At 63.1% G+C, this 55431-nt stretch carries 52 protein-coding genes, 4 pseudogenes and 1 riboswitch (1 of these 57 only partly in view); of the genes and pseudogenes, 27 read left to right on the forward strand and 29 right to left on the reverse strand.

Annotated elements, in window-relative coordinates:
- Window positions 1-46: 46 nt before the first annotated feature.
- From BN1119_RS09780 to BN1119_RS09815, 8 genes and pseudogenes are all read right to left on the reverse strand, one after another.
- A pseudogene (locus BN1119_RS09780) lies at window positions 47-817 on the reverse strand (SanA/YdcF family protein); the annotation flags it as partial.
- 203 nt (window positions 818-1020) lie between these two features.
- A complete protein-coding gene (locus tag BN1119_RS09785; protein WP_041997295.1) occupies window positions 1021-3765 on the reverse strand; it encodes a collagenase in 2745 nt (914 codons plus the stop codon).
- A 174-nt stretch (window positions 3766-3939) separates the two neighbouring features.
- Window positions 3940-5343 carry an AMP-binding protein gene (locus BN1119_RS09790; RefSeq protein ID WP_041997298.1) on the reverse strand — a complete coding sequence of 468 codons (1404 nt, stop codon included), beginning with the start codon at window positions 5341-5343 and terminating at the stop codon, window positions 3940-3942.
- Complete coding sequence (menC, locus tag BN1119_RS09795; protein WP_041997300.1) at window positions 5336-6265, reverse strand: o-succinylbenzoate synthase; 930 nt, start codon at window positions 6263-6265, stop codon at window positions 5336-5338. Before menC ends, BN1119_RS09790 begins: the two co-directional genes overlap by 8 nt.
- Window positions 6265-7125 (reverse strand): 1,4-dihydroxy-2-naphthoyl-CoA synthase, encoded by an 861-nt coding sequence (gene menB / locus BN1119_RS09800; RefSeq protein ID WP_041997302.1) that lies wholly within the window; start codon window positions 7123-7125, stop codon window positions 6265-6267. Before menB ends, menC begins: the two co-directional genes overlap by 1 nt.
- Window positions 7118-7936 (reverse strand): 2-succinyl-6-hydroxy-2,4-cyclohexadiene-1-carboxylate synthase, encoded by an 819-nt coding sequence (gene menH, locus BN1119_RS09805; RefSeq protein ID WP_084205394.1) that lies wholly within the window; start codon window positions 7934-7936, stop codon window positions 7118-7120. Before menH ends, menB begins: the two co-directional genes overlap by 8 nt.
- A gap of 141 nt (window positions 7937-8077) precedes the next feature.
- On the reverse strand, window positions 8078-9778 hold the full coding sequence (gene menD / locus BN1119_RS09810; protein WP_209434904.1) for a 2-succinyl-5-enolpyruvyl-6-hydroxy-3-cyclohexene-1-carboxylic-acid synthase: 1701 nt from the start codon (window positions 9776-9778) through the stop codon (window positions 8078-8080).
- A gap of 41 nt (window positions 9779-9819) precedes the next feature.
- Complete coding sequence (locus tag BN1119_RS09815) at window positions 9820-11142, reverse strand: isochorismate synthase (RefSeq protein ID WP_041997308.1); 1323 nt, start codon at window positions 11140-11142, stop codon at window positions 9820-9822.
- Between the two features lie 208 nt (window positions 11143-11350).
- Between BN1119_RS09815 and BN1119_RS09820 the strand changes: the two genes are divergently transcribed.
- The gene (locus tag BN1119_RS09820) at window positions 11351-12256 is read left to right on the forward strand and encodes a 1,4-dihydroxy-2-naphthoate polyprenyltransferase (protein WP_041997310.1); all 906 of its coding nucleotides are present in this window, start codon (window positions 11351-11353) and stop codon (window positions 12254-12256) included.
- A 72-nt stretch (window positions 12257-12328) separates the two neighbouring features.
- On the opposite strand, the gene BN1119_RS09825 is transcribed toward BN1119_RS09820, so the two are convergent.
- Together BN1119_RS09825 and BN1119_RS09830 are read right to left on the reverse strand one after the other, a co-directional pair.
- The gene (locus BN1119_RS09825; RefSeq protein WP_041997313.1) at window positions 12329-13573 is read right to left on the reverse strand and encodes a sensor histidine kinase; all 1245 of its coding nucleotides are present in this window, start codon (window positions 13571-13573) and stop codon (window positions 12329-12331) included.
- Window positions 13570-14238: a response regulator transcription factor gene (locus BN1119_RS09830; protein ID WP_041997316.1), complete on the reverse strand. Its 669-nt coding sequence runs from the start codon at window positions 14236-14238 to the stop codon at window positions 13570-13572. Before BN1119_RS09830 ends, BN1119_RS09825 begins: the two co-directional genes overlap by 4 nt.
- A gap of 89 nt (window positions 14239-14327) precedes the next feature.
- Between BN1119_RS09830 and BN1119_RS09835 the strand changes: the two genes are divergently transcribed.
- From BN1119_RS09835 to thiH, 8 genes are all read left to right on the forward strand, one after another.
- Window positions 14328-14756, forward strand: coding sequence for a hypothetical protein (locus BN1119_RS09835; protein WP_041997319.1), 429 nt, complete (start codon window positions 14328-14330; stop codon window positions 14754-14756).
- Between the two features lie 76 nt (window positions 14757-14832).
- On the forward strand, window positions 14833-15318 hold the full coding sequence (locus tag BN1119_RS09840) for a hypothetical protein (protein WP_041997322.1): 486 nt from the start codon (window positions 14833-14835) through the stop codon (window positions 15316-15318).
- A 61-nt stretch (window positions 15319-15379) separates the two neighbouring features.
- Window positions 15380-15493: riboswitch (TPP riboswitch) on the forward strand.
- A 259-nt stretch (window positions 15494-15752) separates the two neighbouring features.
- Window positions 15753-17795, forward strand: coding sequence for a phosphomethylpyrimidine synthase ThiC (gene thiC / locus BN1119_RS09850; RefSeq protein ID WP_041997325.1), 2043 nt, complete (start codon window positions 15753-15755; stop codon window positions 17793-17795).
- A complete protein-coding gene (gene thiE / locus BN1119_RS09855; protein ID WP_041997327.1) occupies window positions 17792-19402 on the forward strand; it encodes a thiamine phosphate synthase in 1611 nt (536 codons plus the stop codon). Before thiC ends, thiE begins: the two co-directional genes overlap by 4 nt.
- Window positions 19392-20168, forward strand: a complete 777-nt coding sequence (locus BN1119_RS09860) for a HesA/MoeB/ThiF family protein (RefSeq protein WP_041997330.1) — start codon at window positions 19392-19394, stop codon at window positions 20166-20168. Before thiE ends, BN1119_RS09860 begins: the two co-directional genes overlap by 11 nt.
- Entirely contained in the window at window positions 20165-20368 is a 204-nt protein-coding gene (gene thiS / locus BN1119_RS09865) for a sulfur carrier protein ThiS (protein WP_041997333.1), read from the forward strand. Before BN1119_RS09860 ends, thiS begins: the two co-directional genes overlap by 4 nt.
- Before the next feature lies 1 nt (window position 20369).
- Window positions 20370-21137 (forward strand): thiazole synthase, encoded by a 768-nt coding sequence (locus BN1119_RS09870; protein ID WP_041997336.1) that lies wholly within the window; start codon window positions 20370-20372, stop codon window positions 21135-21137.
- The gene (gene thiH, locus BN1119_RS09875; RefSeq protein WP_084205396.1) at window positions 21134-22402 is read left to right on the forward strand and encodes a 2-iminoacetate synthase ThiH; all 1269 of its coding nucleotides are present in this window, start codon (window positions 21134-21136) and stop codon (window positions 22400-22402) included. Before BN1119_RS09870 ends, thiH begins: the two co-directional genes overlap by 4 nt.
- 354 nt (window positions 22403-22756) lie before the next feature.
- Here thiH and BN1119_RS20440 read toward each other — a convergent pair whose 3' ends face one another.
- The 7 genes and pseudogenes from BN1119_RS20440 to BN1119_RS09890 all read right to left on the reverse strand — a co-directional run bounded on the left by BN1119_RS20440 (window position 22757) and on the right by BN1119_RS09890 (window position 28032).
- Complete coding sequence (locus tag BN1119_RS20440) at window positions 22757-23737, reverse strand: hypothetical protein (RefSeq protein WP_157438648.1); 981 nt, start codon at window positions 23735-23737, stop codon at window positions 22757-22759.
- A complete protein-coding gene (locus BN1119_RS19980) occupies window positions 23737-24831 on the reverse strand; it encodes an AAA family ATPase (protein ID WP_084205397.1) in 1095 nt (364 codons plus the stop codon). The genes BN1119_RS20440 and BN1119_RS19980 overlap by 1 nt, the downstream gene beginning before the upstream one ends.
- Complete coding sequence (locus BN1119_RS19985) at window positions 24824-26014, reverse strand: DUF262 domain-containing protein (RefSeq protein ID WP_084205398.1); 1191 nt, start codon at window positions 26012-26014, stop codon at window positions 24824-24826. The genes BN1119_RS19980 and BN1119_RS19985 overlap by 8 nt, the downstream gene beginning before the upstream one ends.
- 156 nt (window positions 26015-26170) lie before the next feature.
- A pseudogene (locus BN1119_RS19990) lies at window positions 26171-26272 on the reverse strand (GNAT family N-acetyltransferase); the annotation flags it as partial.
- Complete coding sequence (locus BN1119_RS09880; RefSeq protein ID WP_041997341.1) at window positions 26272-26688, reverse strand: GNAT family N-acetyltransferase; 417 nt, start codon at window positions 26686-26688, stop codon at window positions 26272-26274. The pseudogene BN1119_RS19990 and the gene BN1119_RS09880, both read right to left, overlap by 1 nt.
- A 155-nt stretch (window positions 26689-26843) precedes the next feature.
- Window positions 26844-27275, reverse strand: a complete 432-nt coding sequence (locus tag BN1119_RS09885; protein ID WP_041997343.1) for a GNAT family N-acetyltransferase — start codon at window positions 27273-27275, stop codon at window positions 26844-26846.
- A 124-nt stretch (window positions 27276-27399) separates the two neighbouring features.
- Window positions 27400-28032: a Vat family streptogramin A O-acetyltransferase gene (locus tag BN1119_RS09890; RefSeq protein ID WP_041997345.1), complete on the reverse strand. Its 633-nt coding sequence runs from the start codon at window positions 28030-28032 to the stop codon at window positions 27400-27402.
- A 223-nt stretch (window positions 28033-28255) separates the two neighbouring features.
- On the opposite strand from BN1119_RS09890, the gene BN1119_RS09895 reads away from it, so the two are divergent.
- On the forward strand, window positions 28256-28834 hold the full coding sequence (locus tag BN1119_RS09895; RefSeq protein ID WP_041997426.1) for a hypothetical protein: 579 nt from the start codon (window positions 28256-28258) through the stop codon (window positions 28832-28834).
- Between the two features lie 237 nt (window positions 28835-29071).
- Here the strand turns inward: BN1119_RS09895 and BN1119_RS09900 are convergent, their stop codons facing one another.
- Window positions 29072-29710 carry an exopolysaccharide biosynthesis protein gene (locus BN1119_RS09900; protein ID WP_041997348.1) on the reverse strand — a complete coding sequence of 213 codons (639 nt, stop codon included), beginning with the start codon at window positions 29708-29710 and terminating at the stop codon, window positions 29072-29074.
- A gap of 176 nt (window positions 29711-29886) precedes the next feature.
- The gene (locus tag BN1119_RS09905) at window positions 29887-31284 is read right to left on the reverse strand and encodes an L-cystine transporter (protein WP_041997350.1); all 1398 of its coding nucleotides are present in this window, start codon (window positions 31282-31284) and stop codon (window positions 29887-29889) included.
- 233 nt (window positions 31285-31517) lie between these two features.
- On the opposite strand from BN1119_RS09905, the pseudogene BN1119_RS09910 reads away from it, so the two are divergent.
- Window positions 31518-31661: pseudogene (locus BN1119_RS09910) on the forward strand (GNAT family N-acetyltransferase); the annotation flags it as partial.
- Here BN1119_RS09910 and BN1119_RS09915 read toward each other — a convergent pair.
- Window positions 31642-31947, reverse strand: coding sequence for a monooxygenase (locus BN1119_RS09915; protein WP_041997431.1), 306 nt, complete (start codon window positions 31945-31947; stop codon window positions 31642-31644). The pseudogene BN1119_RS09910 and the gene BN1119_RS09915 overlap by 20 nt on opposite strands.
- A gap of 121 nt (window positions 31948-32068) precedes the next feature.
- Between BN1119_RS09915 and BN1119_RS09920 the strand changes: the two genes are divergently transcribed.
- A complete protein-coding gene (locus tag BN1119_RS09920) occupies window positions 32069-32425 on the forward strand; it encodes a winged helix-turn-helix transcriptional regulator (protein ID WP_041997352.1) in 357 nt (118 codons plus the stop codon).
- On the opposite strand, the gene BN1119_RS09925 is transcribed toward BN1119_RS09920, so the two are convergent.
- The 3 genes from BN1119_RS09925 to BN1119_RS09935 form a co-directional block, all read right to left on the reverse strand.
- The gene (locus BN1119_RS09925; protein WP_041997354.1) at window positions 32397-33434 is read right to left on the reverse strand and encodes an acyltransferase; all 1038 of its coding nucleotides are present in this window, start codon (window positions 33432-33434) and stop codon (window positions 32397-32399) included. The two genes, BN1119_RS09920 and BN1119_RS09925, sit on opposite strands and share 29 nt — an antisense overlap.
- 176 nt (window positions 33435-33610) lie before the next feature.
- Window positions 33611-34231: a PepSY-associated TM helix domain-containing protein gene (locus BN1119_RS09930; RefSeq protein ID WP_041997357.1), complete on the reverse strand. Its 621-nt coding sequence runs from the start codon at window positions 34229-34231 to the stop codon at window positions 33611-33613.
- A gap of 62 nt (window positions 34232-34293) precedes the next feature.
- The gene (locus tag BN1119_RS09935) at window positions 34294-36333 is read right to left on the reverse strand and encodes a TonB-dependent receptor (RefSeq protein ID WP_041997360.1); all 2040 of its coding nucleotides are present in this window, start codon (window positions 36331-36333) and stop codon (window positions 34294-34296) included.
- A 284-nt stretch (window positions 36334-36617) separates the two neighbouring features.
- On the opposite strand from BN1119_RS09935, the gene BN1119_RS09940 reads away from it, so the two are divergent.
- From BN1119_RS09940 to BN1119_RS09955, 4 genes are all read left to right on the forward strand, one after another.
- Entirely contained in the window at window positions 36618-37100 is a 483-nt protein-coding gene (locus tag BN1119_RS09940) for a GNAT family N-acetyltransferase (RefSeq protein ID WP_041997363.1), read from the forward strand.
- A gap of 491 nt (window positions 37101-37591) precedes the next feature.
- Window positions 37592-38332: a class I SAM-dependent methyltransferase gene (locus BN1119_RS09945; protein WP_041997366.1), complete on the forward strand. Its 741-nt coding sequence runs from the start codon at window positions 37592-37594 to the stop codon at window positions 38330-38332.
- A 93-nt stretch (window positions 38333-38425) separates the two neighbouring features.
- On the forward strand, window positions 38426-39328 hold the full coding sequence (locus tag BN1119_RS09950) for a sensor domain-containing diguanylate cyclase (protein ID WP_041997368.1): 903 nt from the start codon (window positions 38426-38428) through the stop codon (window positions 39326-39328).
- A gap of 178 nt (window positions 39329-39506) precedes the next feature.
- Window positions 39507-39902, forward strand: a complete 396-nt coding sequence (locus BN1119_RS09955) for a hypothetical protein (protein ID WP_041997370.1) — start codon at window positions 39507-39509, stop codon at window positions 39900-39902.
- Window positions 39903-39977: 75 nt separating this feature from the next.
- On the opposite strand, the gene BN1119_RS09960 is transcribed toward BN1119_RS09955, so the two are convergent.
- On the reverse strand, window positions 39978-40325 hold the full coding sequence (locus tag BN1119_RS09960; protein ID WP_041997373.1) for a hypothetical protein: 348 nt from the start codon (window positions 40323-40325) through the stop codon (window positions 39978-39980).
- A gap of 200 nt (window positions 40326-40525) precedes the next feature.
- Here BN1119_RS09960 and BN1119_RS09965 point away from each other — a divergent pair, with 200 nt between their 5' ends.
- Together BN1119_RS09965 and BN1119_RS09970 are read left to right on the forward strand one after the other, a co-directional pair.
- Window positions 40526-41248 carry a response regulator gene (locus BN1119_RS09965; RefSeq protein WP_041997433.1) on the forward strand — a complete coding sequence of 241 codons (723 nt, stop codon included), beginning with the start codon at window positions 40526-40528 and terminating at the stop codon, window positions 41246-41248.
- A gap of 3 nt (window positions 41249-41251) precedes the next feature.
- Complete coding sequence (locus BN1119_RS09970) at window positions 41252-42628, forward strand: ATP-binding protein (protein WP_041997376.1); 1377 nt, start codon at window positions 41252-41254, stop codon at window positions 42626-42628.
- A 66-nt stretch (window positions 42629-42694) separates the two neighbouring features.
- Here BN1119_RS09970 and BN1119_RS09975 read toward each other — a convergent pair whose 3' ends face one another.
- The 3 genes from BN1119_RS09975 to yjbD all read right to left on the reverse strand — a co-directional run bounded on the left by BN1119_RS09975 (window position 42695) and on the right by yjbD (window position 45936).
- Window positions 42695-44650 carry a ligand-gated channel protein gene (locus tag BN1119_RS09975; protein ID WP_041997379.1) on the reverse strand — a complete coding sequence of 652 codons (1956 nt, stop codon included), beginning with the start codon at window positions 44648-44650 and terminating at the stop codon, window positions 42695-42697.
- 313 nt (window positions 44651-44963) lie between these two features.
- Window positions 44964-45176 (reverse strand): transcription antiterminator/RNA stability regulator CspE, encoded by a 213-nt coding sequence (cspE, locus tag BN1119_RS09985; protein ID WP_005316548.1) that lies wholly within the window; start codon window positions 45174-45176, stop codon window positions 44964-44966.
- A gap of 475 nt (window positions 45177-45651) precedes the next feature.
- A complete protein-coding gene (yjbD, locus tag BN1119_RS09990) occupies window positions 45652-45936 on the reverse strand; it encodes a DUF3811 domain-containing protein (protein ID WP_041997385.1) in 285 nt (94 codons plus the stop codon).
- A gap of 394 nt (window positions 45937-46330) precedes the next feature.
- Here yjbD and BN1119_RS21020 point away from each other — a divergent pair, with 394 nt between their 5' ends.
- Window positions 46331-46456: a hypothetical protein gene (locus tag BN1119_RS21020; RefSeq protein WP_280136481.1), complete on the forward strand. Its 126-nt coding sequence runs from the start codon at window positions 46331-46333 to the stop codon at window positions 46454-46456.
- 70 nt (window positions 46457-46526) lie between these two features.
- On the opposite strand, the gene BN1119_RS09995 is transcribed toward BN1119_RS21020, so the two are convergent.
- Both BN1119_RS09995 and BN1119_RS10000 read right to left on the reverse strand, forming a co-directional pair.
- Window positions 46527-47258 carry a substrate-binding periplasmic protein gene (locus BN1119_RS09995; protein ID WP_041997388.1) on the reverse strand — a complete coding sequence of 244 codons (732 nt, stop codon included), beginning with the start codon at window positions 47256-47258 and terminating at the stop codon, window positions 46527-46529.
- 168 nt (window positions 47259-47426) lie between these two features.
- Window positions 47427-47999, reverse strand: coding sequence for a single-stranded DNA-binding protein (locus BN1119_RS10000; protein ID WP_041997390.1), 573 nt, complete (start codon window positions 47997-47999; stop codon window positions 47427-47429).
- 529 nt (window positions 48000-48528) lie between these two features.
- On the opposite strand from BN1119_RS10000, the gene BN1119_RS10005 reads away from it, so the two are divergent.
- The 8 genes and pseudogenes from BN1119_RS10005 to uvrA all read left to right on the forward strand — a co-directional run.
- Window positions 48529-49173: a LuxR C-terminal-related transcriptional regulator gene (locus tag BN1119_RS10005; protein WP_041997392.1), complete on the forward strand. Its 645-nt coding sequence runs from the start codon at window positions 48529-48531 to the stop codon at window positions 49171-49173.
- On the forward strand, window positions 49173-49610 hold the full coding sequence (locus BN1119_RS10010; protein WP_052448046.1) for a curli production assembly/transport protein CsgE: 438 nt from the start codon (window positions 49173-49175) through the stop codon (window positions 49608-49610). The genes BN1119_RS10005 and BN1119_RS10010 overlap by 1 nt, the downstream gene beginning before the upstream one ends.
- Window positions 49611-49621: 11 nt before the next feature.
- A complete protein-coding gene (locus BN1119_RS10015) occupies window positions 49622-50020 on the forward strand; it encodes a curli assembly protein CsgF (protein ID WP_041997395.1) in 399 nt (132 codons plus the stop codon).
- A gap of 7 nt (window positions 50021-50027) precedes the next feature.
- Entirely contained in the window at window positions 50028-50882 is an 855-nt protein-coding gene (locus BN1119_RS10020; RefSeq protein WP_041997397.1) for a CsgG/HfaB family protein, read from the forward strand.
- Between the two features lie 231 nt (window positions 50883-51113).
- Window positions 51114-51635, forward strand: a complete 522-nt coding sequence (locus BN1119_RS10025; protein WP_041997400.1) for a curlin — start codon at window positions 51114-51116, stop codon at window positions 51633-51635.
- 34 nt (window positions 51636-51669) lie between these two features.
- Window positions 51670-53244: a curlin gene (locus BN1119_RS10030; protein WP_041997403.1), complete on the forward strand. Its 1575-nt coding sequence runs from the start codon at window positions 51670-51672 to the stop codon at window positions 53242-53244.
- The gene (csgH, locus tag BN1119_RS10035) at window positions 53244-53687 is read left to right on the forward strand and encodes a curli-like amyloid fiber formation chaperone CsgH (protein ID WP_157438649.1); all 444 of its coding nucleotides are present in this window, start codon (window positions 53244-53246) and stop codon (window positions 53685-53687) included. Before BN1119_RS10030 ends, csgH begins: the two co-directional genes overlap by 1 nt.
- A gap of 83 nt (window positions 53688-53770) precedes the next feature.
- Window positions 53771-55431 (forward strand): annotated as a pseudogene (uvrA, locus tag BN1119_RS10040) (excinuclease ABC subunit UvrA) (its annotated part continues 1165 nt past the right edge of the window); the annotation flags it as partial.

Genomic DNA, 55431 nt, shown 5'->3' on the forward strand with positions numbered 1-55431 from the left:
CCCGCCTCGGCGGGTCTTTTCGTGTCAGGGGGCGCCCGTGTCACTCAGCCTGGGTCGCCTGCGCCGCCGAGGGCTGGATCAGCACCTGCTCGCCACTGGCCAGGGGTTCGGTGGGCAGCGGCAGGCAGGGCTGGCTCAGTCCCAGGGTGCTCAGGGGCTGGCAGGGTATGGGCTCGCCTATGTTGACCGGCTGGCCGAGAAACTTGGGGCCCTTGTCGAGGATATAGAGATCGAGCACCCCCATCAGGCGGGCGAACACCTCCCGCACCCGGGTGCGTATGCCCTGATAGGCGCTGGGGTCCTGGGCGTTGAAGCCGACCGCCTCTATGCCGAAATGGCGGGCGATGAAGATGGCGCGCTCGTTGTGAAACGCCTGGGAGACCACGGTGAAGCGTGCCTGGCCGAACACCTCCCTGGCCCGCACTATGGAGTCCAGGGTGCGAAAACCGGCGTAGTCGCTGTAGATGGCCCTGGCCGGGATGCCCGCCTTGATCAGGGCGCGGCGCATCTGGCGCGGTTCGTTGTATTGCAGGGTGGCGTTGTCGCCGGAGACCAGTATGTAGTCCACCTTGCCGTTGTTGTAGAGCTCGGTGGCTGCCCGGATCCGGGTCTGGAAGTAGTGGTTGGTGCCGCCGCCGATCAGGTATTTGGAGGTACCAAGCACCAGGGCGACCCGGTTGTAGGGCACGGCATCGACATCGTCATAGGTGTAGTGACGGCTCTCGGAGACGACCCACTCTCCATAGGCCAGCAACAGGGCGGCGCCGCCCAGCAACAGGCAGAGGCAGATGAGCAGTGTCTTGCGAAGCTTGGTCATGGGCGGTGCGGTGCGGGTCTGAAGTAAGAAAATGACAGGGGGGTATTCTATTACAACTTCCCCTGGCGCGTCAGGTTTGATGCGACTCCATGGTGTCACTCGGGCACAGGTTGTCGCAGGGCGTGGCCGGCCCTCCTGCCTCTCTCAAACGGCGCCATAAGAGAGGGCGGCCATGGCCGCCCTCGGGTGTGGATACCAGCGTCTCAGTGGGAAGAGTCGTTGGCCTTGCACTCGTCGGACTCCTTGTTGGCCTCCCACCAGGGCAGCAGCTCGCGGCCGATCCACTGCTGGTAGGCCTCGCTGTCATTGGCGATCAGCGTATCCAGTTCGGCCTCGAAGTCGCTCATCGCCTGCTGCCGGTCCGGGCCTCGCAGGGCCCGGGCCATGGCCAGCCAGCTGGCGCCGCGACCGGTTTCGTTCAGGAAGCGGTGCACCGTGTAGGACCAGGAGTAGACCATCTCGCCCCCCTTGTCGTAATCCAGGTGCAGTATGTCGGCCAGGGCCGGACGATCGCTGGCCGGACGGCCGGCGACGTTGTCCAGACCGCGGGCGAAGCACTGGCCGTGGGCGACGAACTCCGCCAGCCCTTCCGACCACCAGGTGGTGCGGTTGAGGGGGTAGTGGCCGAAGCTGCCGTACTGGTTGAAGCGACCGTCCAGGTAGTGGACGTACTCGTGGCGCAGGTTCCACACCTGGAATGCAGGGCGCTTCCACTCTGCCTCGTAGGCGAAGAAGCGGGCCTGGTTGCCGGGGCGAGCCGGATCTCCCTCGATGTAGATACCGCCGTTGTCGGTGGAGACGCCGCCGAACAGGGCGCTGCCGTAGCGTTTCCAGTCGGCGGAGGAGTCGAAGATCACCAGCTCCAGCGCCTCGTTGTGATCGTCCGCCACCGGCTGCCAGCCGGTTTCCATCTGCTGATGGAACTGCTGCTCCTCGGCGCCCAGCTCGCGGCAGATCCCCTCGGCCTGTTCCATGGTCAGATCCTGGGCCCGCAGGCGCAGGGTCGGCGAGCAGGTGTGCTCGAACGGCAGCACCTCCTCCACCCGGACAGGGGTGCAGAGCCCGGCGAAGTCGCCGCTGATGCAGGCTTCGCCGGTGCGGTCCGTGTAGGTCAGGTAGTAGGTGGAGAGGGTCAGGGACATGTCTGCCAGCAGATCCTGGCTCTGCTGGCCGCCGGGGATCAGGCCGTGATGACGGATAAGCTCGATGACTGAGTCATCCAGCAGCCTGCGGTAGCCGTCGAGCTCGTCCGGGCGGGTATAGCGGGCGACCCGGTAGAGGCGAGTGTAGGCATCCAGCACGTTGTTGAGCAGGAACAGATCCGCGCCGTCCCTTCCTTGCCACAACGCGAGTTCGCTCATGGCGAGGGCGTGCAGCTGCTGGCGCAGTTCGCCATCCTGCTGGCGGAAGTCGGCGGCGAAGGCGTCGCTATGGTCGCTGGCGAAGTCGAGGAAGTTGAGCAGATCGAACAGGCCGGTGGCCCAGGGGTGCTGGCCGTTGATCTCGCTGGCATGGCGGGTGGCGTAGGCCAGCATCTGGTTGAACTGGCCGAGCAGGGTGCCAAAGCGGCTTTGCACCGCCGGGCTCCTGAACTGGCCGTGCAGGGCGATGCTCCAGGCCCCCATGACGGCTCCCACCTCGTCGCTGGCCTGCTCCGGGTAGAGCAGCGGATGGGCGCCGAGCGCGGTCAGTGCCTCGGCCAGCGCCTCGGCGGCGGCCGGGCCGTCCTCCTTGTGCTTGCCGTAGTTGTGGTAGTTGTGGGCACGCACGTATTCCAGCAGCAGCTTCATGGCCGGATGGGCGGGCTGATTGGCCGCCAGCAGGCGCTGGATGCCGCGGGACACCGCCAGCAGCTTGGCATCGTCGTGACCATAGTTCTCCTGCCAGACCGGGGCGGGTTGGCCGCTGGCGTCCTGCACTATCCTGGCGGCGTCGGCGTCCAGCAGCTCGGTATCGGGCAGATCCGGCTCGGAGCAGGCGCGGCCATCGGCACGGCGGCAATCGAGCTGCTCCTCCTTGCTGGCCAGCATGAGGGGGCGGTTGAGCACCCGGCTCTCCTGCCACTCGGTTGTTTCCGGCAGGGCCTGCCACTCGCTCCCTCCCACCGGGTATTGATAGCCGGTGTCTTTGAGGACCACCTGTACCTCGCTGCCGGCGGGCAGGGTCTGGCGGCACACCCGGTAGCGGATGGTCTTGTCCCCTTCCTGGCGGGTCTGGGGTTCATCGCACTCCTGCTGTGCCCTGGTTTCATCCAGCTGCCAGCTGTATTGGCGCCAGACGTGCAGCTCGCTCACCTGACGGGCGGCCTGGCTGCCCGCGATGGGCTGCAGGCGGAAGAAGATCTGCTCGAGGCGGCCATCCCGCTCGTTGGGGGTCTCCTCCAGCACCTTCAGCTGCTGCCAGTCTTGGGGCCGATATTGCCATGCCTGCTCGGCGCAGCGCCCGTCGCCGTTGAGCTCGCAGCGATCCAGCTCCTGCTCGCTGTGGCCCAGGACGATGCGCTCGGGGAGCGGCAGACTGTCCTGACGCGGTGCGGTCGGGGTGCCCGCCAGCGGCTCCCAGCGGCCCTGTTTCATGCCGTAGCCAAAGTCATAACTGCTGGCCGGGACGGCCTTGCCGGCGGGCACCACCTCCTCACAGCTGAGGTAGCGGATCTGCCAGCCCTGCTCGACCCTGAGCCGGGGCTCGCCGCACTGCTGCTCGGCCAGGGCCGCCAGATTGGCGTCGCGCCAGTCGAAACGGCGATACACCCTCAGTTGCTGATAGGGGGCGTCGCTGCTGCGGGCGCCCAGCTCATAGGTCACTTCGGTGAGGTTGTCCCCCAGCTGACGGCTGGATTCCCCCTTGAGTTGGTACGCTTGCCAGTCGGGGGAGTAGTTGGCCAGGGCCGGGGTGGCGAGCAGGCCTGGGGCCGCCAGGAGCAGCAGCCGGGTGGAGAGGTGATTCATCATGATCCCTTTGGTGGAAAGTGGGCGTGGGGGGACCAGGCAGGGTATTGGGTTCCAAAAGAATATCAAGGTGTCGGGTGGCGCCTTCAAATCCTGTATTCGGGAGGCAACAATGAAAAACAGCCCCAAAAGGGGCTGCATTGATAGCAAGGACTCAGCCCCATATGGGGGGCATCACTCCGCTTGCCGCAGGCTCTGGGCCAGCAGGGTGCGGGAGGGCTTCAGGTTGCCGCCGAGATCCGGCCAGGGCAGCCAGCGATCCGGCACCATAAAGCCGGGCAGGGTGGCTCTGATCCAGCTTGCCAGCTCGGCATGGGGCACGGGCTCGCCGTGCCAGTCGATGAAGGCGGCGGGCCTCTGTCCCCACTCTTCGCTCGGCACCGGCACCACCAGGGCCTGGGCCACGGCGCCGTGGTCCACCAGCCGCTGCTCTATGGTCTCGGGCTGGATGTTCTCCCCTCCCGAGATGAAGAGGTTGTCGAGCCGCCCCTCCACCACCAGCTCGCCGTCCGGGGTGAGATGACCCTTGTCCCGGGTGTGGAACCAGCCCTCTTCATCCAGCGGCAGCACCAGATCCCCGGCCTGGAAATAGCCGGCAAACAGGGTATCGCCACGCACGCAGATCTCCCCCTGGCGGATGCACACCTCTCGTCCGGGCAGGGGCCTGCCCACCACACCGGCACCGGCAGGCTGACCGGTGCAGACCTGGCTGCCCATCTCGGAGAGGCCGTAGCTCACCTTGGGCACCAGCCCCATGGCGGTCAGCCGGTTGACCAGGGGCCCGGGGATGGCGGCGCCGCCGAGCAGCAGCTCCCGCACCCGGGTGCGACCGGGATCGAACCCTTGCGCCAGCAGGCGCCAGAGCTGGGTCGGCACCAGGGAGAGATGGGTGATGGGCTGGCATTCGAGCCGCGTCTTGAGGGGCTGGCTGCGATCGTCCAGCACCAGGGCGGCTCCCGCCAGGAAGACCCGAAACAGGATGGCGTAGCCGCCGACGTGAAACAGCGGCAGGGAGAGCAGCCAGCCGCAGTCGCCATCGAGGGGAATGAGGCTGGCCGAGCCCCGGGCCGAGGCGAGGTGGTTGGCCAGCCGGTGCACCACCGCCTTGGGGGCGCCGCTGGATCCCGAGGTGAGGATGATGTTGCTCGGCCGCTCGGGTAGCAGCGGGGACTCCCCCTCGGCGGCCAGCTCGCCCGTGAAGTCGAGGCTGAGGGCTTGCCAGTCGCCCGCCGGGATCGCCCCCGCCGACCAGAAGGCGGCCACGGCGAGTTGCCGCGCCAGCTCGGCCTGCCTGGGGAGGGGAAAGGCGGGATTGAGGGGGCAGAAGACCAGGCCGCTGCGCACGCAGGCCCAGGCCAGCAGCACATCCTCCAGGGCGCCGCGCACCACGGCGGCCAGCCGGTCGCCGGCCTGCAAACCCGCCAGCTCGAGCTGCTTGCACAGGGCGTTGAGCCGGGTATCGAGCCTGCCATAGTCGAGGGGTTGCTCGCCCATAAGGGCGATGCGCTCGGGCGCCGTCTGTGCCCAGTGACGCACCGGGCAACGCAGGGCCAGGGGGAGGGGGGCTGGGTCAGTCACTCAGGTAGAGGGTCTCCAGGCAGGCGGGGTCGGGCTGGCCATCGGCGCCGAGCAGATCGCTCGCCAGCCAGCGGCGGGTGTCCAGGCCCGGTGCCTGATCCGGCGCCCATTCGCCGGCCAGATGGAACAGCTGGTTCAGGCCGACACCGGACTCGAAGCAGGAGGAGACGATCACCTTGAGCCGTAATGCGCGGGCCCTTGCCACCAGGGCCTCGCAGTGGGCCAGGGAGCCGAGCAGGGTGGGTTTTAGCACCAGGGCCTTCAGCTGGGGTATGGGTTGCCAGGGCTTGCCCTGGGCCAGCAGTTCGTCGATGGCCACCGGCATGCCGGTGCGCTCGGCCACGAAGGCAATGTCATCGAAGTCTGCACACGGATCTTCCAGGTATTCGATCCGGTTCGCCTCCAGGTGGCCGCAGAAGGCCCAGGCCTCCTCCCGGGTCCAGCCCTGGTTGGCGTCCAGCACCAGCTTGAGGTTGGGCAGGCGATCGCACAGCAGGCGGATCAGCGCCAGCTCGTCGCGCATGGGGTAGCGGGCCACCTTCAGCTTGGCCTTGTCCGGAGTGTGGTGCAGCCAGTTCTTCCAGTGCTTGAGCAGCTCCTGGGGCGCACCCTGAATGAGGGGATAGGGTTCGGGCAGGGGGGCCGTCTGCACGGGCCAGACCCGGCGCGCGCAATCGAAGCCAAACTGCACCGAGGGAAGCGCAGGGGCCGGGGTCTGTCCCTTGGCCAGCTGCGCCAGGCAGGCCAGGCTCTCGCTCTTCGCCTCGGCCAGACTCTCGCGGGAGAAGCCGGGCAGGGGGGCTATCTCCCCCCAGCCGTCGTCGATGCGCACCAGCAGGCCCTCGCGCGCCACCTCCACCTTGCCGTGAAAGGTCAGGGGCTGGGTAAAGGGCAGCTGGTAGCGGTAGAGGGCAAGTGTCATCAGGGGTTCCGCTTGTATTTGGAGAAGTCGGGGCGACGCTTCTCGTTGAAGGCGTTGCGCCCTTCCTGACCCTCTTCGGTCATGTAGAACAGCATGGTGGCATTGCCCGCCAGCTCCTGCAGACCGGCCTGGCCGTCGCAGTCGGCGTTCAGCGCCGCCTTCAGGCAGCGCAGGGCCATGGGGCTGTTTTGCAGCATCTCCCGGCACCAGCGCACGGTTTCCCGCTCCAGCTCCGCCAGGGGCACGACGGTATTGACCAGTCCCATGTCGAGGGCTTGATTCGCGTCGTACATGCGGCACAGGAACCAGATCTCCCGAGCCTTCTTCTGGCCGACGATGCGGGCCATGTAGGAGGCGCCCCAGCCGCCGTCGAAGGAGCCGACTTTCGGACCAGTCTGACCGAACTGGGCGTTGTCGGCGGCGATGGTGAGGTCACACATCATGTGCAGCACGTGGCCGCCGCCGACCGCATAGCCAGCCACCATGGCCACCACGGGTTTGGGGCAGGTGCGGATGTCGCGCTGGAAGTCGAGCACGTTGAGGTGATGGGTCCCTTCATCGTCCTGGTAGCCACCGTAGTCGCCACGGATCTTCTGGTCACCGCCGGCGCAGAAGGCCTTCTCGCCAAAACCAGTGAGTATGATGGTGCCCACCTGGTCGTCGTAGCGGGCATCGGCCAGGGCCTGCAACATCTCTTTCACGGTGCGGGGGCGGAAGGCGTTGCGTACCTGGGGGCGGTTGATGGTGATCTTGGCAATGCCATCCAGGGACTTGTGATAGAGGATATCCTCGTAGCCGGCGGAGCAATCCTGCCACTCGACTGGTGCGTACAGTTCCGCTTCCGTCATTGCTTCAATCATGGGTCTTCTCTTCTGGTTGGTGAGCCCACTCCCGCAGGAGTCGGGCAAACTGCTCGGGCTGGCTGGCGTGCAGATTATGGCCGCCATCCAGGGTCAAGTGATTGATATTGCAGCCTTGCTTCACCAACTGGCAAGCGAGGCCATGGAATTTGTGATCCCGGCTGCCGGAGATCCAGCGTACCGGCAGCCGGGTATCCCGGAGCCAGGGGGCCAGGTTCGGCTGCCGCCCCAGGGAGGTGGCCCTCAGCATGGCGGCGACGGCCGGGCCCTCGTTGCCAAGGTGGCGGGCGATCTGGCGGGTGCGGGCGTCGTCGCCCAGATCGGCGAACACCGGCTGGCGATACCAGTCTGCCAGGACCTGAGCCAGGGGCCCCTGCTCGAAGCGCCGGGCCCAGGCTTCGTCGTGGGCGAGACGGGCCGGGCGCTCGGCCACCGGCAGTCCCGGGTGGCAGTTCTCCAGCAAGAGCCCCTGCAAGCCGGCGGGAGACTGGCTGGCGTGATGGAGGGCGAGCCGGCCCCCGAGGGAATAGCCCGCCAGCCGGTAGTGCGCAATCCCCCGCGCGGCCAGCTCGCCGCAGAGCCAGTCATGGGCCTCGTCAAAACCGTTCACCCGCAGCCCCTTGTTGCGGCCGTGGCCCGGCAGATCCAGGGCATGGCACTGGACACCCGGCAGGGCCTGGATGACCGGCTGCCAGTCATCGGCATCCCCCAGCAGGCCGTGCAGCAACACCAGGGGCGGCCGGGCCTGCCGGGTATTGTCAGTGGCCACGAATGCAGTCCCCCAGCGCCTTGAGATCCTCGGCGGCTTCATGGTTGCCAGGCACCTTGGTGGCCATTGCAGACTCGAGTGTCGACTCAGTGGCCACGAATGCAGTCCCCCAGCGCCTTGAGATCCTCGGCGACTTCATGGTTGCTAGGTACCTTGATGGCCATTGCAGACTCGAGTGTCGACTCAGTAGCCACGAATGCTGTCTCCCAGCGCCTTGAGATCCTCGGCGACTTCACAGCTTGGCACCTTGATTTCAATCAGGGTTACCCCTTTTTCAAGGGCCGCGGCGTAACTCTGTTCAAATTCGGCCAGGGTGGCGGGCGCCCGATAGCCAAGGCCGAACATGGCGGCGGCCTGGGCAAAGTCCAGGCCGTGGGGCAGGCGGTAGTAGCTCTCCAGCAGCTCCCCTCTGGGCACGGGCAGCATGCGAAAGATGCTGCCGCCGTCGTTGTTGAGGATGATGACCACCAGGGGGGCCTGCGCCTTGGTGAGCAGGGCCAGGCTGTTGAGATCGTGCAGGGCGCTCAGATCCCCCAGCAGCAGGGTGGTGGGCTCCTGGCTAGTCTGGGCGAAGCCGTAGGCGGTGGCGATGAGGCCGTCGATGCCGGAGGCGCCGCGGTTGGTCATCAGCCGGCTGGGGCCCTTGCCGGTTTCGCCGAGCATGTCCATCAGCCGGGCCGGCATGCTGTTGCCGACAAACAGCTGGCCCTTGACCAACAGGTTCAGGCGATGGCACACCCCGAGCTCGGAGAAGCGATCGCAGGCGGCGCGGATCAGCGGGCTGATGCTCTGCTGGCACTGTGCCAGCCTGTGCCAGGGCTGCGGCGAGTGTGCCGCCGGATGGGCGGCAGCAAAGGCGGCGGGGTCGCACACCAGGCGCCGGCGCAGCCGGTAATCCGGGTCGAGTCGGGCCGGCTGGGGATCCACCAGCCAGTAATCCTGCCAGGGGTGCTGCTTGATGAAGTGGCCGAGTCGCTTGGAGATGAGGCGGGCGCCGAACTGCAGCAGCACCTCGGCCCGGGCCAGCTCGGTCACGAAGCCGCTGTGTTGCAGGGCGAGATCCGTGTGGACGAGGTTGCGATCATCGAAGCGGATCTGGCTTTGAAGGTCCGCCAGCAGGGGCCAGCCGAGGCGCTCGGCAAGCTGGGCCACCTGCTGCGCCTGGGCGGGATCCTGGATGCGTCCCGCGACGATGACACCGCGTCTGGCGCGAAACGTCGACCAGTCCGGCTGGGCCGGGCAGGGAGAGGGCGCGCTCTGCCAGGGGCTCCAGGGCTCGCCCGAGTGGAGCCAGTCGCCGAGGGGGGCAAGGTAGGGGGAGAAGTCCAGGTACGCCTCGCCAGGATAGAGGGGTTCGGGGTACATGCAGTTGAAGTGCACCGGCCCCGGGGTCAGCGCCTGTCTGGCCAGGGCCTGATCCACCGAGCTCAGCACGAAGGCGGCCGGAATGGCGGGGGTGGGGCTCGGCAGGTTCTGCTGGTGGACCGGGTAGCGGGCGAAGATCCCCTGCTGGTCTATGGCCTGGTTGGCACCGTTGTCGATGAGCTCCGGGGGGCGATCCGCCGTCAGCAGTATCAGGGGCACCCCGGTGAGCTGGGCTTCGGCCACTGCGGGCCAGAGGTTGGCCACCGCCGTGCCCGAGGTGGTGATGAGGGCGACCGGGCGGCCGTTCCCCTTAGCCAGCCCCAGGGCCATGAAGCCCAGGCCCCGCTCGTCGAAGTGGAGGTGGCGGCGAAAGCCCGGATGGGCGGCGGCGGCCATGGTGAGCGGCGCGGAGCGGGAGCCGGCGGCCAGGGCGATGTCCCGCACCCCGAGGCGATAGAGCTCTTCCAGCAGGAGAGAGGACCAGACGTGATTGAAGGTGGCGTGATGGCTGGCAAACACTGGGCTGGCAGGCATAGGGGCTCTCGTTGTGGGGCTTGGTGCTATCCCAGCAGGGACAGGACGTTGGCTATCTTGTTGTCGAGTTCGGCCCACTCGGCGGCGGGCTCGGATCCCGCGACTATGCCGGCACCGGCGAACAGGGTGACGGCCCCGGGGTCGATGCGGGCGCTGCGGATGGCCACGCTGCACTCCGAGGTCTCCCGGCTCAGCATGCCGCAGGCACCGGCGTACCAGCCGCGATCATAGGGCTCCCGTGCGCGGATGAACGCCAGGGCCGACTCCCGCGGAGCCCCGCCCACCGCAGGGGTGGGGTGCAGGGCCGCCAGCAGCTGCCAGTCGCACACCTCGGGATGGAGCTCGGCTTCGATGTCGCACTTGAGGTGTTGCAGCAGCCGCAGCTTCAGGATCCTGGGTTCGGTCAGGGTGATGTCGTGGGCCAGGGGGGCGAGCCGGTGCAGTATGTCCGTGTGGACCAGGCGGTTCTCCAGCCGGTTCTTGCTGTCGCTCAGCAGTTCGGCGGCGAGCCTGGCATCGAGCGCCTCGTCGCCGCTGCGGCGTATGGTCCCCGCCAGCGCCTCGCTGAACAGGTGGCGCCCTTCGCGGCGGTAGAGCCGCTCGGGGGAGCAGGCGATGAAGCCGTGATCCGGCTCGAACTGGAAGCCGAAGCGAAAGCACTGTTCGGCCCGCTCGGCCCAGCGGGCCAGCAGGCTCCAGGGGTTGACGTCGGCTCCCTCGAGCCGGCTCTCCCGGGAGAGCACCACCTTGGGGGTGTGGGTCTGAAAGTCGGGGGCCGTGACCGTCGAGACCAGTTGTTGCCATTCGGGCTTGTCCGGGTTATCCCGGCGCCGCCACTGCTGAGGGGTGAGGGGAGGCAGGGGCGCCTCAGGCACCAGGGCCGCCAGGGCCTGGTGTCCGGCGGCCAGTTCGGCCTCCCGATTGTGCTCGTCGAACCAGAGGTTGAGGCAGAGGCTGACACACTCCCCCCGGCGCACCAGCTCGATGCGCGGCAACACGAAGCGACAGGGGCCAAAGCCCTGCCATTCGCGATTTCCTTGCGGCGGTTGGTCGGGATCGAACGCCAGGCCGCCGAAGTAGCGGGGACTGTCCACCTGGCTGGCCTGGGTGTTGGCACAGACCCGGGCGATGTGCGCGGGATCCGTCAGCTCGTGGATGCGGCCCAGGGCCACGTATTCGGGCCTCTCTTCCCCCCTGGCATGCCAGTAGATGCGCGGATACAGGGGCTGGGCGTTGAGCCAGCCGAGGAAGGAGTTCACCTCGCAGGCCACGCGCAGGCGCACGAAGCCCAGGGTCCGGTCATGACGCAGGGCGTCCAGCTGTTGCTTGATATGGGTCTGAGCCAACATGGATGTCGTATCCGAGCCGTGGGGTGACGGTCTGTGGGGCGGGGGCAGGCCGCGGTTTATGCCAAAGGGCGATTATTCCTATATATTATCCGCCCATTCATCCCTGTAAATTGCCCGAGGGAGCCCGGCTCCCAGGCTGGCAAGTATACCCAAATCCGTTTCGATAACCCTTAACACGATCAATATCTGATTGTTTGGCCATCAAAATATGACAAATACCTTCTCTGTGTGGTTGCTGGCGGCGCGGTTGCGAACCCTGCCCCTGGCCTGCTCCTCCATCCTGCTGGGGTCGGGACTGGCCGCCAGCCGTGGCGCCTTCGACGGCGGCATCATGGCCCTCTCTCTGCTGACCGCCATCCTGTTGCAGATCCTCTCCAACCTGGCCAACGACTATGGGGATGCGGTCTCGGGGGCGGACAACGGCGAGCGGATCGGGCCCCAGCGGGCCGTGGTCTCCGGCCTCATCACCCGCCATCAGATGTGCGTGGCCATGGGGTTGACCGCCCTGGCGGCCGTGGTGAGCGGCCTGGCTCTGCTGATCAGCGTCTTCGGCGACGCCTGGCTGCACATCCTCGCCTTCGTGCTGCTCGGTGGCGCCGCCATCGTCGCGGCCATCACCTACACGGTGGGCAAGACCCCTTACGGCTATCGCGGCTTTGGCGACATCTCGGTGTTTCTCTTCTTCGGCCTGCTGGGGGTGCTCGGCTCCTACTACCTCTTCACCCAGACCCTGGAGTGGGATCTGCTGCTGCCGGCCACCGCCTGCGGCCTGCTGGCCACCGCCGTGCTCAACATCAACAATGTGCGGGACATAGAGACGGACGCCGCCAGCGGCAAGATCACCCTGGCGGTGCGCCTGGGCCGCAGCCGGGCCATCGCCTATCACTGGGCCTTGCTGGGGGCGGCGCTGCTGGCCACCATCGTCTTCCTGCTGCTCCAGCCCCTTGACCTCTGGCCCTGGATCTTCCTGCCCGCGCTCAAGCCCCTCACCGATGCCGCCCGCACCCTGCGCCTGAGCCAGGATGGCGAGGTGCTGACCGGCGCCCTCAAGAAGACCGCCATCAGCGCGTTTCTCTACAGCCTGCTGCTCTCCCTCGGTCTGGCCCTCTCCTGAGGCCGGACAGGAACGACACAGAGGCGGCCCCGGGGCCGCCTCTGTGTTTTGTGGTCATGGGGTCACCGCCCTTCAGGGACCTTCGCCCATCCGCAGGCTGGCGCGAAACACGCCTTGCTCCAGCCGGGTCTCTATCTGCCAGCCGAGCTTGGCACAGATGCGCTCTATGATGGTGAGGCCGCAGCCGTAACCCAGGATCTGATCCGGTGGCGCCGCCGTCGGGTTGCTGATGGTGAGCGCCTGCCCTTGCAGCACTATCTCGATGTGGCCCTCGGCGTAGCTCAGGGCATTCTTGAGCAGGTTGCCGAGCGCGATGGCGAGCAGGGAGAGGGGGGCCCTGACCTCGCTCTGCTCGTCCAGCGCGAGGCGGATATCCAGGTTCTCGCGTTGCAGCAGGGGGGAGAGGCGGGCCAGTTCCTGCTGGATCAGGGGGGCGACCCGCTGGGGCGGCCGCTCCACGGCGTCCTTTCGTCCCAGCAGCAGGAAGGTCTCGGTGAGCAGGGCCATCTCGTCGCTGGCGGCGCGAATGCGGCTGGCGGCCCGGGCGGCGGGGGCGGGCAGCTCGCTCACCTTGCCGAGCAGGGCGGCCGAGCCCTGGATCACCATGTTGGGGGTGCGCAGCTCATGGCTGGCGAAGCGGCTGAATTCCTGTTCCCGGGCGAACACGGCCGCCACCTCCTGCTTGCCCGCCAGCAGCGCCAGCTCTATCTCCCGCAGCTCCTGCCAGGGGGCGTCGGGCACGAAGTCCCCCTGATCCGGGGTGAGGTGGGCGACCCGCTGGCGCAACTGATCCAGTGGCCGGGTGATGTGGCGCACCAGCCAGATGCCGAAGCCGAGGGCCCCCAGCAGCAGGGTCAGGCCGATGAGGCGGGTGGCGAGGTGTAGCTGGTCTTCATAAGGGTCCAGGTAGTCGTCGGCATCGTCGTTGAACACCAGATAGATGAGGCCCTGGCCAGAGGGGTGGGAGCGCACCAGGAAGTGCTTGTCCTCTCGGCCCAGTTGATGTTCGAAGAAGCCAGGGGTCCGGTAGGGTTTGAGCCAGCCGGGCAGGCGCCCCGCCTCGGTCCAGTAGCTGGAGAACTGACGCGGGCTGGGGGCGGGGGCGGCGTCCCCCAGGCGCAGCCAGTCATCCTGATAGCGGGTCGCCTCGGCTTCCAGCCAGTGGCGCAGGCTCAGCTCCTCCATCTTGTTCTCGGCCACCACCATCAGCAGGCTGAGCAGCACCAGCAGCAGCAGGCCGGCGCTGCCGAGGATCAGCACCAGGCGGCGGCGCAGGCTCGGCAGACCGGGGGCAAGGGGCGGTGTCGGGTTCGTCATGGGGTGATCAGCCGGTAGCCCTGGCCGTGGCGCGTCTCCAGCATGGGGTGCTCGAAGGGCTTGTCCAGGGCGTTGCGCAGGGCATAGATGTGGCTGCGCAGGGCGTCCGAGTCCGGCTCCTCGTCCCCCCAGACGGTGTCGAGCACCTCCTGGCGGCTCACCAGCTGGGGGGCGCGCCTGACCAGCAGGGTGAGGATCTGGAACGGGATCTTGCCGAGCTTGAGCTCCACCCCGGCGCGGCTGGCGCGGCCTGCGGCGGGATCCACCGTCAGATCGCCAAACGTCAGCGCCCCCATGTCGCTGCGGGGGCCGCGCAGGGCCAGGGCCTGCAGCCGCACCTCCAGCTCCTCCATGGCGAACGGCTTGATCAGGTAGTCGTCGCCCCCCGCCCGAAAGCCCGCCAGCTTGTCATCCAGGCTGTCGCGGGCGGTGAGAAACAGCACAGGGGTGGCGATGCCGTCCGCGCGCAGCCGCTCCACCGTGGAGAGACCGTCCAGGCGCGGCATCATGACATCCATGATGATGACGTCGAAGCGCTGCTCGGCCAGCAGCTGCAATGCGGCCTGGCCGTGATAGGCGCAGTCCACCCTGTGCCCGGCCAGCTCCAGATAGTCCATGATGGTTTCCGCCACCTGGGGATTGTCTTCCACCACCAGTATTTTCATGTTTTGATCTCCTGGTTTTGGCCGTTTTTCACGGTCATTTCACGGCGAAGAGGCCATGCTGGTGGCCAGTGTAACCCCGAGGATCCCCGATGAAGAAGTCTCTGCGTGCCCTCCTGCTGATGATCTTGCTGCCCTTCGGGTGGGCGCAGGGGGCCGAGTTCAAGCTGACCGGCCGCACCACCTGGCAACTGGGCCAGCTGATGGTCAACGGCATCCCCTTCGTGATCGACGAGCAGACCCGCTTCAAGGAGGGTCTGGACGAAGACGACCTCGGCGGTACCTGGGTCGATCTGGAAGGGGAGGTGCAGACGACGGCGCAGGGGGAGCGACGGCTGATCCGCGAGGTGGAGCCCCTGGACGAGGCCGACGAGATGGAGCTGGAGGGGCCTGTCCTTGACGGGCGCGTCTGGGGTTATGGCGCCTCCGATGACAGCCTGGCCCCCTTCGAGGGGCGTTGGCTCGAGCTGGAGTGCCGCTTCGACGGCAAGCGGCTGAGCCAGTGCCGGGAGGAGGACTGATCCCTCAGGGCGAGGGGAAAAATGGCCCGTCCAGGCCCATAGTTACACTTCATACCGTGACCCTGGACCGCCAGCCATGACCAGAACCGCCTTGCTCCTGCTGCTCTCCTTTCACGCCCTTGCCGACGAGCCCGAGCTCTGGCTGGTGGCGCTGGAGCACAATGATGGCATCCACCTGCAATTTCAGGGGGCCGAACTGGAACTGGGTAGCGCCACCCTGGTCGGGGCGGCCCAGTTTGACGATCTCAGGCCCGGCATGCGCCTCGCCATCCAGAGCCGCAACGGCGTCGCCGAGACGATCCGGGTGCGTGACGAGACGGCAGATCCGGCCCTCTGGACTCATTGGCGGCGGGGGGAGGATCGACTGCTTGCCCATTCGGGACGGGCCTTGCTGCTACAGGAGCTCGGCGTGCTGGTGTTTGATGCCGGCACCCGCTGGGTGAATGGCAGCGCCGCCGATCTGCAACCGGGCCGCAGGCTGGTGCTGAGCCGGGATGAAGAGGGTCGCCTCACCGATATCCTCATTCCCGACCCCGAGGACGCACTCGATCCCGAAGAGTGAGACCTCAATCCCTTTCCCCTTGTTAATGGCTTGTACTTTAAAATTCCCCACTTATACTGGCGCCATCTTGTCGGAGTGCTGACCGTCGAACGACGCTAAGCTGAGACCGTTAATTCGGGATCCGTGGAACCTGATCAGGTTAAGACCTGCGAAGGGAAACAAGGGTAACTTGCGGGTTACCGCGCCGGGGAAGGACTCGCTTCCCGCCAGCCAGAGGCAGAGCGCCTCTGGTGGGTGCAGGCGCACAGGGGGAGGTCGTCCCGCCGGGCTGTCAGGCCTGCGGATCTGCCGCACAGGGCAGAGGGACGACAGAGCAGGGAAGATCCATGCCCGACTCACTCCCCCGAACACATCCCGCCGCAAGTTCATCACTTCTCCTCGAACTCCAGACAAGCAAACACCCATAACTTCAACCAGTTAATGTGAGTTTTGCTATGTCTACCCATGTATCTGATACCGCCAAATCCAGCCGCCGCGAGCAGCGCGCCAGCGCCCAGGCCTTTATCGACAACCTCAAGGGGATGGCCCATCCCAACTCTCGCCGCATCTTCATTGAAGGATCCCGTCCCGATATCCGGGTACCCCTGCGGGAGATCCAGCTGGCCGACACCCTGGTCGGCGGCACCAAGGAGGCCCCCCAGTTCGAGCCCAACGATCCCGTGCCCGTCTACGACACCTCGGGAGCCTATGGGGACGAGCGCGCCGAGATAGATGTGCGTCTGGGCCTGCCGCGCCTGCGTGAACACTGGGTGCTGGAGCGTGACGACACCGAAGTGCTGGATGATCTCAGCTCCACCTTCACCCAGGAGCGTCTGGCGGACGAGGGGCTGGATCACCTGCGTTTCGATCATTTGCCCAAGCCCCGCCGCGCCAAACCGGGCCGCCGGGTGACCCAGCTCCACTATGCCCGTCAGGGGTTGGTCACCCCGGAGATGGAGTTCATCGCCATTCGCGAGAACATGGGCCGCGAGCGGGTGCGCTCCGAGCTGCTGCTGCGCCAGCATCCGGGTCAGGGCTTCGGCGCCCGCCTGCCCGAGAACATCACCCCTGAGTTCGTGCGCGATGAAGTGGCCGCCGGGCGCGCCATCATCCCGAACAATATCAACCACCCGGAAAGCGAGCCCATGATCATAGGCCGCAACTTCCTGGTGAAGATCAACGCCAACATAGGCAACTCGGCGGTCAGCTCCAGCATCGAGGAAGAGGTGGAGAAGCTGGTCTGGTCTACCCGCTGGGGGGCCGACACCGTCATGGATCTCTCCACCGGCCGCAACATCCACGAGACCCGGGAGTGGATACTGCGCAACAGCCCTGTGCCCATCGGCACAGTGCCCATCTATCAGGCACTGGAAAAGACCAATGGCATCGCCGAGGATCTCACCTGGGCGCTGTTTCGCGACACCCTGCTCGAACAAGCCGAGCAGGGGGTGGACTACTTCACCATCCACGCCGGCGTCCTGCTGCGCTACGTGCCCATGACCGCCAAGCGCCTCACCGGCATCGTCTCCCGTGGCGGCAGCATCATGGCCAAGTGGTGCCTCTCCCACCACAAGGAGAACTTCCTCTACCAGCATTTTCGCGAGATCTGCGAGCTGTGCGCCGCTTACGACGTGGCCTTGTCCCTCGGCGACGGCCTGCGTCCGGGCTCCGTCTATGACGCCAACGACGAGGCCCAGTTCGCCGAGCTGCACACCCTGGGCGAGCTCACCAAGATCGCCTGGGAGTACGACGTCCAGGTGATGATCGAAGGGCCGGGCCACGTCCCCATGCACATGATAGAGCGCAACATGACGGAGCAGCTGGAGCACTGCCACGAGGCGCCCTTCTACACCCTGGGCCCGCTCACCACCGACATAGCCCCAGGCTACGATCACTTCACCTCCGGCATAGGGGCCGCCATGATCGGCTGGTACGGCTGCGCCATGCTCTGCTACGTGACTCCCAAGGAGCACCTGGGCCTACCGAACAAGGAGGACGTCAAGCAGGGGCTCATCACCTACAAGATCGCCGCCCACGCCGCTGACCTTGCCAAGGGGCACCCGGGCGCCCAGATCCGCGACAACGCCATGTCCAAGGCGCGTTTCGAGTTCCGCTGGGAGGATCAGTTCAACCTGGCCCTGGATCCCGAGACCGCCCGCAGCTATCACGACGAGACCCTGCCCCAGGAGTCCGGCAAGGTGGCGCATTTTTGCTCCATGTGCGGCCCCAAGTTCTGCTCCATGAAGATCACCCAGGACGTGCGCGACTACGCCGCCAAGCTGGAAGCGGTCGAGGTGAAACTGGTGGGCATGGACGGCCAGCAGGAGCGGGTGGTGGCCGAGGTGGAAAGTGGCATGGCCCGTAAGGAGCCTGAGACCTTCAAGCAGGCCGAGGTGGTGCGCGGCATGGAGCGGATGGCGGAAACCTTCAAGGAGACCGGCGGCGAGATCTACCACCAGGCGGCGACCCTGAAGCAGGCCGCAGGGGAGGAGGCGTGAGCAGCGAGCGCGGGGCTGTCAGCCCCGCCGACCTGTCCACGGCGACGCAGGCCCCTCGCCCTGTGGTCTGGACCATAGCGGGTTCCGACTCCGGGGGCGGGGCCGGCATCCAGGCGGACCTGCACACATTGCACGACCTGGGCGTGCACGGCTGCTCCGTCATCTCCGCCATCACGGCCCAGAACTCGGTGGCGGTGAAGATGGTCGACCCCGTGCTGATGCAGACCTTCACCGCCCAGATCGACGCCCTGGGGCTGGATCTGCCACCGGCCGCCATCAAGGTCGGCCTGTTGCCGACCCGGCTCCATGTGGAGGTGCTGGCCCGGCGCCTCGATACGCTGGGCGCCCCCTTCGTGGTCTACGACCCGGTGGCCATCGCCAGCACAGGTACCCCCATGGCGGAGCCCGGCATGCTGGTGGCGGTGCGCGAACAGCTGCTGCCCCGTTTGTCGCTCATCACCCCCAACGGCCCCGAGCTGGAAGCCCTGACCGGGCTGCCCGCCTCCAGCCCCGAGCTGGTGCGCCTCGCGGCCCGGCGCCTGCGCGAACTCGGCGCCCGCGCCGTACTGGTCAAGGGCGGCCACCTTGAGTGGAGCGGGGATCTCTGCCTCGACTACTACCAGGACGAGCACCGCGAATTCTGGCTAGGGGCGCCGCGCCTCGATACCCGTCACGGCCATGGCACCGGCTGCTGTTACGCCAGCGCCATCGCCGCCGTGGTGGCGCAGGACTACCCGGTGGAGGATGCCATCACGCTGGCGCGCGCCTACCTGCAACAGGGCTTGGCGGCGGCGCAGGGAGTGGGGGCGGGCCCGGGGCCCATCGCCCATCTCGGCTGGCCGAGCAGTCTCGCCCACTTCCCCCGTGCCCTGCTGGCGGGGTCAACCCTGGATCGCCGCTTCGGTCTCTATCCTGCCTGCGCGGCTCGCCTGCCCCAGGGACCCTTCGCCCCGACCGAACATAACCTCGGGCTCTATCCGGTGGTGGATTCGGTCAAGTGGCTCAAGCGCCTGCTGGGGGCAGGGGTCAAGACCATACAGCTGCGCATCAAGAACCTGCCTGCCGCCCAGGTGACACCGGCCATTGCTGAGGCCGTGGCGCTCGGTCGCCGTCATGGGGCGCGGCTTTTTATCAACGACTACTGGCAGCAGGCCATCGAGGCAGGCGCCTGGGGCGTGCATCTGGGGCAGGAGGACATGGAGACCGCGGATCTCGCCGCCATCCAGGCGGCCGGGCTGCGCCTTGGCATCTCCACCCACGGTTATTTTGAGCTGATGCGGGCCCGGGAGCTGGCCCCCTCCTACATTGCGCTCGGTCATATCTTCCCCACCAATACCAAGGCCATGCCCTCGCGCCCCCAGGGGCTGGCGCGGCTGCACCATTACCGCGCATTGATGAGTGACTGGCCGACGGTCGCCATCGGCGGCATCAGCGAGGAGCGGGTGGCGGCGGTTCAGACAACGGGTGTGGGCAGCATCGCCCTGGTCTCCGCCATCACGGCCAGCGACGACTGGCAGGGGGCGACGGAGCGGCTGCTGGCTGCCGTGGGGGCGGGGGACGAGCCGCGCTCGGCCACGGCCATAAGAGAGGTGGAACATGCTATCTGATGCCCCGTCTCTGAATGACGAAGAGTATCTGAGATACGGCCGCCAGCTGATGCTGGCGGAAGTGGGCGAAGCAGGGCAGGCGCGGCTGAAAGGCAAATCCGTGCTGATCGTGGGCCTCGGCGGCCTCGGCTCGCCGCTGGCGCTCTATCTCGCCGGGGCCGGTGTCGGCACCCTCTGGCTCGCCGATGGCGACACGGTGGATTCCAGCAACCTGCCGCGCCAGATCCTGTTCGACGGGGAGGGTCTGCGCCGCTCCAAGGCGGAGCTGGCCCGCGAGCGCCTTAGCCAACACAACCCCCATGTGGAGCTGATTGCCATCAACCAGCGCCTGGATGCCGCCAGCCTGCCGGAGTTTGTGGCACAGGTGGACCTGGTGGTGGATTGCTGCGACAACCTCGCCAGCCGCCAGGCCATCAACGCCGCCTGCGTGGCCCAGGGCAAGCCCTGGATCTCGGCGGCCGCCGTGGGCTGGCAGGGGCAGCTGATGGTGCGAAGCGCCCCTGATCACCCCTGTTACGCCTGCCTCTACCCGGCGGATACCGAAGTAAAAGAGAGCTGCCAGAGCAGCGGCGTCACAGGCCCGTTGGTCGGGGTGATGGGCTCTTTGCAGGCCCTGGAGGCACTGAAACTATTGCTCGGCCTGCCGAGCCCGGTCGCCGGCACATTGCGCCGCTTCGATGCCCTGGCCCATCAGTGGCAGACCCACACTCTGGCCCCGGATCCCGACTGTGCGGTTTGCGGTCAGCATAAGGAAATCACCCCATGACTCAGATTCGACTCAATGATAAAGCCCAGCCGCTGGCGGCCGGGCAGAGCGTGGCCGACCTGCTGGCCGCGCAAGGGGTCCATCCCCAGGGGGTGGCGGTGGCTCTCAACGGCGCCGTGCTGCCCCGCAGCCGCTGGCCCGAGACCCGTCTCAATGACGGGGACGAGCTCCACCTTTTCACCGCCATCGCCGGAGGCTGAGATGCTGACCATAGCGAACCATACCTTCTCCTCGCGCCTGTTCACCGGCACAGGCAAGTTTGCCCGCCCGGATCTCATGGCCGCCGCCATAGCGGCGAGCGGCTCCCAACTGGTGACCATGGCCATCAAGCGCCTCGAGCCTGGCAAGGCCCACGACGATATTCTCACGCCCCTTCGGCAACTGGGGGTCAAGCTGCTGCCCAACACCTCGGGGGCCAAGACCGCCGCCGAGGCGGTGTTTGCCGCCCATCTGGCCCGGGAGGCGCTGGGGACGAACTGGCTCAAGCTCGAGATCCACCCCGATCCCAAATACCTGCTGCCCGACCCCATAGAGACGCTGAAAGCGGCCGAGCAGCTGGTGAAAGAGGGCTTCGTGGTGCTGCCCTACTGCGGCGCCGACCCCGTGCTGTGCAAGCGACTCGAAGAGGTGGGCTGCGCCGCCGTGATGCCGCTCGGCGCCCCCATCGGTTCCAATCAGGGGCTGGTGACCCGGGAGTTCCTCGCCATCATCATCGAGCAGGCTAAGGTGCCCGTGGTGGTGGACGCGGGCATAGGTGCGCCTAGCCACGCGGCGGCGGCCTTCGAGCTCGGCGCCGATGCCGTGCTGGTCAACACGGCCATCGCGGTGAGCGGCGATCCCGTGGCCATGGGCCGCGCCTTCGCGCTGGCCTGCGAGGCCGGGCGCAGCGCCTATGAGGCGGGCCTGGGGGCGCGCGGGGTGCAGGCGCAAGCTTCCAGTCCGCTGACCGATTTTCTGGGGGCGTTATGAGTCAGGGAATTGCTATCACTGGGGGACATTCTTCCTCACCTCTCCCTCTGGGAGAGGGGCCGGGGGTGAGGGCCGAGGCTAAATCGGTACTTGAAGGGGGCGTGCCCTGCACTCCTCCCCCTCCCAAGGGGGAGGCCGGGAGGGGGTTGGATTTCGCCGACCGCTGGCAGGAGCTTGACTGGGACGACGTGGGCATGCAAATCCGTGCCAGGACGGCCCTGGATGTGGAGCGTGCCCTGAGCGCACCGCGCCGCACCCTGGCGGATTTTATGGCGCTGATCTCCCCGGCCGCCGAGCCCTTCCTGCCCCGGATGGCGGAGCTGGCGGAGCGCCTGACCCGCCAGCGTTTCGGCAATACGGTGGGCTTCTATGTGCCCCTCTATCTGTCGAACCTGTGCGCCAACGACTGCTCCTACTGCGGCTTCTCCATGAGCAACCGTTTGAAGCGCAAGACGCTTAATGCAGAGGAGATAGAGCGCGAGTGTCTGGCCCTCAAGGCGCGCGGCTTCGACAGCGTGCTGCTGGTCACCGGCGAGCACGAGACCAAGGTGGGCATGGACTACTTTCGTGAGCATCTGCCGCGGATCCGTCGCCACTTCAGTACCCTGGCGATGGAGGTGCAGCCCCTGTCCGAGGCCGAATATGCCGAGCTGAAAACCCTCGGCCTCGATGCCGTCATGGTCTATCAGGAGACCTATCACGCCCCCGCCTACGCCCGCCATCACCTGCGCGGCAACAAGCAGGATATCAGATGGCGCCTCGCCACCCCGGACCGGCTGGGCCGTGCCGGCATCGACAAGATTGGCCTCGGCGCCCTGATCGGCCTGTCGCCGGACTGGCGCGCCGACAGCTACTTCGTGGCCGAGCACCTGGCCTGGCTTGAGCGCCACCACTGGCAGAGCCGCTATTCCCTCTCCTTCCCGCGCCTGCGCCCCTGCACCGGGGGGCTGGAGCCCGAGGTGGTGATGTCGGACCGTCAGCTGGTGCAGCTTATCTGCGCCTGGCGCCTCTTCTCGCCGACCCTGGACTTGTCCCTCTCCACCCGGGAATCCCCGGCGTTTCGCAACGGCGCCCTGCGCCTTGGCATCACCCAGATGTCGGCGGAATCGCGCACCCAGCCCGGCGGCTATGCGGAAGGGGACAAGGAGGAGCTGGAGCAGTTCGCCATCCACGACGACCGCCCGGTGGGGGAAGTGGCCGCCGCCGTGCGGCAGGCAGGGTTGCAGCCGGTGTTTAAAGATTGGGAACCGTTTTTGGGTCGCTAACGACGTTTACACCTGTGGTAACAGACAGCGGCAAGCAGATCGGAGGGGCAGCTCCCCGCCACTGCTTGCCGCTTTGTTTTGTTTGCTCCAACAGGATTGTTTCGTTGGTGCGACGATGGCTCTTGATATCGTTTCGCCAGTGAAAAAATAGTGTCTGTTTGTCAGCCCATTGAATGGGCCATTGCGTCCATAGACAATAGTCGATTTTGGGTCAGGGGAGCTAAATTTAACCTCTGATTTTTCTATGCTTAGTAAAAGCTAATTCTCTCTATTTGACTACAACCTAATCTTGGAAGATGAGCTTGTTTTTATGCTAATGGCATTATGGAATTAGTATTATTAGTTGTTCTTTTTTTACGGCAAAGGGAGATGTTCACATATAAAGGCAATAACCATCTTATTTTCGGATTCAGGGATTGGCTTGTGTATATGAATCCGATTTTGATGAGCTTGAAGCTTCCCATGCCATTTACAATATAAATCAATGCTTTTTATTGTTATTGTCCTCGCCATTCGAGTGCCATTGTTACTATAAACATTAGGATTCTCAGGCTCAACAGTAAGGCCAAAACCAGTGAATCTATTTCTTATGACTTGGCTAGATGGTTCTGCACCAGAATTTTCCACTCGTTCATTAGGACTCAATGCTGGCGGTGGGGTAGTAAAAACCCACTCACCATAGTCATTAAAAACGGACATATATTTCATTATGGATTCCCTTAAAGGATAATATCCACCAGCTAAATTATTAAGACCATTTAATACATCCTCATGGAAGTATAGATTTGGGAATGCATTTTGTGAAAGCGCTCTGAATTTATCTGTGTTATTACCTTCTAGCTCAATAGCATTTCGCCAAAAATCAAGGTGTTCAGATTCACTTTTAATAACATGAAGCTCTGCTTCTCCTAGTGTTGATGACGTGTTAACAATGCCTGAACTATGTAATCCAATACATCCTACGGCTATACCATTTAGGTTGTTGTAATGCGCCCAAGAGAGGTCAATATTATCCTCTTCTGGTAGGTCGTTTATTGTTATTAAGCTACTATCTATTAGCTCATCAGGAAAGTCATCTTCATTTAGATACAGTGGTGCTCTATCTAACCAAGCTGATAACTCCTGTACTATCTCAGTAGGCATTTCAGACATGAAAGTCCAAAAGTCTTTTTCTTCATAAACGATTCTTTTCTGTAAGTCATCACCAATCCATATTTTTTCATTCCTATTTATGGCGATGCCAACTCTATCCAGAAATGAGTCTATAATTGACTTGTGAATGTCAGGTTCAACCTCATTGAATGTCCACTCATTACCGTTAATTACAAAGGACATTATGCCCTCCTTCTACGGATACGACCAAGAGTTGATACATCAATCTGGTACTGATCAAAAAACCCTTTTGGCCAACTGCTAATACTACCATCTTCTTCAATACTTAGCTTATTAACTCCTTCCTCTGAACCATCAAAGTAATAAGCTAACACATCCCTGTTGTTGACATGATGGTTGATTGCAATTGATTTTCTTATGCCATTCAAGACATGGTCTGAATGTGTTTCAACAATTATTTGGATCCCTTTTCCAGCGAGCCACCCAAGAAATTCCCCCATTTTGGATTGGCCAGCTGGATGTAAATGAGCTTCAGGGTTTTCAATCAGTATTACACCGCCACTCCTAGCAGTAAGTCCACAAAGAATTACAGGTAACGAATAAGATATTCCAAATCCCATATTTGGTGCGCTGACCCATTCTCCCCCGATCGTACGGAAGTTAATGGCTGTAGCACTTGTGCCTTGAAATTGAGTTGTCGAAATTTCAACCTGCTTTGCAATGTCTTTTAACCAACGTTCTATCTCATATTTCAACAATGTTGACTCTTGGCCATTGTTGTCTGGATGTAAACGGGTTATATCTTCAATAGGTTTATCCCCAAGAGTGCCTATCATTTGGGCACAATATTCACCATGAACTCCTACTTCCAGCTCATCATCAGGCTCAGGAGATGAGCCGAGTATACTACGAGGGCCTAAGCGCTCAGCACAGAGGTATGAAAAATACCTTTTTGCATTCAAGTTGTTTTCTGATCTAATTTCAGATAACTGATTGTCAAGCCTTAGAAATAAGTCATCCTCATTTAGTGTCCTGAACACGCATTTATGAATAGAGGCGTCATCAAAATCTAAAGTAATAGCGATATCTCTATCGTAATCCCAATTTCTTACTTTGCCAGCCACACCTAGTTGCAAGCCAAAAGGACCATTTAATTTAACTACCTCATTTCTGGATGCAGCCCAAGCTAACAGAATTGCTTGTATTAGAGAGGTTTTTCCGTAACCATTTAATCCTGTAAGCACAGTCAGCATTGATAAATCAAATTCATTTTCAGTGAATTTTTTAAATCCAGAAATGGTGATTTTATTAATCATGGAGAATCCCCTTTAAAGTTTCTCTCATTTTTTTTATACGGTATTCGACGGCAGATGGTGAACCGGTGCCAACAGAAACAGATCGAACGAAATCATCATCATCAAATGCCTTCCTGAAAGCATGACTAATATCATTCTTTTTAGGCTCTAGATCAGCCAAATTATAATCGGCTAGTGCTATTGCTTGAGACTCAAAAACAGCCCTATTAATGGGCCCCTTTCGCTTACTCTCTAGAGAGAAACGTCGAAACGCAATATCATCAAGAATAAATCTTGCATTCTCCATTGCTTTGTGGAAATCGCATTTTAATGAGATTAACTCAATCTCAGAAATAGGCTGATTGCTTTTTGATTTGCCATCTATTTGTTTGGTGAATTCAACTAGATAAGCGTCAAGATTTTTGTATTTACGATACTCGTCAATAGAGAAATTTCTGAAAGCTAAGAAGCGAAGAACTAGTTCTCTGTTAGTCATTCTACCACTGTGTCTAATTTTATCGCCATTGCTGTCTTTACGCCAAAAGTTGAATCCAGTAGCCTCATCAAAGCTAATTGACTCTGATAGTTCGCCCAACAATTTTCTTGACCTCTCCTTACTCATTGCATGGCGTATTTCTTGGGCTGACAATGGACTTCCGGAGGTGTTTACCCTGCTAAATATATCATATTTAACTTCTTCTGGTGTTTGTGGTTCGATGACATGAACAACAATTTGAGTGCTTCTGAAACGACGAGATGAGGCGACATCTAACTGAGAAAACAACAAACCATCTAGGTTCTGTAAATACTCAAGATCCTCATTCGATAGAACGTGCCTATCATTCATAAACATCGATATTGTTGATAATCTTTGTACGCCATCAATTACTTGATAGGAACCATCATCGGATTGGTTGAAGTAAAAAGCAGGTAATGGTATGCCTAAAAGTATTGATTCAATTAATCTTGTTTGCTGACGTTTACGCCAAACATAATCTCTTTGAAAATCGGGAGATAAATCTATCTCATTATCCATGATCTGAGTTACAACATCACGCAATGAAAAATGCTTTGTTGAGATTCTTATCTTACTTGGATCCCAAGGTTCAGGAGTATCTTCTCCATTGCTTACATCTTCATCATCGACAAGGTCTAGTGAAGGGATAATAGCATCATGATTATCAAATATGGACTTTGTCATCATTCCTCACAAATATAATATAAATTATCAAATAGAAGAAAGTTACATATCTGATTGATAATACCATGTCAATGTCACTAACAGCCAGACCATCGCTCATGTCAGATAAGCTAGTAGAGTGCTCTTGGCTAAGAAATCCCGGCTTCTTGCCCGGTGTTCCGTCTCTATCGATTCGTGGGCTGCGCGGACAAACTCGTCGGCATCGCCAGATTCGAGCGGGCGGATCACGAGTTTGGCGTTGGCAAGGCGCAGGAATGTCATCACTTGTCCTGCTTTTTCAGAAAGTAACTGATATGCCCCGGCGGCATATCGGGCAGCTGGCCAAAGACTTCGTAACCCTGCTTCTGGTAGAAGGGGAGGGCCTGAAAACTGGTGGTTTCCAGATGGTAGTTGGTGATGCCCTTGCTTTGGGCGTACTGCTCCATGGCGCCGAGCAGGCGGCCGCCCCAGCCGTCGCGGCGGATGCGTTCGTCGATCCAGAGCCAGTCGACGTGCAGCCAGCCCCACTTGATGTCGGCGATGATACCGCCCTGTACCTTGCCCTCTTCATCCTTGATAAAGCTGGCGATCCGCTCGCGCAGATGGGTGCCGGCGTGATCCTTGTTGTAGCCCGAGAGGCCAATGCGCAGCGCTTCGATCTCATCGTCCTGAGGCGGTTGGGGTGGAGTTAGTTGCATGGTGCTTCCTGTTTGATGATGGCTGGGGATGGCCTCCTGCACGGCTATCTGCCTGCGGCTGTTCAGTGTCACCTGCGGGCTGACCTGTTCCACCGGGCAGACAAGAAGGCGGATATCCCAACATGACAGTCCTGGGTATGAAGGTGAATGATTGGTCAGGACTTTTCGGCGGCAATCCGCTTAAGCCCCATACCAAGACTGGCAGGCGCCGTGAGCGAGAACCCGAATTGTTGATAGAGTCGGTACGCCTCCCCATCTGCCAGCAAGCTGACATAGCCTGACTCCGGTACCTCGCGGGCGATATAGTCGGCGATCTCCGTCATGATCTTTTTGCCTACCCCTTGACCCTGATATTCAGGCAGCACTGCAATATCAACCACTTGATAAAATGTCCCGCCATCTCCGATGATGCGGCCCATGCCGATGGCGGTCTGGCCGCAAAACACCTGGACGGCAAACAGCGTATTGGGCAGACCACGCTCTGCTGCCTCAAGCGTCTTTGGGCTGAGTCCGGCTGCGGTTCGAAGATAGCGATAGGTTTCGACGGGCGGTGTTGAGTGGACGACAGTGAAAGCGGGTGTGGTCATGTTGATAACTCCAGTGGGACCTGATTGTTTTAAATTCCCTGTAACGCACTGATCCGGGAGATGGATGCGTGCTCTCCAGGGCTGTATGGGGAGGCATCTCCCGATGCCTCCAGGTGGGCAGCTATCACCCCACCCTCTCCAACTCGCCAATGTCCCCGCCGCTGATCAAGTTCAAATTCCGGCTGATCCGCTCCACCGGCCAGTCCCACCAGGCGATGGCGTTGAGACGGGCGATGGTGTCGTCGTCGAAGCGGTAGCGGATCAGCTTGGCGGGGTTGCCGCCGACCACGGCGTAGTCGGGCACGTCGCCGGTGACCACGGAGCGGGCGGCGATGATGGCGCCGTTGCCGACCTTGACCCCTGGCATGATCAGGGCGTCATAGCCAATCCAGACATCGTTGCCGATAAGGGTATCTCCCTTGTAAGGCAGCGTGCCCGGGGCGGGGGCGGCGCTCTCCCAGCCGTTGCCGAAGATAAAGAAGGGGTAGGTGGAGAAGCCGGCGCTCTGGTGGTTGGCGCCGTTCATGATGAACTTGACCCCGCGGGCGATGGCGCAGAACTTGCCGATGATGAGCTTGTCACCGACGAAGGGGAAGTGATAGAGGACGTTGCGCTCGAAGCCCGCCGAATCCTCCGGATCGTCGTAATAGGTGTAGTCACCCACCTCGATATTGGGCCCCTTGATGGTGTTCTTGATAAAGCACACCTGGGGGAAGCCCTTCATGGGGTGGGGATTGGCGGGGTCGGGTCCGTGCATGGGGCGCTCCTCTGGGGTCTGGGCTCAGGCTACCCTAACGGAACCGGATAGCCCCTTGCCACCCTTTTGTGCCCTGCGCTTCGCCAGTCTCTGTCGTCCCCGTTCCATATGCGCATCGACCCGGGGCGGGTTTGTCTCTAGCATGGAGGAGCGGCGGAGCCTGGCTCCGTCAAAATGGATGATGGACGAAGTGCGCCTTGCGCACTTCTGGCGGAGAGAAAAGATGAAGCTGCGTTCCTTGTTGATGGTGGGTGCCCTCTTGCTGGGCGGTTGTGCGATCAATCCCTATGGCGGCGCCCCTGCGCCTGTTGCCGAGCCGAGCCAGCCGATGAGCCAGCCGGACCAGCCGGTGGCCGAGCCCGAGGCGGTCAAGCCCCCTCCCAAGGCGGTGGCGCCAACCGGTCTGGCCGTTGCCATGGCGGATGCCTTCCTGAAGGCCCCCGAGGTGCAGGCGCTGGCGGGCAGCAGCCCTGTGCTGCTGCTGATGGCGCCCCAGAACGGCACGGGTGAGCCCTTCAGCACCCAGCCCATGGCGGTGGCCATGAGCCAGCGCATTCAGGCAAACAGCGACTTTCGCTTCGCCGATCCCGGCCAGGTTTCCGCCATCACCAGCCAGCTGGAATACCAGCAGGGGGGCATGAACCCGGCCTCCCTGGTGCGTCTGGGTCGCCAGACCGGGGCCGGTTACATGCTCTACGGGGATCTGCTCTCAGAGGGGGGGCGCTACCGCCTCGCCATGAGTCTGATGGACTTGCACAGCGGCGAGCTGCTCTGGAGCGAGAGCCGCACCGCCAGCCGCTGACAATGACCTGAGCCTGCGGGCCATCGGGGGGGCTGTGCCGACTGCCTCCCGATGGCCTTATCAATCCGCCGCATCAATCCGCTTCATCAACCCGCCTTTGCCCTGTCTATCTTGCCTCGCCTGCGATGGCCCCATCCCCCTGACGGCCGTCATGGTGGGCATGGGTTCCCCTGGCCGCTCGATCAGCGGCCATCACCATAGCGGCCAGCGTGCCGGCAAGCGCCTTAGCGGCGCCGTTTAGCCAAACAGGCCGGAGAGCCCCTGCCCGGCCATCAGCACCCCCAGGGCCAGCACGGCGAACCAGATCAGAGTGGCGGCGACCAGGGCGTAGCCGAGGGCGACGAAGCAGCCGTCTCGCTGCAACATGCCGGTCGCCAACAGCAGGATGGCCCAGGCGGGCAGGGTGTTGGTGAGGGGGATGGCGCCGAACGGCATCATCAGCAAGACGGCGGCCAGCATGATCATCAGGCCGTTGGCCCGGTTGATGGTGCTGCTGGCGGTCAGCACCAGCAGGCGCGGGCGCACGAACCTGTCCAGCCGGGCCAGCAGGTCGGCCCCCTTGTGCAGGGTCGATTTGAGCTGCTCGGTGGCGAAGCGGCGCGCCATCAGCCTGGCGGGCAGCCAGGGCATACGGTTGAGGGTGATGCCGATGCCGATGAAGAGGATCAGCAGGCCAAACACGCTGCTGATGCCGGGAATGCTGACCGGCAGCAGGAAGGGCACCGTCAGCAACAGGCAGAACAGCAGCATGCCCTGCTCCCCCACCAGGGCGAGCAGTTCCCGCAGGCTGATCTGGCCCTCGCCCATGGCGGCGGCCGTGTGACGCAGGGTGTGGGAGAGGCGATGCTGTGGATCCTTGAGTGGTGCGGCAACCATGACAGTTCCTTGCTGGGGTGGATATGAGAGCGTGAAAACCGGGCCCGGGGGGCGGGTCACAGCATAGGGGAGCGGGGTGAATCGGCGATGAATGGCGCCGCCGGATGGGCGGCGCTGCTGGGGCGTGAAAGCGATCAGGGGAGCCTGGCTCCCCTGTCTGGTCGGAACCGGCGGGATCAGGCCTGGCCGTGAGCCGTTTCCTCTCGCTGCTCGCCATTGAGCAGGGCCTGGTCGGTCTGGCCGAGCAGCTGGCTGGTGATGGTCCCCGCCGTCATGGCGCCATTGACGTTGAGGGCGGTGCGCCCCATGTCGATGAGGGGCTCGACCGAGATGAGCAGTGCCACCAGGGTGACCGGCAGCCCCATGGCGGGCAGCACTATCAGGGCGGCGAAGGTGGCGCCGCCACCGACCCCGGCGACCCCGGCGGAGCTGAGGGTGACGATGGCGACCAGGCTGGCAATCCAGAGGGGATCCAGCGGATCTATGCCCACGGTCGGCGCCACCATGACCGCCAGCATGGCCGGATAGAGACCGGCACAGCCGTTCTGGCCAATGGTGGCACCGAACGAGGCGGCGAAGCTGGCGATGGCCTCGGGCACGCCGAGGCGGCGGGTCTGGGCTTCCACGTTGAGGGGAATGGTGGCGGCGCTGGAGCGGCTGCTGAAGGCAAAGCTCAATACCGGGGCCACCTTGCGCAGGAAGGTGATGGGGTTGACCCCCACCAGGGCGAGCAGCAGGCCATGGACCAGGAACATCAGGCCCAGCCCCAGGTAGGAGGCGAGCACGAAGCTGCCCAGCTTGACGATCTCCTCAGGGTTGGAGCTGGCGACCACCTTGGTCATCAGGGCCATCACCCCATAGGGGGTCAGTGTCATGATGAGGCGCACCAGCTTCATCACCCAGGCTTGCAGGGTATCGATGGCGGCGAGCACCTTCTCCCCCCTGCTCGCGTCGTCCCTGTGCAGCTGCAGGGCGGCGACCCCCAGCAGGGCGGCGAAGATCACCACGCTGATGATGGAGGTAGGGTTGGCCCCGGTCAGATCGGCGAAGGGGTTTTTGGGAATGAAGGAGAGCAGCAGCTGCGGCACCCCCAGCTCGCTCACCCGGCCGAGGTAGCTGGTCTCGATGGCGTCGAGGCGGGCGCTCTCCTTCACCCCTTGCACCAGCCCCTCGGCGGTCAGGCCGAACAGGTTGGTGACCAGCACGCCGACGAGGGCGGCGATAAGGGTGGTCAGCAGCAGGGTGCCCAGGGTGAGCAGGCTGATGCGACCCAGGGAGGCGGCATTGTGCAGCTTGGCCACGGCGCTCAGGATGGAGGCAAACACCAGGGGCATGACGATCATCTGCAGCAGCTGCACATAGCCGTTGCCCACCAGATTGAACCACTCGATGGAGGCGGCAATGGCCGGATGACCGGCGCCGTAGACCAGTTGCAGCGCGAAGCCAAACAGCACCCCCATCACCAGGCCGGTCAGCACCTTGCGAGACAGGCTCCAGCTCGGCTTGCTGACCCTGGCCAGGGCCGTCAGCAGGGCCGCGAACAGCAGCACATTGATGATGAGGGGGAGATTCATGGGGCCTCCAGGGCTGAAACAGGGATGGATGGTGCCGGAAAAATCCGGATCAGATAGGGCTGCGTATGGTACCAGCCATCCTGGCCCCCTCTTAGACATAAAAGATATTTCATAGAAGGATCAGACGGTTGGCCTGGCTCGTGCCGGGGGCGGCCGTATCGCCGCCGGTGTGCCGTGCCCTGATGTCGGCCGATTGCGCTGAGACTGGAGGAGCTGCGAGCGCCGTGACGGGGTATGCCGGGGAGCTCGGCATTCATACCCTGCTTGCGGATATCGAGCCGGAGAATGGGCCCAGCCAGCGGCTGGGCTTCGTCTGGCAGCAGGATACCTGCTATCGCTTGCCGCTGGGGGAGGGGATCACACCAGACCGCGGGTGACGCGGCTGAGGGGCTCGTTGACGTCGAACACCTTGAACTGCACCGCGCTGGCGCCCATGGCGAGCACCCGCTGCTCGTGCATGGTGGCGTAGGCGAGGGCGCTCCCCTCGTCCTCGAACAGATAGATGCCGCCCGCCTCGCCGGTGCGCGGGTTCTCGGTCCAGATCTTGGAGATGAAGCCCGGCTCTTTGGTGATGGACTCGGCCAGCGGCATGGCCGCGCTCATGAGGGCCGGCCCCATCATCGCGGCGGGGAAGGTGAAATGGATCTGCAGCAGGCTGGGCATGATAAACCTCTCGTGGGCGTTGATTGACGGGATCCGCATCATAGGAAGCCGGCATCTTGGCTGCAATAAGGCACATTTTCGTGGCATATTTACCGCAAAGTAACCACTCGCGAGCCATGCCGTGCCCTCACTGCCCTGTCCCGCCTATCAGGTATTGCGCCTGCTGGCCGGCAAATGGAAACCGGCCATTCTGTTTCATCTGCGCGAACAGACCCTGCGCTTTGGCGACCTGCGCCGCTCCCTGCCCGAGGTGAGCCAGAAGGTGCTCACCGCCCAGCTCAAGGAGCTGGAGCGCGACGGCGTCATCATCCGCACCCTCTACCCGGACGTGCCGCCCAGGGTGGAGTACAGCCTGAGCCCCCTTGGCGTCGCCCTGATCCCCCTGCTCCAGCAGATGCACGATTTTGCGCTGAGCCACGGCGATCTGCTGGCGGGGCAGGATCCTGCTGCTAGCGGGCCCGCAACAGCCAGCCGCTGAACCGGTTCGTCGCCAGCAGTCGGTAGCCGAGCAGGGTGAGCGCCAGCAGCGCGGGCACCTTGAGCAGCTCCCACCACACCAGCTTGCCCTGGGGGCCGAAGATCATCAGCCACACCACCAGCATCATGTGCAGGCAATAGAGGCCGAGCACCTTGGGAGCCTGGCGCTCCAGCCAGCTGCCCCGGCCCCAGCCCGGGTTGGCCAGCAGCAGGCCGAACAGCCCCAGCGCCCAGGGGAGCGAACCCAGCAGGAAGTCGTGGCGGTTGATGGGCACGGCGGCAAAGCGCAGCAGGCCTGCGGCCTCCAGGGCGTAGAGCCCCATCCCCGCCACCATCAGCAGGGCGCAGCGCCTGGCATCCGGCTGCCAGCCACGCAGGCGCAGCTCGGCGCCCAGGGCCACGAACAGCAGGGAGAAAAAGGGGCCGTTGCGGGTCAGCAGGGCCCACTCGCCCCCCAGCAGCAGCGGGCCGTAGGAGCCGCCGAGCAGGGCCAGACCGTAGAGCAGGGCCCCCAGCAGCAGGGCGAGCCGGGGCAGGCCAGCCTGCTGGCAGAGCGCCAGGATCAGCACCGCCACCATCAGGGCGGGCAGGAACCAGAGGTGGATCATGCCGCCCACCCACCAGACGTTGAGAGGATCCCCCAGCTGCATCTGCCACTGGCCCGCCATGGCAGGCAGGTAGCCCTCGCTCACTGCCGCGAGCGGGTTGAAGGGCACCAGCAGATAGAGCAGGCTCCACACCAGCCAGAGCCCCAGCAGGGGGCGACAGTAGCGCAGCGCCACCGTCAGCGGGTGGCCCGCGGCGAGGGCGGGTTGCAGGAAGTAACCGGCGCACAGGAAAAAGAGCGGCACCGCGAAGCGGCAGAGCTGGTTGATGATGGCCCCGACCAGAGGGTAGGGCGTATCGTCCCACAGGGCGGGGTCGAAGGGGTTGCTGAAGGGGGAGAGATGAATGGTCATCACGGCCAGGATGGCCACCACTCGCCCGCATTCGATGCTGGAGATGCGCATGATTCCTCGCGGCGTTCGGGAGCTGGGCGCACCCTATCAGCCGCAGGCGCTCCCTATCCAGCCGCCTGGTCGCCAATTGTGACCCCCATCGGCGGCCGGTTACCCTTTGTTACCCGGCGGATGGGCAAGGTTACCGCCGCCGGGAGCGGGATCCCGTTTTGGTGTCGGTAAACGCCCTAGAGCAGGGCCACCAGCACGGTGACCAGGGCGCCCAGCAGCAGCAGGACGATGCCGCGACCGGCCGGGCCGTGCAGCTTGTTCCACATCAGCAGGCTGGTGAGGGCCAGCAGCAGCATGGCCAGGGCCGCCAGATCCCCGACCAGTTGCCAGGGCAGGCCTGTGCCCATGCCGCGATGCAGCCGGTTGAGGCTGGCGGCGACGTTGGCCTGCTGCAGCTCGGTGCGCACCAGCAGGGTGCCTTCCACATAGCTGGCGGCCACGCTTTCGCTCAGGGTGACGCCACGCAGCTCCCAGCGGGCCGGCAGGGTGAGGGGGCCGGATGGGGTGGGCAGGGTCTGGGGCGGGGTGATCTGGGGTCTTCCCTCCTCGAACATGTCTGCATAACGCCGTTGCAGCAGGGCTTTCAATTCATCCGGACTGGCCAGCGGCGTACTCAGCACTATCTCTTCGCTGGATTTCTCGGTGTGGGGGCCGGGCAGGGACAGCACGGCCCTGTGTTGCAGCCAGAGGCCGGTGAGGCCGTAGAGCAGCATCAGGGTGAGGGTGGCAAAGCCGGCCCAGGCGTGGATGCGGCGCACCCACTTGTTGTTGTGCAGGGGGAGTCTCTTGCGTTTCATCTTGCGCACTTCATAAAAAAACTGGCCAGCAGAGGCTGGCCAGCGGGGGTATGGGGTGGGGATCAGAAGCGGTAGGCAGCGGTCAGATGCAGCTGACGGGGCGTGCCCGGCATGATCTGGGCCGCGCTGGTGGCGCTGACGAAGTAGTCGTGGTCGGTCAGGTTCTCGGCGCTCAGCTGGGCTTCCCACTGCTGCCAGCGGTAGCCGGCACGGGCATCGAAGCGGGCGTAGCCGGGCAAGGTGGTGGTGTTGGCGTTGTCGGCGAAGCGATCCCCTACCGCCGTCACCCCGGTCTCGCCGAACCAGCCCTGCTTGCCACTCTGGTAGCCGGCAAACAGCTGGCCGTTCTGGCGCGAGACGTTCATCGGCCGCTTGCCTTGCAGCGCCTCATCCGCCTTGACCTGTTCGGCATCCTGGATGGCGACGCCGCCGCGCAGGTAGATCTCGTCGGTGAGCTGGGCACGGGCGCTCAACTCGATGCCCTCTGTGCGCTGCAGGCCGGTGAGGAGCACGCGGGTGGGATCCAGGGGATCCTTGCTGCGCTTGTTGTACATCTCCAGCCGGTAGAGGGAGAGGGTGGTGGCCAGGCGGCCATCCAGCCAGTCGCTCTTCACGCCGCCCTCGTAGAGCCGGGTGTGCTGGGGATCCAGCTTGTTGTTCTTGTCCCCCGGGGTAAGACCGATCAGCTCCCCGCCCACCGGGGTGAAGGTCTTGCTGTAGGAGGTGTAGAAGGCGTGCTCCTCGATGGGGTTCCACACCAGACCCAGGCGCGGGCTCAGGCTGGTGACCGAGACGGTCTGCTCCTTGTCGAGGTCGTTGCGGCGGCTGGTGACGGTGAAATCGTCCCGGCGCAGACCCGCCAGCAGGTGCCAGTCACCCAGGCTGAGCTGATCCTGCACATAGAGACCGACCCCGCGCACCTTGTGGCTGGCGTCGCTGGCGAGCTTCATGGCGCCGTCATAGGTGGGCAGGGAGTCTGGATCATAGAGGTTGCCTGCCGGGATCGGGCTGGCGTTCTGGTAGAGCCTGGGGGTGCGCTCCTGCCAGCTCTGCTCGACGCCCACCAGCAGGCGATGGCCGACGGGGCCGGTCTGCAGCTGGCCTTCGGCTTCGGTGTTGCTGGTGAGGCTGCTGGCCTTGAGATCCTGCTGCCAGCGGGCGCGGGTCACCTTGTCCCCCTTGACGCTGGTGACATAGGTGTTGTCGAACTGGCTGTCGAGGGTGGTGTAGCCGAGCTGCTGGCGCAGTTGCCACTGATCGTTGATGTCCCAGGTGAGGCGGGATCGGGTGGACTGGGCCAGATCGTCGATGAAGTCGCGGCGGGTGTCGCTGTAGACGCTCTCGATGGGGACATCCGCCGGGCGACCATCGACACCGGGAATGCCGCGATCCGGGGTACGATCGTGTTCGTTGCGCTCGTACTGCACCAGCCAGTTCAGGCTGTCGCTGATCTCCCAGTTGACGGAGGGGGCCAGCAGGGTGCGCTTGCTGGTCACCTCGTCGCGAAAGCTCTCCTTGTCCTCCTGGGCCAGGTTCAGGCGCAGTTGCACCCGCTCCCCTGCCTCGCCGTTGAGGTCGGCGGCGAAGCGTCGGCTGTCGAAGCTGCCGACCCGGGCGCTGACGCTGGAGGCCTGCCCCCTCTGGGGGACCTTGCTGACCCGGTTGACGATGCCCCCCGTGCTGCCACGGCCGTAGAGCACGGCGGCGGGGCCCTTGAGCACTTCGACCCGCTCTATGTTGCCAAGGTCGCGGGTGTATTGCATGTCGTCGCGCAGGCCGTCGAGGTAGAAGTCGTTGCTGGCGCTGAAACCGCGGATGGTGACGCCGTCAAAGCGGGTGTCGCCGCTGGCGTTGACGCCAGGGATGCCGGTCAGGGCTTCACTCAGGGTGGGCTGGCCGAAGGCGGTCAGCTCGCTTGCCTTGACGCTCTCGATGCTCTGGGGCACCAGCTTGGCCGGGGTGGCGGTACGGGTGGCGGTAGCGACTTCGTCGTGCTGGCTGCGTTTGCCAAAGACGGTGATGCTGTCGTCGGCCTGGGCGCTGGCGCTCAGGGACAAGAGGGCGGCCCACACCAGGGTATGGGTTTGATTGAGGTGTTGCATGTGTTGATCGACTCTAGAAATTTGCCTGAAGCTATTGATTTATTTGTAATTATTGATGTGCACCCATTTCGGGAGGATGCTAATGATATTGATTTTCATTAGCGTGGCAAGGAGAAGATGACAAATATCCGCCCCCCCCGGGCGGCAGCGGCCGATGAGCGGCGTCAATCGAGTTGGTGGTGTGCATCATGCGAGTCTTGGCGCCGCCGAGAGGGGAAGTTAGTATCGGCACATTGCGCCCCGGGCGTACCCCATGGAACAGTGGACACGGAAGGAAAAGGAACATGACGGAGATCATCAGGGCAGACCTGCATAACCGGCAACATGGCGAGGCCCTGGTCTCCTTGCTGGACGAATACGCCAGAGACGAGATGGGGGGCGGCAGCCCGCTGGCGGACGAGGTGAAGGCGAATCTGGCCGAAGCCCTGGCCGCGCGCCCCGGTGCCCATGTGCTGCTGGCCTGGGTCGATGGCGAACCCGTCGGGGTGGCGACCTGCTTCGAGGGCTTTTCCACCTTCTCCTGCCGCCCCCTGCTCAACATTCACGACATTGCCGTGCACCCGGCCCATCGCGGTCGGGGTCTGGGCAAGGCGCTGCTCGCCGAGGCGGATCGCCTCGCCCGGGAGCTGGGTTGCTGCAAGTTGACCCTGGAGGTGTTGGAGGGGAACAAGGTGGCCCAGGCCGCCTACCGTGCCAGTGGCTTCGAGGGTTATGAGCTCGACCCGCAAGTGGGCAGGGCCATGTTCTGGCACAAGCGCCTGGCCTGAGGGGACTCTTGCCTGGGGGAGAAGCCGGCGCTAGAGTAGCGCCTGCGTGTTTTCCCCCATTGCCAATCCAGGGTGCCGTGCCGCCTCGGGGCGGCCCCTCCGCCAGGACAAGATGACTTCTCTATATGCCTCGGATCAGCGAGTGACCCGAGTGAGCTCCGAACAGCCGCGTGCGATGACGCTTTGTCCGGAGCCTGATTCGAAAGCCTGAGCTTTCGACCTCATTCATCGTCCCACCCGCCTGCCGGTGTCCTGGTGACACCTGGCTGCGCCCGGCCGTGGGACGATAACCAGAGGGCCACAGACAATGCTGTCTGTGGCCCTTTTCGTTGGATTGGTCCTTGATAGCGACCAATGCACCGCGAGCAGAGGGCCCATCGGGTCCTCTGCTTTTTTATTGCCTGGCCGATGCACCTTGTGTTTCATGACCGGATAACTGCACTCGAGTGAATCTTTCTGCCAGACTTGCCTTGCTGACCCAGGAGTCAAACATGTCACAAAATATCTATGATAATCAGGCGTTCTTCGAAGGTTATGCCCAGTTGCCCCGCTCGGTGCATGGGCTGGATGGCGCCCCCGAATGGGCGTCGCTGCGGGCCATGCTGCCGCCGCTGGCGGGCAAGCGAGTGCTGGATCTGGGTTGCGGTTATGGCTGGTTTTGCCGCAGCGCCCGGGAGCAGGGGGCGGCCGAGGTGCTGGGGATCGATCTCTCCAGCAGGATGCTGGCCCGGGCGGCCGAACTGACCCGGGATCCGGCGATCCGCTACTGCCAGGGGGATCTGGCGGCCCTGACCCTGGAGGGGGAGCCCTATGACCTCGTCTACAGCTCCCTGGCCCTGCACTATCTGCCCGAGGTGGCCCCTCTGTTTGAGCAGCTGTTCGATGCGCTCCATCCCGGTGCCAGCCTGGTGTTCTCGGTGGAGCATCCCATCTTCACCTGCCCGCAACCGCAGGGCTGGCTGCAAGACGAGCAGGGGAGGCGCTCCTGGCCCATCAACGGTTATCAGGCCGAAGGGCGGCGGACGAGCGACTGGCTGGCTCCCGGGGTGATCAAGTATCACCGCACCCTGGGGAGTTATCTCAATGCCCTGATCGCCGCCGGGTTCCAGCTCGAGCGGGTGGAAGAGTGGGGGCCGAGTGCCGAGCAGATCGCCGCCAATCCCGCCCTGGCCGAGGAGGCGGAACGCCCCATGTTGTTGCTGGTCGCCGCCCGCAGGCCCGCCATGAGGTGAGCCGCTGGCCTTCAAGAATGAGGCATGAGATAAGAAGGAGGCGCGGGATGGACGCCTCCTTGTCTGTCCGAGACCGCTGACGAGGAAGGGCCCATGGCGCTGACGGTGGAACAACTCTATGAAGTGATGGCGCAATTGCCGGATCCCGTGTTCATCCTGAGCGAGGAGGGTGACTACATCGAATACATAGGCGGCATAGAGCAGAGCGCCTATCAGGATGGCAATCCCCTGGTGGGCAAGCGGCTGCAGGACATGCTGCCACCGGACAAGGCGGCCTGGATCATGGCCAAGATAGCCCTCACCCTGGCCACGGATCAGGTGCAGGTGGTGGAGTATGAACTGGCGGCCGCCGAGGTGAAGGATATCGATGCGAAGGCGGGCCCTCAGGGGATGCAGCGCTTCGAGGGCAAGATAGCGCCCCTGCCATCGCGCTACGACGGCAAGCGCGCCGTCTCCTGGATCACCCGCAACATCACGCACCAGTACGCCCTCCAGCAGCGCCTGCAACAGCTGAGCGAGACGGACCCCCTCACCGGGCTGCATAACCGCCGCTACTTCTTCGACCATTTTCCCCGCCTGATCCTGGAGCAGGCTCGCTCTGGTCTCATCATGCTGGACATAGATCACTTCAAGCAGATCAATGATCGCTTCGGTCACCAGCAGGGGGATGCCGTGCTGCAAGGCTTCTGCGCCTGTGTGGCGGCCCGGCTGCGCAGCCAGGATCTGTTCGTGCGCAGCGGCGGCGAGGAGTTCCTGATCCTGCTGCCCGGCCTGCATGGGGCCGGGCTCTGTCTGGTCGCCGAGCGCATTCGCCGCGCCGTGGCCGAGATGGTGGTGGAGGCGCTCCCCACCGGGCTTCACATCTCCGTCAGCCTGGGCACCACCGAGGTACTGCCCGGGGAAGCGGTGGACGCCGTGCTGGCCCGGGCCGACGAGTGGCTCTATCGCGCCAAGCGGGCGGGACGCAACCGTTCGGCCCACTGTCCGCCCCTGTGAGGTGCGTCATTTCCTGGCCAGGGCCCTGGCCTGGCGCCTTGCCTCATCCCCTGCTCCTGGAGGGCTGCGGGGGAAAATGGGCGCCACTCTTGTCCGTATTTCTCCCCGGTCGCCTTGACGAACGGGATTGCGACCTGTTCTCATGGCCCCCCTTGTTGCTATCGATTGGAATCATGTCATGAAGAAAGTCTTACTGGTTGCCCTGACCTCACTACCGCTGTTTGCCCATGCGGGCCTGTTCGATGCGTTTACGGACGCCGTCTCCGATACCACCAAGGAGATGGCTCTCGGCGCCGCGGACAGCTACACCAACGAGGCTGTGCAAAAGGCGTTGGGGATCAAGGAGGGGGTGTCGACCCGGGCGAGCATCAAGGAGAAGTTCGGTGAGCCGGCCAGCACCGGCAAGGAAGAGCAGCTGGAGCTGTGGTACTACGACATGGCGAACCTGAGCGAGAGCTCGCCGACTCTGGCCCAGACCGGCAAGGCCCTGGTGCCGGAGCTGGACAAGAAGCAGGTGGTGATCCGCTTCGAGGGAGAGACGGTCAAGAGCCTGCGGGTGGTGGACAAGGCGTAAGCCGATCGCCCCCCGGGGACTGGATGCAGAAAAACAACAAGGGGCCGGTCGGCCCCTTGTTGTTGCTGGTCTGGATTACTGGTGCGCGTCGGCGAAGGCCTTCATCGCCTCGGCATGCTTGGTCATGCCCTCGGCCCGCTCCCCCAGCCGCTTGACGAACTCGGCCTGCTTGGCCGGATCCTCTATCTTGTCGTAACGCTGCTGCAGGTGAGCCTGGATCTCTGCCGGCGTCATCTTCTGCATGCGCTCCATACGGTCGTGGCGCTTGTGGTGCTTGCCATCCATCCCCTTGCCACCCATGGGGCAGTCGACGGCGGGGCGCTCGGCCGGCGCGGTGGCGGCGGCTTCGCTGGCGGCATAGGCGCCCAGCGGCAGGCCCAGGATCAGGGTGGCGGTCAGCAGGGTCTTGGTCAGTTTTTTCATGGGTAACTCCTGTCGGATGAATACGGGTATAGGCTGTTTCGCCTTGGTATCCAGTAAACACCGTGGAAGTGTCTGAATTTTGCCAGTTTAATCCTATTTTGTAGCAGAGTGTGGCATCTTGGCGCTCTGGCACACTTTGACACAACCCGCCCGAGTGATTCTCGTATAATCGCCCCAGCTCGATAACGGGAGAGACAATGATGAACCAAGGTAGCCCTCATATTCTGGTGGTCGACGATCACAGCGAGATCCGCGATCTGCTCAAGCGCTTTTTGGAGCAGCACGGCATGCGCGTCAGCTGTGCCCGCGACGGGCGGGAGATGAAGAAGCTGCTGGAGGAGCGGGAGTTCGACCTGCTGGTGCTCGACCTCATGCTGCCCGGGGAAGATGGCCTCACCCTGTGCCGCGAGCTGAGGGTGAAGTCGAACCTGCCCATCATCATGCTCACCGCCATGGGGGAGGAGACGGACCGCATCATAGGGCTGGAGATGGGGGCCGATGACTATCTCGCCAAGCCGTTCAACCCGCGGGAGCTGCTGGCCCGGATCAAGGCGGTGATGCGCCGCACCCAGGCCGATCAGCAGCCGGTCGCCGAGACCCTGTCCCGGGACCTGCGCTTCGATCGCTGGCTGCTCGACATCAATCGCCGCGAGCTGATCGACGAGGACGGGGTGGGGCTCAGCCTCTCCACCGCCGAGTTCGACTTGCTCAAGGTCTTTCTGGAGCGACCCCAGCGGGTGCTGAGCCGGGATCAGTTGCTGGATCTCGCCCGTGGCCGGGAGGCGGTGGCCTTCGACCGCGCCATCGACACCCTGGTGAGCCGGCTGCGGCGCAAGCTGGAGCGCGACCCCAAGAATCCGGAACTCATCAAGACCATCTGGGGCGGCGGTTACCTGTTCGCCGCCGATGTGACCCAGGTGTGATCCATGAACCTCTTCAAGCGACTCTGGCCCAAGGGGCTCACCGGACAGATAGTGCTGGTGGCCCTGGCGGGGCTCATCCTGATCCAGCTGCTCAGCATCCAGATCTACCGCTCGGACAGGGAGGAGGCCCTCGGCTTCGTCAACAGCCGCAACGCCATGCAGCGCATCGTCTCCGTGGTGCGCTTGCTCACCCTCTCCCCCCCTGAGCTGCACCGGGAGATCCTCAAGGCGAGTCGCAGCGAGACCCTGTTCCTGCGCCTGGCCCACGAGCCGCTGCAGCCGGACAATCGCAGCCCCCGCTTCGAGGCGCTGGTGCGCAGCAAGCTGGGTTATCCCCCCGGGTTGATGGTGGAGATCAGCGCCGAGCTCAGCAAGGATGCTCCCCGCAGCCGGGCCTGGCGTCATCATGTGCGCATGATGGACGATCGCAAGGGGCCGCCGCCCCAGGACATGCGCCTCTATGGCTCCATCGAGCTGCCCGGCGGCCAGTGGTTGCAGTTCAGCTCCCTGGTGGACAAGGAGGCGGGAGCCTGGTCCCTGCGCACCACCTTCAACCTGCTGCTGGTGGCCAGCCTGGTGATCGGCCTGATGATCTGGCTGTTTCGTCGCGCCACCCGCCCCCTCAAGCAGCTGGCCCACAACGCCGACAAGCTGGGGCGCGGCGAGGAGACGGCCCTGCTCAAGGAGGAGGGGCCCACCGAGATCCGCGACTCCATTCAGGCGTTCAACCGCATGCATACCCGACTCGAACGCTTCGTCCAGGACAGGACCCAGATGCTGGCCGCCATCTCCCACGACCTGCGCACCCCCATCACCAGCCTGCGGCTGCGCAGCGAGTTTCTGGCCGATGGCGAGGACAAGGAGCGCATCCAGCAGACCCTGCAGCAGATAGAGCAGATGCTGGCGGCCACCTTGAGTTTCGCCCGGGACGAGGGCACGGAGGAGCAGACCCGGGAGCTGGATCTGGTCAGCCTGCTGGAGAGTCTGTGCGATGACTATGCCGATACCGGCCAGCCGGTGCACTTCGTGGCACAGGGCAAGCTGGTCTATGCCTGCCGTGCCAATGCCCTGCGCCGGGTGTTGCAGAACCTCATCGGCAACGCCCTCAAGTATGCGGGCCAGGTGGAGGTGCGCCTCGACCCGGGCCCCCACGAGCTGCTGATCCGGGTGATGGATCAGGGGCCCGGCATCGCCAGTGAGCGGCTCGAGGAGGTGTTCAAGCCCTTCGTGCGCCTGGACGAGGCGCGCAATACCGCCTCGGGCAGCGTAGGGCTGGGACTCTCCATCGCCCGCACCCTGGTGCATCAGCATGGCGGCGAGCTGACCCTGCACAATCGCCCCGAGGGGGGACTGGAGGCCAGGATCAGCCTGCCGCGCTGAACGCGGCTCCCGAAAATGAAACAGGCCCGCACTCGGCGGGCCTGTTTCGTTGCTGGCAAGGGTTGATCAGAACTGGTAGGTCAGCCCCAGATTGTAGCGGCGTCCATCCAGCACGGTGCCATAGCTGGCGTAGTCCACCGTCTTGTCCAGCAGGTTGTAGACGCCGGCGGTGACACTCAGTGCCTGGTTGGCCTTGTAGACCAGACCTGTGTCGAAGAAGGTGTAGGAGGGGGTGCCCTCCGCCATCCTGACCCGGCTCAGGTAGTCCGAGGTCTTGCTGCGGAAATTGACCCTGGACCAGAGGCTGACCGCCTCGCTGGTCTGCCAGTCGACCGTGGTGTTGAACATGTGGCGCGGCATCTGGTTGAGGGCCTTGCCCTCCATCGGGCCGCTCTTTTGCTCGGACTGGGTGAAGGTGTAGCTGGAGGCCAGCGACCAATCTTGGTTGATGGCCCAGTTGGCCGTGCCTTCCACCCCGCGCATGTTCGCCTCGTCGACGTTGATGCGATCGCTGATGAAGTCATAGGTGTGGCCGTTCAGGGTACAGGCGGGATCCTCCTTGCTGGTGCAGCGACGGGTCTCGGCTATCTTGTCCTCGAAGTCGGTATTGAACAGGGTCAGGCTGGCGTTGAGCCCCTGCTGGCCATCCCACAACAGGGCAATTTCTTCGCTGACGCTCTTCTCCGGCTTGAGGGCCGGGCTGCCCACCAGCATGCCGTCCTGGGTGCCGCCCCCGGTGGCCTGGCCCCAATTGGCGGCGGACATGCGCAGGTCGGGGGAGCGGTAACCGGTGGAGACGCCGCCCTTCAGGGTCCAGTGCTCGGCCGGGTGCCAGACCCCGTACAAACGCGGACTCCAGTGGCTGCCGTAGTTCTGATCCCTGTCCATGCGGATGCCGCCGGTGAGGGCGAAGCTGTCGGTCAGGGCCCACTCGTCCTCCACGAACAGGGCCCAGCTCCAGCGGGTCAGCTGGTCGGCGCGGCCGGCCACGTTGAGCTGATTGCCCTGATCCTGCAGATCCTCGTAACGGTATTGGCCGCCGACGCTCAGGTAGTGATCCCCCAGGATGAGCTGGGTATGGGTGTCGACAATGGTGTTGATCATCTTCATCTGCCGACCCGGGTTGGTGTTCTCTTCCCGTTGCAGATAGCTGGTGGAGGAGCCGAAGTCGTAGTGGCCGTCGTGGGTGATGGCGTAGTTGGTGCGCTCGTAGGTGCTCAGGTTGGGTTTGGCCTTGGCCGAAATGGACTCACCTGGCGTGCGATCCCTGTCTTGCAGGCCGCGGCTCAGCTCGAAGTCGACTCGGTTGTGCTCGTCCGGGGTCAGGCTGAACACGGCGGTGCCGCTGCGGGTCTCCTGCTCGGCGAAGCCGTTCTGGAACTGATCCTCGCCGCGATGGGAGAGCTGGCCATTCAGGCGCACCCCCAGCAAGCCGTCCACCAGGGCGCCGGCGGTGTAGGCATCGGTCTGGAAGATGTCACCGGACGCCTTGTTCTCCTGGAAGGTGCTGTCGGCATGGACCGAGCCCTGCCATGCCGTCATGGAGGCTGTCTTGCGGGTGATGACGTTGATGACGCCCCCCATGGCGTCCGAGCCATAGCGGGAGGACATGGGGCCACGCACCACCTCGATCCGCTCGATGGCTTGCAGGGGCGGCAACCAGCCCTGCTCTATGCCGGGGCCGTCGCTGTTGGGGCGGGTGCCACGGCTGTCGACCCGTTTGCCGTCCACCAGCATCAGCGTGTATTTGGCCCCCATGCCGCGGATGCTGATGTCGCTGCTGCTGCCGCCACCGGTGATCACGACCCCGGGCACGTCTTTCAGGGCGTCGGTCACGTCACGGTAGGCGCGTTTCTCCAGTTGCTCCCGGGTCACCACAGAGATGGAGGCGGCCGAGTCTTCGATCTTCTGCTGGAAACCCGAGGCGGTGACCACCATGACTTCGTTCTGGCTGGCGTGGGCCTGGCTGGCCAGTGCGGCGAATATCAGGGTGGCGAGAGGGGTGATGCGGATGCTAGTCATGAAAACCTGAACTCCTGGCAAGGAAAGTTTCTCGGCTCGCCTCTGTGTCCCGGGATCTTGGTGTCGCACTGGGTGGGCGGGGCGGAGCTGAGCCTCAAACGGATTGCGTTTGTCGGCAGGCATTTATGCAAACGAGAATCAATTGCAAATGATATTGGTTTTCATTTGTTTGTTTCTGAGGGAAGAGGGCTTGTCGAGGAGAGGTATAGTCCGGATGCCAGACGACAAAAAACCCGCCGAGGCGGGTTTTTTTAAATTCTTGCAAGTGGTCAGTCAGCAGGCATCTGCCTGATTACCGGCCTCTCGGCTTGAATTACAGACCAACTACGTTGGCAGCAGCCGGGCCTTTCTGGCCTTGCTCGATGGTGAACTCAACGCGCTGACCTTCGTCCAGGGTTTTGAAGCTGGTGGACTGGATGGCGGAGAAGTGTACGAACACGTCTTTGCTGCCGTCAGCCGGGGAGATGAAGCCAAAACCTTTTTCAGCGTTGAAGAATTTAACGGTACCAGTCATTTTGTTAGACATAATAATTTCCTTTTGAGTGTTTAAGTGCCATATGGCAATTTATGATTTTTCGTCAGAATACGTATGGCGCACTAAACAAGGAGAATTATTTGATAAGAGAAATCTAAGATAACGCCTATCTAATCACTGCTTTACTAGAGACTACCTAACATAATGTGGTCTGAACTACCGAACCATCGAGAAAGATTAAAACACGCCCCCTCTGCGATAGCAATCTTTATCTCGCCAATCCTTTTTTTCTGCAGCCATTCTGGCGGTGAAATCTTGCCGAAAAAGGGGGGGAATCATCCGCTGGATGTTGGCGGAACGAGAGTGGGATCCTTGGCCAGCCTGCCCTGGCGGGGATCATCACACCCATCATGAGCCATGACGAGCTGGCGCGACATGAGGGTGAAAAAAACTTTAAAAAGCAGCTGATGGTGCAGGTGGGGGACTCTGCAAGGTCGCCCGGCCCCGGAAGCCGCCGCCAGCGGGCTCAGCGGCGGCCGCGGAACTTGCCACTGACGGAGTCAATCCAGCTGAAGGTCTCTGGCAGTACCTGGTTGCGGGCCCGTTCCTTGGCTTTCTCGCGGGCGATGCGGGAGGCTTCCTTGGCGGCTTCGGCGCGATCGGCCACGACCTTGAGGCGACCCTCTTCCCGAATCTTGTTGCGCTCGCCATTGGTCAAGGGGTGATCCGCATTGGCCTGTGCCTTTTGCAGCAGTTGGGTTATTTCAGCCTTTTCTTTCTCGGTGAGATCTTTCATTTCCAGCTTTTTCACGGGACTCTCCTGGCAAGTTGGTAATGAAGCACCTTATCACATATCGTTGATTATTTCTTATTCCCCTCTTGCCATTGGTTTTTACCCTTGTCATCGGCGTCATTATTTTCTCTGAAGCGTTTTTTGCCTTAAAAAATAGTGGCTCGAACAGGCGGGTGTATAAATTTCACCGTAACCAGACAATAAATAAAATAACGATAGATATGAGTGGCTTGCCCGGATCCCGGGTCAATGTCTTGCTCAAGCTGGGCTGCAGATGGGGATGGATCCTGGCTCGGGTTCAGGGGTATGCTGGGTCGCCCCTGTTCGTTGGGGGCAAGTCAGTACTAGTAGTTAACGATTCGGATGGCAACAGGGGCCTGGCCCCGTGTGTCGGTCACATTTTTGGAGTTTGATGATGAGCAACAAAGAACATCACAACGGCAAAGATGGCAAGAAGAAGCCGCAGATGTCACTGAAGGAAAAGCGCGAGGCCAAGCGCCAGAAAGCCGAACTCAAGAACGGCAGCGCCATGAAGTAACTCAGCTCAGCCGAGCCAGTACCAAAAGCCAGCCTCTGTGCTGGCTTTTCTATGTCTGGCTCTCCCCATTTCAGGGGCTGACATCATAGTCGGCAAAGATCTGCTCGTAGCGGCCATCGGCACGCATGGCCAGCAGGGCCCGATCGAAATGATCCCGCACCGCCGCACTGCGAAAGGCGAAGTGGTAGAGGGTGGGAGCGAACAGGGAGTGAGCCAGGATCTGTGCCCGGGAGCCATGGAGGGGGTCGTCGGGTTGCAGCTGATCCAGAAAGTAGTGGAAGACTCGCTCTTCCATGATCACGGCATCCACCCGGCCGAGCAGCAGCTGACGCACCTGTGTCTGCTGTTTGGCCACCTCCTCGTAGTGGGGATTGCGGGCGGCCACGGCGGCAAAGTCTGGTCCCAGTACCCGAGTGGCTCGCTGAAAGGCGGTCACCCTCATGGTGGCCAGGTCGTCCAGGCTCATGAGCGTGAAGGGGGGCAGGGTGAAGACCTGGTTGCGAAAACGGATGACGGGGCGGGAGAGAAAGGCGCCGTCCAGCATGCCGGGTCTGACGTTGATGATGGCATCCAGCTTGCCGTCGGCCAGCATGCGGAAGGTGCGTTCCAGGGGCAGGTACTGGAAATCGAGACGATATTCGCTGCCGTCGAAGGCGGCGCGCAGCAGGTCCAGCTCAATGCCTCGGCCCTGCTCCTGGATCACATAAGGGGGGATGGCGAAGCTGACGCCCACCTTGAGTGGCTGGGCGCTCAGAGGCCCGCTCAGCAAGAGTGCGATGATCAGGAGTCCGCGTGCGATCATGGTGTGCCTGTCATGTTGTCATCCGCCTGCATCATAGCGAATTCCCCGAAGCGGCAGGGAGTGCGGTGACCGGATAGGTCAACATTGGGGGGAGAGTGCGGCTTGGCTGCGACAGTCGTGGACATGGAAAAAGGCCCTGAATGGTCAGGGCCTGATCGCAGGTATTTTTTAGAAGGGAATATCGTCGTCGAAATCCATCGGCGGTTCGTTGTAGACCGGCGGAGCAGACTGGGGTTGCTGCTGCGGGCGGCTGTAGCCTCCCTGCTGCATGTTCTGTTGAGGGGCGGCGGGACGTTGCTGCATGTTCTGCGCGGGAGCGGCCTGCTGCGGCTGACCCCAGTTGCCCTGAGACGGCTGGCCGCCCATGCCTTGACCGGCGCCACCCTGGGGGCGACCACCCAGCATCTGCATCACGCCACTGAAGCTGTCGACCAGTACCTCTGTGGTGTAGCGCTCCTGGCCGCTCTGATCTTGCCACTTGCGGGTCTGCAGCTTGCCTTCGACATAGACCTGGGAGCCTTTCTTCAGGTACTCGCCCGCCACTTCGGCCAGCTTGCCCATGAACACCACACGGTGCCATTCGGTGCGCTCTTTCTGCTCACCGGTCTGCTTGTCGCGCCAGGTTTCGGAGGTGGCCAGGGTGATGTTGGTCACGGCACCGCCGCTCGGCATGTAGCGCACTTCCGGGTCTTGTCCCAGGTTACCGATCAGAATGACTTTGTTGATGCCTCGACTGGCCATAATCTCTCTTCCACCTTTATATACCGACCAGCAGTCTGGTCTGAATGTCACACAATGTTGCCGTCGCACAGGGCAGGCGCCGTCTCACTCGACGTCTGCCGCTCGCCTGTCGCCAACCGGGGCTGAGCCCGGCCATCGACATCCGATTAGCCGGCAATAGTAACAGTTGATGCCCGGGATAGCACATCTTTAGCGCGAGCGGGCCGCTTTGGCTCGCCCCGGTCCGCTTCAGTTTACGCTAGCCCATTTGCCGGTCGCCGGACAAGTGGCCCGGCCGCGAGGGCAGCGTCCGACATCACCATGATGACCCCGCGTTGAACCCTCATGTCTCATTTGCCCCCCCAAATAGGGGGCGTATCCTAGTCCACTGTATTGTCTAGAAAAAAATGAGTTTTACTCCCATTTGGTCGGCGTCTCATACTTTTTTAATGCTGTGCAAAAATAGGGGGTTGTTACTCTCTTGCGACCATTCCTGGCACCCGAAAAAACAAAAACGAGCCAACCGGCACACAGTTCAAGGAAGAGCCCCATGACGACAGTGACCCCCTTGGTCCTCGTGACCGAAGGCAATGTGCAGGCGACGACCTTTACCAGCCACTTGATGGCGCAAGTGGGTCAACCCATCACGCTGATCAGCCAACCGGATCAGCTGTTGACCATGGGGGAGTGCAGCCTGTTTCTGATCGATCTGGATTATCTCAAGTCGAGCCAGCAGTTCGGCTGGCACAGGGCCATCGCCGCCTTCGACTCCGCCAGCACAGTGCTGCTCAATGCCCCCAACAGCACGGACAGGGATCTGCTGCTGATGTGGCCCAATACCAGCGGCCTCTTCTTTCGCCAGGATCCCCTGGATCGCCTGGTGGCCGGGATCCGCAAGGTGATGGAGGGGGAGTTCTGGATCCCCCGTCATCTGATGTGCGAGCTGGTCAACTACTACCGGCAGGGCAACGAGCCCGCCCAGCGCCACCAGACCCTGCTCACGGTGCGCGAGCGGGAGATCATCCGCTACCTGATGACGGGGGCCTCCAACACCGAGATTGCCGACAGCCTGTTCGTCAGCGAGCACACCATCAAGTCCCACCTTTATAACGTCTTCAAGAAGCTGAACGTCAAGAACCGGCTGCAGGCGGTGAGCTGGGCCAAGGATTACCTCGATTTCACGAGTTCCCACTGATGCAACGCTGGCTGCTCTGCCTCTGGCTGGCCGCCGCGCCCCTGCTGGCCGCTGACGAGGATGTCAACGCGCCCCTGGAGTCCCTGCAACCCGAGCAGGAGAACGACAGGATAGAGATAGGGGGCCTGGTGATCGATCGCACCTTCACCCGCTTCGGTCAGGGGTTCTATCACCACTTCAGCCGGCTGCGGGAGGATGAAGACCCGGACGGCAGGGAGAACCTCACCATCCATGAGCGGCCGACGGCGCGCTGGGGGAGTCTTGTCTGGGTAACCCACAACCGCAAGGTGCTGTTCAAGACGGCGCTCTCGCCGGTGCGCAGCCAGGGAGAGCTGGCGGCGCAGCAGGCCTGGGGCCAGGTGAGCAAGATTTTACGGCAACAGAAGGTGGCCATGATGTTCATGGATACCTTCGATCTGGAACACGATGAACTATAAGGACATGGCATATGTGCTCTCGCCTCCTGCTCCTGGCCCTGACGGTCACCATGACCGCCTCCGCCTCCGAGCTGATCTATCGCCCCATCAACCCCAGCTTTGGCGGTAATCCTCTCAACAGCAGCCACCTGCTGGGCACGGCCAATGCCCAGAACGATTACAAGGATCCCTCCGCCGGTGGCAGCAGCGGCACCTCGGCCCTGGACAGGCTCACCTCCAGCCTGCAGTCGCGGCTGGTGAGCCAGTTGCTGGCGGACATAGGCCAGGATGGCAGCCAGAGTGGCAGCCTGGTTACCGACGAGTTCGCGATCAATGTGGTGGACGAGGATGGCACCCTGGCCATCTCCATCACGGATAGAGCGACGAATGAAACCACCCTGATCGAAGTGAATGGCCTGATCGCCGACTGAGGATGCTATGAAACGGATACCCCTGTTCGCCACCCTGCCCCTGGTGGCCCTCCTGCTTGGCCTCGGCGGTTGTGCCACCCACATAGGCTCCCCCGAGCCCGATGAGAAGGCGACCCTGATGCCGAGATCCATCTCCTATAAAGAGCTGATCAGCCTGCCCAAGCCCAAGGGCAAGATAGTGGCCGCCGTCTACGACTTTCGTGACCAGACGGGCCAGTATCTGCCGGCGCCGGCTTCCAACTTCTCCACCGCCGTGACCCAGGGCGGGGTCGCCATGCTCAGCACGGCGCTGTGGGATTCCCAATGGTTCGTCCCCCTGGAGCGGGAGGGGCTGCAGAACCTCCTGACCGAGCGCAAGATAGTGCGGGCGACCCAGAACAAGCCCAATGTGCCTGGCAACAATCAGCAGCAGCTCCCCTCCCTGGTGGCAGCCAACATACTGATCGAGGGGGGCATAGTCGCCTATGACAGCAATGTGCGCACCGGTGGGGTAGGGGCCAAGTATTTCGGGATAGGGGCGAGCGGTGAATACAGGGTCGATCAGGTTACCGTCAACCTGAGGGCGGTCGATATCCGCTCCGGCCGCATCCTCAACAGCGTCACCACCGCCAAGACCATCCTCTCCCAGCAGGTGCAGGCCGGGGTGTTCCGCTTCGTCGAGTACAAGCGGCTGCTGGAGGCCGAAGCCGGGTTCAGCACCAACGAGCCGGTGCAGATGTGCGTCATGTCCGCCATCGAATCTGCGGTGATCCGCCTCATTGCCAACGGGGTGCGGGACAACCTCTGGCAGCTGGCCGATGCCAGGGATCTGGACAACCCCATACTGCAGGGGTATCTGCAAGACAGCGCCCCCATCCTCTGAGGCGGGGTCAGCCACTCAAGGCCTGTCTCACCTCTGCCCACTTGCTTTTCAAAGGCCCGTTCAGGGCCTTTTTTCATGGGTCCCCATGGGGAGGGCGGGTCTCAGCCTCTTCTCACACTTTCTTCCCAGGACGGGCGGGATCCGAATCAGCCTCGAATCAGCTATGTGCCTGATGGTCGCCCGGCCGGGGGCTGGGGATACTGGACCCGCACTTCAAAAAGGTAATCACAGATGAAATACCTGACGCCTCTCCTGATGACCCTGAGCCTGCTCGGCCTGCCCGTGGCGGCGCAGGATCTCGCCTTGGCCAGCGAACTGGGACAAGACAACGAACTCGAGCTGCTGCAGCACGGGGAGGGCAATCAGGCCCGGCTGTGGCAACTGGGCACGGACAACGAGCTGTTGCTCGGCCAGTCGGGGAACGACAACCAGGCGCGCCTGATGCAGCGAGGGGATCGGCAGCGGCTGAGCCTGGAGCAGATCGGTGACAACCACTGGGTCGATGCGGTCCAGCTCGGGGTCGGCAACAGTGCCGAGCTCTACCAGGCCGGCGTCGGCAACCAGATCTGGCTGTGGCAGCAGGGTCTGGACAACCAGGCCTGGATCAGCCAGAGCGGGTATGACAATCGGGCGCGGGCGGTTCAGCTCGGTGATGGCAATCTGGCCACCATAGAGCAGAGCGGCAGCGGCCTGGCGGCCACCGTCATTCAGGCGGGGGTCAACCAGCAAGTGAGAGTAGTCCAAACCAACTGAGCCCAGGCTCACACCAAAGCACGAGAGGGAAATCATGTTCAAACGTACCATCATCGCCTCCGCCGTATTGCTGGCTACTTCCAGCGTCTGGGCGGCCTCCGCCAACAACCAGGCCACGGTCGCCCAAACCGGCAACAACAACCTGGCCACGGTCGAGCAGATCGACAACAGCAACCACAACGAGGCGAGCATCAGCCAGGTGGGGGCCGACAACGAGGCGAAAACCATCCAGAAGAACACCAGCCAGTCCGAGGCCAGCGTGGCTCAGGTCGGGGTCGGCAACGACGCCCTGGTGACCCAGGAGTCCAGCACGGCGGGCTCCCTGGCCCAGGTCGCGAGCACGGGCAACTTCAACGTCGCCACCGTGACCCAGCAGGTGTTCAACGAAGGATCCCATGCCTCCGTGGCCCAGATCGGCAACCACAACAACGCCGATGTGATGCAGGACAACGGTGATGGTGCCAGTTCTACCGTGAGCCAGGTGGGCAATCACAACGAGGCCAACCTCAACAACTATTGGTCCGACAAGGCCATCGCCAACGTCAGCCAGCTCGGCAATGGCCATGAGGCCAGCGTCTCCCAGCAGATCGCCGATGGCGCCGAAGCCCAGGTTGCCCAGTCCGGCAACCTGAACAAGGCCAGCGTCACTCAGGCGACCAATAACTATGGCTATGCCTATCCGGAGGGAACCCTGGCAAAGGTGACCCAGTCTGGCAGTGGCAACGAGGCCCTGGTCGACCAGCGCGATCTCGATAACAAGGCCTATGTCACCCAGAGCGGTCTCGATGGCTATGTGACCACGGCCCAGTCCGGCTCTGCGGCCGGTGAGGGCAACACCCTGACCGCCCACCAGGCTGGCAGCAACGAGCGCGCCACCCTGACCCAGGTTGGCAACCGCAACGAGATCGAAACCAGCCAGACCGGCCATGACGACGGGTTGACCATCGATCAGCTGGGGGATGACAACCTGGCCATCGCCTATCAGAGCGGCGCCGGCGAACAGGCCACCATACATCAGGTGGGTGAAGGCAACCTGGCGGACACCGAGCAGAAAGGGGCGGGCAACCAGGCCAGCGTCAATCAGCAGGGCAATGGCAACGATGCCGTGGTCAAGCAGCTGGCCAGCAGCACGGATGGCGTGGTGACCATAGATCAGAACGGGAATGACAACTACGCCAATGCAGTGCAGGAGGCGGGCAGCAACAACCAGATCGCCATCGACCAGCAAGGGGATCGCAACCAGGTGGCGGCCGCCCGTGACGTGGAAGGCAAGGGCGCCTGGACCTGGGGGTCGGACAACGAGCTGACCGTGGCCCAGAGCGGGAATGACAACTGGGCCTATGCCGATGCGTCCCACTCGGGTTCGACCGTGACCGTGACCCAGACCGGGGACATGAACAGCGCCTCCGTCGAATCCTATCTGGGCAGCGACAACGAGCTGAGCGTCAGCCAGACCGGTAACCACCATGTGGCCGATGTCTACGTCAACGCCGGCATGAATGGCGGCAACAACCTGGTCGATGTGGTGCAGACCGCCAGCTACAATACGGCTCAGGTCGATGTGTACGGCAGCAACAACCAGGCTTATGTCTACCAGGGCGGCAATTGATGCGTCTCATGTTCGGGGGCCTGCGGGCCCCTTTTTCATTTTCGCGGCGGCGCGGGGGTCACCTCTGGTGGTGCCTGCTGCCCCTGCCATGGCTGATGACCCTGGCCGCCCTGGCCGAGGAGAACGAGATGACGCCAGTCCCCAGTGTGCAGTTCAATGCCATATCGACCCCCACCGGCCTCTCCCTGGCCCCCACCCTGCACAGCGGCCAGCCTGTGACGCTGGGCTTCACCCTGGATCTGTGGAGCGAAGGCGCCGCCGGGCAGAGCCACCAGCGCCAGGGAGGGCAGGTCAGGCTGCTCGCCGATCGCCCCCATGGTCTGGGCCGGCTGAGTCTGGGGTTGAGCTGTCCCTACCAGGTCAGGGTCAGGGTGCAACTGTGGCAGGGGGAGGCGCTGCTGAGCGAGCAGGAGCAGCATTTCAGCTGCCCGTCGCCGCCGTGATTTCCCGCCTGGACTGTCTATTCATCCAGTAGTCTCTATGCCATACTGGCCCGCTCTGGTTCCCGTATCGAGCGCGCAACAAGATGGAAAAAATCGTGATCCGGGGTGCCCGCACCCACAACCTCAAGAACATCAACCTGACTCTGCCCCGCGACAAGCTGATCGTGGTCACGGGTCTCTCCGGCTCCGGCAAGTCCTCCCTGGCGTTCGATACCCTCTATGCCGAGGGGCAGCGCCGCTATGTGGAGTCGCTCTCCGCCTACGCCCGCCAGTTCCTCTCCCTGATGGAGAAGCCGGACGTGGACCACATCGAGGGGCTGTCGCCTGCCATCTCCATCGAGCAGAAGTCCACCTCCCACAACCCGCGCTCGACCGTCGGCACCATCACCGAAATTTACGACTACCTGCGCCTGCTGTTCGCCCGGGTCGGCGAGCCCCGCTGCCCGACCCATGCCATTCCCCTCGCCGCCCAGACCATCAGCCAGATGGTGGACCAGGTACTGGCCCAGCCCGAAGGGGCCAAGCTGATGCTGCTGGCCCCCGTGGTGCGCAACCGCAAGGGGGAGCACAGCAAGCTGCTGGAGAACCTGGCGGCCCAGGGTTACATCCGCGCCCGCATCGATGGGGAGGTGTGCGATCTGTCGGATCCTCCCGCCCTGGAGCTGCACAAGAAGCACACCATAGAAGTGGTGGTGGACCGCTTCAAGGTGCGTGATGACCTGGCCCTGCGCCTGGCCGAATCCTTCGAGACGGCCCTGACCCTCTCCGGCGGCATCGTACTGGTGGTGCCCATGGACGGGGAGGATCAGGTGCAAGCCATGACCTTCTCCGCCAACTTCGCCTGCCCCGAGTGCGGCTACTCCATGTCGGAGCTGGAGCCGCGCATCTTCTCCTTCAACAACCCGGCGGGGGCCTGTCCTACCTGCGACGGCCTCGGGGTGCAGCAGTATTTCGATCCCGCCAAGCTGATCCACGATCCGAGTCAGAGCCTGGCCGGTGGTGCCATCCGTGGTTGGGACAAGCGCAGCTTCTACTACTTCCAGATGCTCAAATCTCTCTCCGATCACTATGAGTTCGATCTGGATACCCCCTGGGGGGATCTGCCTGCCAGGGTGCAGGAGGTGGTGCTGCGCGGCTCGGGCCGTACCGAGATCGAGTTCCGCTACATGAACGATCGCGGCGATGTGGTGGTGCGCAAGCACCCGTTCGAGGGGATATTGCACAACATGGAGCGCCGCTACCGGGAAACCGAATCCAACTCGGTGCGCGAAGAGCTGGCGAAATACATCGCCAACAAGTCCTGCACCAGCTGCGGCGGCAGCCGGCTGCGGGAGGAGGCCCGTCACGTCTTCGTCGACAACCGCAACCTGCCCGCCATCGCCGAGCAGTCCATCGGCGACGCCCTGGCCTTCTTCGAAGGATTGAACCTGTCCGGCCAGCGCGCCCAGATCGCCGACAAGATATTGAAAGAGATCGTCGAGCGGCTCGGTTTCCTAGTGAACGTGGGTCTCAACTATCTGAGCCTGTCTCGCAGCGCCGAGACCCTCTCCGGTGGTGAGGCCCAGCGGATCCGGCTGGCCAGCCAGATCGGCGCCGGCCTGGTGGGGGTCATGTATGTGCTGGACGAACCCAGCATAGGTCTGCACCAGCGGGACAACGAGCGGTTGCTGGGCACCCTGACCCACCTGCGGGATCTGGGCAATACCGTGATCGTGGTGGAGCATGACGAGGATGCCATTCGCCT

The organism is Aeromonas bivalvium, from assembly GCF_000819765.1.
In the GTDB taxonomy this organism is placed as follows: domain Bacteria; phylum Pseudomonadota; class Gammaproteobacteria; order Enterobacterales; family Aeromonadaceae; genus Aeromonas; species Aeromonas bivalvium.

Excerpts from the sequence above, each read along its gene's own strand:
- BN1119_RS09785 (WP_041997295.1), bottom strand. The coding sequence starts at position 3,765 with ATGAATCACCTCTCCACCCGGCTGCTGCTCCTGGCGGCCCCAGGCCTG.
- menC (WP_041997300.1), bottom strand. The coding sequence starts at position 6,265 with ATGACACTTGCCCTCTACCGCTACCAGCTGCCCTTTACCCAGCCCCTG.
- menB (WP_041997302.1), bottom strand. The coding sequence starts at position 7,125 with ATGATTGAAGCAATGACGGAAGCGGAACTGTACGCACCAGTCGAGTGG.
- menH (WP_084205394.1), bottom strand. The coding sequence starts at position 7,936 with ATGAAGCCGCCGAGGATCTCAAGGCGCTGGGGGACTGCATTCGTGGCC.
- BN1119_RS09815 (WP_041997308.1), bottom strand. The coding sequence starts at position 11,142 with ATGTTGGCTCAGACCCATATCAAGCAACAGCTGGACGCCCTGCGTCAT.
- BN1119_RS09820 (WP_041997310.1), top strand. The coding sequence starts at position 11,351 with ATGACAAATACCTTCTCTGTGTGGTTGCTGGCGGCGCGGTTGCGAACC.
- BN1119_RS09825 (WP_041997313.1), bottom strand. The coding sequence starts at position 13,573 with ATGACGAACCCGACACCGCCCCTTGCCCCCGGTCTGCCGAGCCTGCGC.
- BN1119_RS09830 (WP_041997316.1), bottom strand. The coding sequence starts at position 14,238 with ATGAAAATACTGGTGGTGGAAGACAATCCCCAGGTGGCGGAAACCATC.
- BN1119_RS09835 (WP_041997319.1), top strand. The coding sequence starts at position 14,328 with ATGAAGAAGTCTCTGCGTGCCCTCCTGCTGATGATCTTGCTGCCCTTC.
- BN1119_RS09840 (WP_041997322.1), top strand. The coding sequence starts at position 14,833 with ATGACCAGAACCGCCTTGCTCCTGCTGCTCTCCTTTCACGCCCTTGCC.
- thiC (WP_041997325.1), top strand. The coding sequence starts at position 15,753 with ATGTCTACCCATGTATCTGATACCGCCAAATCCAGCCGCCGCGAGCAG.
- BN1119_RS09860 (WP_041997330.1), top strand. The coding sequence starts at position 19,392 with ATGCTATCTGATGCCCCGTCTCTGAATGACGAAGAGTATCTGAGATAC.
- thiS (WP_041997333.1), top strand. The coding sequence starts at position 20,165 with ATGACTCAGATTCGACTCAATGATAAAGCCCAGCCGCTGGCGGCCGGG.
- BN1119_RS09870 (WP_041997336.1), top strand. The coding sequence starts at position 20,370 with ATGCTGACCATAGCGAACCATACCTTCTCCTCGCGCCTGTTCACCGGC.
- thiH (WP_084205396.1), top strand. The coding sequence starts at position 21,134 with ATGAGTCAGGGAATTGCTATCACTGGGGGACATTCTTCCTCACCTCTC.
- BN1119_RS20440 (WP_157438648.1), bottom strand. The coding sequence starts at position 23,737 with ATGTCCTTTGTAATTAACGGTAATGAGTGGACATTCAATGAGGTTGAA.
- BN1119_RS19980 (WP_084205397.1), bottom strand. The coding sequence starts at position 24,831 with ATGATTAATAAAATCACCATTTCTGGATTTAAAAAATTCACTGAAAAT.
- BN1119_RS19985 (WP_084205398.1), bottom strand. The coding sequence starts at position 26,014 with ATGATGACAAAGTCCATATTTGATAATCATGATGCTATTATCCCTTCA.
- BN1119_RS09880 (WP_041997341.1), bottom strand. The coding sequence starts at position 26,688 with ATGCAACTAACTCCACCCCAACCGCCTCAGGACGATGAGATCGAAGCG.
- BN1119_RS09885 (WP_041997343.1), bottom strand. The coding sequence starts at position 27,275 with ATGACCACACCCGCTTTCACTGTCGTCCACTCAACACCGCCCGTCGAA.
- BN1119_RS09890 (WP_041997345.1), bottom strand. The coding sequence starts at position 28,032 with ATGCACGGACCCGACCCCGCCAATCCCCACCCCATGAAGGGCTTCCCC.
- BN1119_RS09895 (WP_041997426.1), top strand. The coding sequence starts at position 28,256 with ATGAAGCTGCGTTCCTTGTTGATGGTGGGTGCCCTCTTGCTGGGCGGT.
- BN1119_RS09900 (WP_041997348.1), bottom strand. The coding sequence starts at position 29,710 with ATGGTTGCCGCACCACTCAAGGATCCACAGCATCGCCTCTCCCACACC.
- BN1119_RS09905 (WP_041997350.1), bottom strand. The coding sequence starts at position 31,284 with ATGAATCTCCCCCTCATCATCAATGTGCTGCTGTTCGCGGCCCTGCTG.
- BN1119_RS09915 (WP_041997431.1), bottom strand. The coding sequence starts at position 31,947 with ATGCCCAGCCTGCTGCAGATCCATTTCACCTTCCCCGCCGCGATGATG.
- BN1119_RS09925 (WP_041997354.1), bottom strand. The coding sequence starts at position 33,434 with ATGCGCATCTCCAGCATCGAATGCGGGCGAGTGGTGGCCATCCTGGCC.
- BN1119_RS09930 (WP_041997357.1), bottom strand. The coding sequence starts at position 34,231 with ATGAAACGCAAGAGACTCCCCCTGCACAACAACAAGTGGGTGCGCCGC.
- BN1119_RS09935 (WP_041997360.1), bottom strand. The coding sequence starts at position 36,333 with ATGCAACACCTCAATCAAACCCATACCCTGGTGTGGGCCGCCCTCTTG.
- BN1119_RS09940 (WP_041997363.1), top strand. The coding sequence starts at position 36,618 with ATGACGGAGATCATCAGGGCAGACCTGCATAACCGGCAACATGGCGAG.
- BN1119_RS09945 (WP_041997366.1), top strand. The coding sequence starts at position 37,592 with ATGTCACAAAATATCTATGATAATCAGGCGTTCTTCGAAGGTTATGCC.
- BN1119_RS09950 (WP_041997368.1), top strand. The coding sequence starts at position 38,426 with ATGGCGCTGACGGTGGAACAACTCTATGAAGTGATGGCGCAATTGCCG.
- BN1119_RS09955 (WP_041997370.1), top strand. The coding sequence starts at position 39,507 with ATGAAGAAAGTCTTACTGGTTGCCCTGACCTCACTACCGCTGTTTGCC.
- BN1119_RS09960 (WP_041997373.1), bottom strand. The coding sequence starts at position 40,325 with ATGAAAAAACTGACCAAGACCCTGCTGACCGCCACCCTGATCCTGGGC.
- BN1119_RS09965 (WP_041997433.1), top strand. The coding sequence starts at position 40,526 with ATGAACCAAGGTAGCCCTCATATTCTGGTGGTCGACGATCACAGCGAG.
- BN1119_RS09970 (WP_041997376.1), top strand. The coding sequence starts at position 41,252 with ATGAACCTCTTCAAGCGACTCTGGCCCAAGGGGCTCACCGGACAGATA.
- BN1119_RS09975 (WP_041997379.1), bottom strand. The coding sequence starts at position 44,650 with ATGACTAGCATCCGCATCACCCCTCTCGCCACCCTGATATTCGCCGCA.
- cspE (WP_005316548.1), bottom strand. The coding sequence starts at position 45,176 with ATGTCTAACAAAATGACTGGTACCGTTAAATTCTTCAACGCTGAAAAA.
- BN1119_RS21020 (WP_280136481.1), top strand. The coding sequence starts at position 46,331 with ATGATGAGCAACAAAGAACATCACAACGGCAAAGATGGCAAGAAGAAG.
- BN1119_RS09995 (WP_041997388.1), bottom strand. The coding sequence starts at position 47,258 with ATGATCGCACGCGGACTCCTGATCATCGCACTCTTGCTGAGCGGGCCT.
- BN1119_RS10000 (WP_041997390.1), bottom strand. The coding sequence starts at position 47,999 with ATGGCCAGTCGAGGCATCAACAAAGTCATTCTGATCGGTAACCTGGGA.
- BN1119_RS10005 (WP_041997392.1), top strand. The coding sequence starts at position 48,529 with ATGACGACAGTGACCCCCTTGGTCCTCGTGACCGAAGGCAATGTGCAG.
- BN1119_RS10010 (WP_052448046.1), top strand. The coding sequence starts at position 49,173 with ATGCAACGCTGGCTGCTCTGCCTCTGGCTGGCCGCCGCGCCCCTGCTG.
- BN1119_RS10015 (WP_041997395.1), top strand. The coding sequence starts at position 49,622 with ATGTGCTCTCGCCTCCTGCTCCTGGCCCTGACGGTCACCATGACCGCC.
- BN1119_RS10020 (WP_041997397.1), top strand. The coding sequence starts at position 50,028 with ATGAAACGGATACCCCTGTTCGCCACCCTGCCCCTGGTGGCCCTCCTG.
- BN1119_RS10025 (WP_041997400.1), top strand. The coding sequence starts at position 51,114 with ATGAAATACCTGACGCCTCTCCTGATGACCCTGAGCCTGCTCGGCCTG.
- BN1119_RS10030 (WP_041997403.1), top strand. The coding sequence starts at position 51,670 with ATGTTCAAACGTACCATCATCGCCTCCGCCGTATTGCTGGCTACTTCC.
- csgH (WP_157438649.1), top strand. The coding sequence starts at position 53,244 with ATGCGTCTCATGTTCGGGGGCCTGCGGGCCCCTTTTTCATTTTCGCGG.